Here is a 57,671-nt window from a genome sequence, read left to right as displayed (position 1 = left end):
ATCCTCGGGCGCTTCCCCGGCACCGGGTTGGACCTGTGACAATGCGCGAGAAAGAATGCCGATGGAATGATGGCATTCGACTGCGCTATGGCGGCGGTCACGGGCAGCGAGGCTCGCGACGCCGGGAGAACGAGGATGGGCTCATGAACGACTGGACGACCTTCGGGCGCGTGGATGCCGACGGCACCGTGTACGTGAAGACTGCCGAGGGCGACCGGGTGGTCGGCTCATGGCAGGCGGGCACCCCCGAGGAGGGCCTGGCCCACTTCGCCCGCCGGTTCGCCGACCTGGTCACGGAGGTCGACCTCGTCGAGGCCCGGCTCAAGTCCGGCGCCGCCGACGCGTCGCACTCCCTGACCAGCATCAAGCGGCTGCGGACCACCCTCGACGAGGCGCACGTGGTCGGCGACATCGACGGCCTCGCGACCCGGCTCGACCGCCTCACCGCGATCGCCGAGGAGAAGGCCGGCGAGGCCAAGGCCGCCCGCGAGGTGGCCCGCACCGAGGCGCTCGCCCGCAAGACCGCCCTGGTCGAGGAGGCGGAGACGATCGCCGCCGAGGCCACCGGCTGGAAGACCGCGGGCGACCGGCTCAAGGAGATCCTCGACGAGTGGAAGACCATCCGCGGCGTCGACAAGAAGACCGACGGTGAGCTCTGGAAGCGCTTCGCCGCCGCCCGCGACGGCTTCACCCGCCGCCGCGGCGCCCACTTCGCCACCCTCGACGGCCAGCGCAAGCAGGCGCAGACCGCCAAGGAGGAGCTGGTCAAGGAGGCGGAGACGCTCTCCGAGTCCAGCGAGTGGGGCCCGACCGCGGCGCGGCTCAAGGAGCTGATGACCGAGTGGAAGGCGGCGCCCCGCGCGGCCAAGGAGGCCGAGCAGCGCCTCTGGGAACGCTTCCGCGCCGCCCAGGACGCCTTCTTCACCCGCCGCAGCGAGGTCTTCTCGGCCCGCGACGCGGAATACAAGGGCAACCTCGAGAAGAAGCAGGCCATCCTCGCCGAACTCGAGGCGATCGACGTCGACGCCGACCCCCGCGGCGCCCAGAACAAGCTCCGCGACGCCCAGGCCGCCTGGCACGACGCGGGCCGCGTCCCCCGCGAATCGGCCGCCTCCCTCGACCGCCGCTGGCGCGCCGCGGAGGACCGCATCCGGGTCGCGATGGACTCGGCCTGGCGCAAGACCACCCCGCAGGACAACCCCCTGCTGCGCCAGATGCGCGAGCAGGTCGCGGAGGCGGAGCAGCGGCTCGCCCGGGCGCAGGCTGCGGGCGACAACCGCCGCATCAAGGAGGCGGAGCAGGCCCTCGCCTCGAAGAAGCAGTTCCTGTCGCTGGCGGAGCAGGCCGGCTGACCGGTCGTCCGCCCTTCGAGCGTCCCCCGGGCGGGGGCGCTCGCCTGTCGGCCTTTGCCTCCTGGCCGGCTGCTTCCTCGCGGCCCGCTGCCTCCTGGCCGGCCGCTGCCTTCTAGCCGGCAGCCGCTTCCTTGCCGGCGGCTGCTTCCTGGCCGGCCGCTGCCTCCTCGCCGGCGGCTGCTTGCCGGCGGGGGGTTCTGATCGCGGTGACGGCTCTGTCGTAGAGGTCGGCCATGTCGGCCTTGCCCTCGCTGGCGATCCAGGCGTCCGACGCGGTGTCGACGCAGGACAGGACCGCGCCGACGATGGCTGATGCGGTGAACTGCGCGTCGGGGGCGTCGATGTGCCGGGCGGTCAGTGGCACGAGCGCGTCCGTCCAGTGCCGGCGCTTCTCGAAGAGGCGGGCGCGGAGCGACGGGGTTTCGTGCATCATGCGCGCGATGGCGAGGTCCGCCACGGGGTCGCTGAAGGTCTCGGGGGCCGCGGCGACCAGCGCGGCGCGGAGAGCGTCCCACGGATCCTCGCCGTCCGGGCGCTCGGCGAGAGCGCGGGCGACCGCGTCGCCGCGGGCCGACAGGTCGCCGAGCAGCACGTCCTCCTTGCTGCCGAAGTAGCGGAAGAACGAGCGCCGGGAGATCCCGACCGTCTCGACGATCTGGTCGACGGTCGTCTCCTCGAACCCCTGCTGGACGAAGAGCGCGCACGCCGCGGTGGTGATCTCCGCCCGCAACGCGACGCGCTGACGGTCCCATGCGGTCAGCTTCGCCATGCCCCGACCCTACAGGAGATGCCATCCTGGCACTTGGTGCCAGGATGGCGTACGGTGTCGATATGACCATCGACTTCGCCACCCAGACGGTGCTGCTCACCGGCGCCAGTTCCGGAATCGGCCGCAGCTTCGCCCGCGCCCTCGCCGAGCGCGGCGCCGGCCTCGTCCTCGTCGCCCGGCGCGCCGACCGGCTCGAAAGCCTGGCGGCCGAGCTGCGCGACCGCCACGGCACCACCGTGCACACCATTCCGACCGATCTGTCCGTGCCGTCGGCCGGCGCCGATCTGCTCGCCGCCACGGCTCAGCGCGGCATCCGGGTGACCAGCCTGATCAACAACGCCGGCTTCGGCTCCTTCGGCGCGTTCGCCGAGGCGGACCCGGACCGTCTCGCCCGGGAGATCGCCGTCGACGTCTCCGCGCCGGTCCAGCTCACGGCGGCATTCCTGCCGCAGATCGTGGGGGCGGGCTCCGGCTTCGTCATCAACGTGGCCAGCATGGCCGCCTACGCGCCCTCACCCCGGATGGCCGTGTACGGCGCGGCCAAGGCGTTCGTGCTCCACTTCACCGAGGCGCTCTGGGTCGAGCTGCGCGGCGTCGGGGTCGTCGCGTTCGCCCTGTCCCCCGGCGCCACGAGCACCGAATTCAACCAGGTCGTGGGGACCGAGGACGCCACCGCCGGAGCCAGGAAACGTACGCCGGAAGCGGTCGTCGCCACCGCGCTGGCCCATCTCGCCCGGCGCGACCCGGGACCCAGCGTGATCGACGGGCGCGCCAACCGGATGGGCGCGGTCGCGGGGCGGCTGTTCAGCCGGCGGGCGAGCGTCAGCCTGATGTACCGCATCACCGACCCGAGCCGCCGGGAGCGGGAGAGCGGCCGGGGCCGGGGCCGGAGGCGGGGCAACGGGGAACGGGCTCGGGTGGGCGGGTAGCGGCCGTCGCCAGGTGCGGCGTGGGTCTGAGTCCGCCGATCCAGACCGGGTCGGGTCGGCGGGAGGGCGTGCGGTGGGGCGCGCGCTGCGCCGGGCCGGCGCCGGGCTGGTGCGTTACGTCGGCCTCGGGTCGGGTGGTTACGAGGGCCGGGACGCCCGGTAGTGAGCGATAGGCGCGGCGCGGTGGGGTCAGGGCGGGGTGCCCAGGGCTCGGAGCTCGGCCGCGTCCGCGTTGCCGCCGGTGCAGACGACGGCGACGGTGCGGTTGGCGAAGAGGTTTTGGCGGGTCAGGACCGCTGCCAGGGCTGCCGCGCCCGCGCCCTCCGCGAGGGTGTGGGCGTGCGTGGCCAGCAGGCGCTGGGCTTCGCCGATCTCGTCGTCGGTCACCAGCAGGAAGTCGGCCAGGCCGGCGGCGAGGATGCGCTGGGGCAGGGCGTACCCGCGGCCGGTGGCCAGGCCGTCCACACGGGTGCGGTTGGGGCGCTGGAGGAGCGTGCCGGCGCGCCACGAGTCGTGGGCGGCGGGGGATGCCGCGGACTGGACGCCGATCACGCGGCAGCGCGGGGCGAGTTCGCGGGCTACGACCGTGGCGGCGCTCGCGCCCGTGCCGCTGCCGACCGGGACCACGAGCAGGTCGAGGTCCGGTTGGGCCTCGAGGATCTCCAGGTAGAGGGTGCCGACGCCGGCGAGCAGTTCCGGGGTGTCGCCGGGGCTGACCAGGCGGGCACCCTTGCGCTCGGCGAGCTGCTCGGCGTGGCGCTGGGCCGCCTCCAGATTGTCGCCGGTCAGCACGACCTCCGCGCCGTGGCTGCGGACCGCGGCGGCTTTCGCCGGGTTGGCCGCCGCCGGCATGACGATCGTGCACGGTACGCCGAAGAGCGCGCTCGCGTACGCGAGGGATTGCGCGTGGTTGCCGGTCGAGTAGGTGACCGTTCCGCGGGCGCGGTCGTCCGGGGACATCGCGTCGAGCAACGTCAGGCCGCCACGGATCTTGAAGGCGCCGACCGGCTGGACGTTCTCGTGCTTGACGTGGACCGTCGCGCCGGCCGCCGCGTCGAGCACCGGATAGTTCCACATCGGCGTCGGCGGCAGGTGGCGGCGGACGACCTCGCGGGCCGCGAGCACATCGGCGAACGTGAGATCCATCAGCGCACGCCACCGCCGGCGAGGACCGCGAGCGAGACGCGCACGCCGACCGGGAGCGGAGCGCGCAAGACGCGCATACCGGCGGGGAGCGGGACGCGCGCGCCGGCCTCGGGCCGGGCGGGCGCGCCGGCGGTGGGGCCCATCAGAGGGCGCAGCCGCCGGTGGAGGCCGGGAGGGGGGCCGGGACGCCGATGGTCGGCAGGCCCAGGGAGACGCCCGGCATGCGGGGGGTGCGTCCGGCCTCGTAGGCGTCGCCGGCTCGGGTGCGGCGGTGGGTCAGCGGGTCGCCGTCGGCGTTGAGGTGGTGCGGGGCCGCGTACGTGACCAGGGTTTCGATCACGTCGCCGGGGCGGGGGGCGGTGGCGCCGGTGGCGAAGTGGACCAGGCGGCCGTCGCGGGCGCGGCCGCTCATCCGGCCCGTACGCTCGTCCTTGCGGCCCTCGCCGACCGCGACCAGGACCTCGACCTTCTCCCCCACCAGGCGCTTGTTCTCGGCCCAGGTGATGTCCTCGAGGGTCGCGATGAGCCGCTCGTAGCGCTCCTGCACGACCTGCTTCGGCAGTTGCTCGGCCATCGTCGCGGCCGGGGTGCCGGGGCGCTTCGAATACTGGAACGTGAAGGCGCTGGAGAAGCGGGCCTGCCGGACCACGTCGAGGGTGCGCTGGAAGTCGTCCTCGGTCTCGCCGGGGAAGCCGACGATGATGTCCGTGGTGATCGCCGCGTCGGGCATCGCGGCGCGGACCTTCTCGATGATGCCGAGGTACTTCTCCGAGCGGTAGCTGCGGCGCATCTCCTTGAGCACCCGGTCGGAGCCGGACTGCAGCGGCATGTGCAGGGAGTGGCAGACGTTCGGGGTCTCGGCCATCGCCGCGATCACGTCGTCGGTGAAGTCCTTCGGGTGCGGGCTGGTGAAGCGGACCCGCTCCAGGCCGTCGATCTCGCCGCAGGCGCGCAGCAGCTTGCCGAACGCGAGGCGGTCGCCGAACTCGACGCCGTACGAGTTGACGTTCTGGCCGAGCAGGGTCACCTCGAGCACGCCCTCGCGGGCCAGCGCCTCGACCTCGGCCAGGATCTCGCCCGGGCGGCGGTCCTTCTCCTTGCCGCGCAGCGACGGCACGATGCAGAAGGTGCACGTGTTGTTGCAGCCGACGGAGATCGACACCCAGCCCGCGTACGTCGACTCGCGCTTGGTGGGCAGGGTCGACGGGAACACCTCGAGCGCCTCGAGGATCTCGACCTCGGCCTCCTGGTTGTGCCGGGCGCGTTCGAGCAGCGCCGGCAGGGAGCCGATGTTGTGCGTACCGAAGACGACGTCGACCCAGGGCGCGCGCTTGACGATGTCGCCGCGGTCCTTCTGGGCCAGGCAGCCGCCGACCGCGATCTGCATGCCGGGCTTCTTGAGCTTGGTGGGGCGCAGGTGGCCGAGGTTGCCGTAGAGCCGGTTGTCCGCGTTCTCCCGGACCGCGCACGTGTTGAAGACCACGACGTCGGCCGCGTCCGCCTCGGCGGCGCGGACATAGCCCGCGTCCTCCATCAGGCCGGAGATGCGCTCGCTGTCGTGCACGTTCATCTGGCAGCCGTACGTGCGCACGTCGTAGGTGCGGGGCGCGGCGCTCTGCGAAGTCTCAGTCATGGCAATTGACCAGGGTAGTCCCCCGGCGCGCCGAAACCCTAAGCGGCCGCGGGCCGATCGGGCGCCGGCTTCCACCGGGAGCGGGAGCAGCCGGGGCCGGCGGCGCAGTCCGGATCCGAGCCGGTGCACGGGCGTACGTGGCGTCGCTCCGTACCGTCGTCGGTCTCCGTCTCGTCCACGTGCACGGCCCGCAGCGTGCCGTCGGGCTCGGCCAGGACGTACCGGGTCGGGTTGAGGGTGTCGTCGGGCAGCAGGAGATCGGCGCCGAGCCGGACCGCGACGGCGCTGGCGATCGTCGCCTCGGCGAGGTCCCCGGGGGCGAGGTAGCAGTCGATGAGCGTCGGGAAATCGCCGCCGGCGTGCCAGACGTCACACAGCACCGCGTCGCCGCCCGGCGCATCCAGGGTCGTCACCGGCCGTTGCAGCGCGCCGGCCACGGCCTCGCGCACGACCTGCGGCGCAAGGATGCCCGCGGCGCACCAGTTCCACAGGCCGTCGGTCGGATCGGCGTCAGCCATACCGCTCATCGTGGACATCCCCTTACCCAGGCATCTGCGGTGTTACTGCTCCGTGACCATTCTCTGGGCGATCCGATACACCGGTCCCCCTAGAGTGACCCCATCCGAGTGAACCCAACGACGGGACGGTGGTCAGACGGTGACGACGAGTGAGCCTCTCATCGTCCTCGAGCACGTCAACAAGCACTTCGGCCCGTTGCACGTCCTGCAGGATGTCAGCCTGACCGTGTCGCGCGGCGAGGTGGTCGTCGTGATCGGACCGTCGGGTTCGGGCAAGTCGACGCTGTGCCGGGCGATCAACCGGCTGGAGCCGATCGACGGCGGCACCATCACGTTCGACGGCCGGCCGCTGCCGGCGGAGGGCAAGGCCCTCGCGCGCCTGCGCAGCGAGGTCGGCATGGTGTTCCAGTCGTTCAACCTCTTCGCGCACAAGACCATCCTGCAGAACGTCATGCTGGGTCCGGTCAAGGTCCGCAAGGAGAAGCCGGATTCCGTACGGGAACGCGCGATGAGCCTGCTCGACCGGGTCGGCATCGCCAGCCAGGCGGACAAGTACCCCGCCCAGCTGTCCGGCGGCCAGCAGCAGCGCGTCGCCATCGCCCGTGCGCTGGCGATGCAGCCGAAGGCCCTGCTCTTCGACGAGCCGACGAGCGCGCTGGACCCCGAGATGGTGGGCGAGGTGCTCGACGTCATGACGTCGCTCGCCAAGGACGGCATGACCATGGTGGTGGTCACCCACGAGATGGGCTTCGCCCGGCACGCGGCGGACCGGGTGGTCTTCATGGCCGACGGGCAGCTCGTGGAGGAATCCACGCCGGTCGACTTCTTCGAGAACCCCAAGAGCGAACGCGCCCGGGACTTCCTGTCGAAGATCCTGACGCACTGATCCGTCCAATCCGGACAGGCATTCCAAGTAACACAGCATGAGGAGCGTGACGATGCGCATCACCCGTTTGACGGCCGCCGTCGGGGCCCTGGCCCTGGCCATGGCCGCGGCAGCATGCGGCGGAGACGACAGCGGCTCGGGTAAGGCCAGCGGCATCGTCGGCAAGGCGAGCAGCCAGAAGAAGCTCGTCGTCGGCGTCAAGGCCGACCAGCCGGGCCTCGGCCTGCAGACCGGCGGCACCTACACCGGCTTCGACATCGAGATCGCGAAGATCATCGCCAAGGGCCTCGGCGTGCCGGAGACCGGCATCGAGTACAAGACCACGGTGTCGGCGAACCGCGAGCCGTTCATCCAGCAGAGCCAGGTCGACATCGTCGTGGCGACGTACACGATCAACGACGAGCGCAAGAAGGTCGTCAACTTCGGCGGGCCGTACTACGTCGCGGGCCAGGACCTGCTCGTGCCGGCCGCGTCGACGCTGGCCGGCCCGGAGGGTCTCGCCGGCAAGAAGGTCTGCTCGGTGTCCGGCTCCACGCCGGCCAAGCGGATCCAGACCGACTACAAGGACGCCAAGCTCCAGCAGTTCGACTCGTACTCGAAGTGCGTGCAGGCGCTGTCGGACGGCTCCGTGGACGCGGTCACCACCGACGACATCATCCTCGCCGGCTACGCCGCGCAGGACCAGTACGCGGGCAAGTTCAAGGTGGTCGGCAAGAAGTTCAGCGACGAGCCGTACGGCATCGGCCTGAAGAAGTCCGACACCGAGGGCTGCAACAAGATCAACGAGATCCTGAAGGCGTCCGTGACCGACGGCTCGTACAAGGCCGCCTGGGACAACACGCTGGGCAAGAGCGGCAAGGCGGCGCCGGAACTCGACGTCACCAAGCTGACCAACTGCAGCTGAACCACCGCAGGGCGGGCGGGGCCGGCGTCGAGCCGGCCCCGCCCCTCTGTCACCGGCCGGCCGCGGCCCTCCCGGCTGCCACGGCCACCGTCGGGTTACGGCCACCCTCGGGTTACGGCCACCCTCGGGTTACCGCCGCCCTCGGGTTACCGCCGCCTCCGGGCGGCTGCCGTCACCCGGCCCGGCACCGTCTTCGAGCAGCACCCTTCTTGACCGGCGTCGCCTGACGGCGGCTCACAGCACCTCCAGCGTCGCGAGGAAGCGAGGGCGATGGACGTCTTCTCGGACCCCACCAACTTCGAAACGTACAAGGTCGGGTTCCTCTGGATCCTGAAACTCACCGCGGCCGGGACCGTCGGGTCGGTGGTGCTCGGCGTCGTGCTGGCCGCGATGCGGGTCTCGCCCATCCCCGTGCTGCGCGGCTTCGGCACCGGCTGGGTGAACCTGTTCCGCAACACCCCGCTGACGCTGATCGTCTTCTTCTGCTACTTCGGCCTGTACTCGGCGCTGGGGCTGGAGCTCTCCGACGACATCGACCGCAACAACTACTGGCTCGGCGTGGTCGGCCTCTCGGTCTACACCGCCGCGTTCGTGTGCGAGGCGATCCGTTCGGGCATCAACACCGTCCCGGCCGGGCAGGCCGAGGCGGCCCGCGCCATCGGCATGTCGTTCCTCCAGACCCTGACGGTGGTCATCCTGCCGCAGGCGGCGCGCGCCGTGGTCGCCCCGCTGGGCAGCATCTTCATCGCCCTCGCGAAGAATTCCACCATCGTCGGCACGATCGGCCTGATGGAGTCGTCCAGCGCGATGAAGGAACTCATCAACGCGAACGGCGACGCGGTCGTACCGATCTTCCTGGTCTTCGCGGGCACGTTCGCCCTCGTCCTCATCCCCACCGGCTACCTCTTCGGCTGGCTGGCCAACCGCCTGGCGGTGAAGCGGTGAGCACCAACACCGACGCGGTCCTCTACGACCACCCCGGCCCGCGGGCGAAGACCCGCAACCTCATCCTCACGGTCGTCTTCGGCCTCGCCCTGCTCGCGCTGCTGTGGTGGATCTACCGCAAGTTCGACGAGAAGGGCCAGTGGGCCGGCCCCCTGTGGCGCCCCTTCCTCGAGGGCTCCACCTGGACCGACTACATCCTGCCGGGCCTGTGGTCCACGGTCAGCGCCGCGGCCGTCGCCATGGTGTTCTCGCTGATCTTCGGCCTGGTCTTCTCGGTGGGGCGGCTCTCCGACCACTGGTGGGTCAGCGTGCCGGCCGGTGTGGTGGTCGAGTTCTTCCGGGCCGTACCGCTGCTGCTGATGATGTTCTTCATCTTCTTCGGCATCCCGTTCCTCACCGAGAGCCCGATGCCGCCGTTCTGGGCCGTGGTCATCGGCCTGACGCTCTACAACGGCTCGGTGCTGGCCGAGGCCTTCCGGGCCGGCATCCGCTCGGTGCCCCGCGGCCAGAGCGAGGCCGGGTACGCGATCGGCATGCGCAAGACCGACGTGATGCGGGAGATCCTCGTCCCGCAGGCGGCGCGCGCGATGCTGCCGGTGATCGTGAGCCAGCTCGTCGTGCTGGTGAAGGACACCGCGCTCGGCTACATCATCGGCTACACGGAGCTGCTCCAGGACGGCGTGAACACCCTCGGCGCCAACTTCGGCAACACGGTGGCCGCGGCGATCGTCGCGGTGTTCATCTACGTGGCGCTGAACGCCTCGCTGACCTTCTTCGCCGGATATCTGGAACGGCGCACCCGGCGCACGGGCCGGGCTCCGCGCCGCACCACCCCGCCGGGCGCCCTGACCCCGGTCGGTGGCGCGACGGCCGTCGAGCCGCAGGGCTGACCGCGGTTTTCGGCGGGACCACTCACGCAGAATGAAGGGTGCGGGTGGCTGTCCTGGAGCGTCAGCTCCTCGGCCGCCCGCGCCCGGCCTCGACGGGAGTTGCGGTCCGCACCACCCACCGAGCTACGACCTCCGGATTTTGATCTTGCGGTTCAGCGGGCCAGTTCCGTGACGCGCGACTCGCGCACGACCGTCACCCGGATCTGGCCCGGGTAGGTCAGCTCCTCCTCGATCTGCTTGGCCACGTCGCGGGCCAGCACCGCGGCGCCGATGTCGTCCACGTCCTCGGGACGGACCATGACCCGGATCTCGCGGCCCGCCTGCATGGCGAAGACCTTGTCGACGCCCGGCTTGCCGCCGGCGATCTCCTCGATCCGCTCCAGGCGCTTCACGTACGCCTCCAGGCTCTCCCTCCGGGCGCCCGGCCGCCCGCCGGAGCAGGCATCGGCGGCCTGGGTGAGCACGGCCTCGATGGTCTGCGGCGGCACCTCGTTGTGGTGGGCCTCGATGGCGTGCACGACGTCCTCGGACTCGCCGTACTTGCGGGCCAGGTCCGCGCCGATCAGCGCGTGACTGCCCTCGACCTCGTGGGTGAGCGCCTTGCCGATGTCGTGCAGGAACGCCGCGCGCTTCATCGTCGCCACGTCGAGGCCCAGCTCAGCGGCCATGATGCCGGCGATGTGCGCGGTCTCGACCAGGTGCTTGAGCACGTTCTGGCCGTAGCTGGTGCGGTAGCGCAACCGGCCCAGCAGCGTGGCCAGCTCCGGGTGGAGATCGGTGATGCCGACGTCGACGAGCGCCTCCTCGGCGGCCCGCTCGCAGAGGCGGTCGACCTCGTTCTTGGCGCTCTCGAACACCTCTTCGATGCGGTGCGGGTGGATGCGGCCGTCGAGGACGAGCTTCTCCAGGGTCAGCCGGCCGACCTCGCGGCGCACCGGGTCGAAGCACGACAGCAGCACCGCCTCGGGGGTGTCGTCGATGATCAGGTTGACCCCGGTGGTCGACTCGAACGCCCGGATGTTGCGGCCCTCGCGGCCGATGATCCGGCCCTTCATCTCGTCGCTCGGCAGGTGCAGCACGCTGACGACGCTCTCCGCGGTCTGCTCGCTGGCGATCCGCTGGATGGCGTCGACCACGATGTGCCGCGCCCGGGTGTCGCCGGTGCGCTTGGCCTCGGTCTCGATGTCGCGGACCAGGATCGCGGCCTCCCGCTTGGCCTGCGCCTCGATCCCCTCGATCAGCTCGGCCCGGGCCTGCTCGGCGGTGAGGTTCGCGATCCGCTCCAGCTCCCGGCGGCGCTGCTCCTCGGCCTCGGCGACCTCCGCCTCCCGGCCGCTCAGCGCGGCCTCCCGCGCGGACAGGTCGGCGTCCATCGCGGCCAGCCGGCGCTCCCGCTCGACCAGCCGCTCGACCTCGTCGGCGTGCAGGCGCTCCCGCTCGTCGATCCGCGCGGCGCGGCGCTCGACCTCGGCGGCCTGCTCCTTGACGGTGGTGTTGAGCAGCGCCACCTCCCGCTCGCCGCTGCGCCGGGCCGCCGTGCGGACCTGCTCGGCGTCGGACTCGGCCTGGCGGTGCGCGTGCTCGAGAATCGTGTCGGCCTCCTCGTGCGCCGACTCCAGAACCCGGCGCGCCTCGGCCCGGGCGGCGGTGGCCTCGGCCTTGGCGGCGGCGACCTCCGCGCGTACGGAAGCGGCCTTGGCGTTCGCGTCGTCGACCTTGGCCTTGGCGGCGTGCAACGTCCGCTCACGGTTCTCGTGATCGGCGGACCTGCTCTCCTGAAGGTTACGCACCGTGCGCGCACCGATGACCAGACCGGCCACGACGGCGCCGGCGAGAACGACGACCGCCACCACGAGCACCCAGACCAGGGGCGTCATCTCGCCGCCACACTCCCTTCGCCACGCCGCAGAAATGCGGACCGTTCGATGTCCTGCGCGAAGCGCGGGTAAGGGATGCCCGACCAAAGGCCAATGACCGCGCGTACGGTCGCAAGCCGGGTCGGGGGCCGACGCGGCTGGGAGCCGCGGGGTGCCGTTGCCGGTCGGCGACCGCTGGTGATGCTTACCGCCGTCCGCGCGGTCTGCGGGCGGGGGGTGCGCCTTGCTCGGGGGGCTGTTGGGCTCCGTCGGGCGGCGGCTCGGTGTTTCGGTATCTGCCTTCCGGTCCGTCTGTCTTTCGGTCCTTGCTGCCGTGCCTTGGGGCCGCGCCTTGGGGCCTGACTTGCCTGTCTGCTGCCTGGCTTACCTGCCTGCCTGGCTGGCTTGCAGGCCTGCCTGCCTGGGTTGCCGGTCGGCCGGTGCCGGCGGGGGTTGCCGGAGGCTGGTCGGTCGGTGTGGCCGGGCTTTTCGCAGGTGCAGCCGTTCTGCCGGTGAGCGGCCCTTCGATGAATCCTTTCATCGGGTGGGCTGCCCGGGCCGGCGAGGCTCGGGTCCCCGGCGATCGCTCGCCGGTGGCCGTCGGTCAGGACCGGTGGCCGGTGGCCGTGGTCAGGATCGGTGGCCGGTGGGTCAGGGATGGTCCGCCCGCGGCGAGGGGAGGACCTCGCCCGGCGTTCCGCCGGTCGGTGGAGGGTCCGTGCCGGCGATGGCGTCGCCGGACATTCCGCCCGCCGGAGGTCGTCCGCTGGCGGCGATGGTGTCGCCGGGCGATCGAACCAGGACCGGAAGTGATGCCGAAAAGTAATGCGATCTATGTTGTGCGCTTAGCCTTCGATGGTCGAGCAAACCTTTGTAACGCGAGGCTAGGTCGCGAGAGCCGGTTCGGTCAAGGACTCATGATTCGGCAGCGGATGGGACGTACGGCACAGACTCACTCACGCCCTGCTCAGGTACGTTGAGGGGCAATTCAGGCGTAGCGGGCCCAGACGTCGCGCATCGGCTCCCACTTCTCGCCGGTCCCTTCCTTCCAGTACGCGAGCAGATACGCCGCGACAGGAGTGGCCGTGTCGTCCCACCAGATGCCCGCGACGGTACGGCCGGAGACCTTGTAGGCGTACTCGACATAATTTCCGGAGGTACGCCCGGAAGGAGCGGCCCGCTCGGCGGCGGCCCCCACACCCGGGGTCAGCGTACGAGCGTCGACGTTCTGCCCGAGCGTGGCCACCCGCGCCTTGTCCCGGTCGGCAGTGGTCACGTACTCGACGAAGATCACACTCATGGCGTCCATCTCGCACCGTACGCGAGCCTTCTCGCCCTTGTTGAGCTTCGGCCCGCTCTTCTCGCCGTTCCGCGAACAACCGGAGAGGTACGGCAGCCACCCCTGCGAAACAGGACCGAGCGAACCGGAGAACTTCGGCTGATTGATGGCGATCTGGTTCTGCTCGTAGACGCCCTGGGCTGGGGTGGAGGCGGTGGGGGACGGGGTGGGCTGGGCGACGACGGGCTCCGGGCCGGGGGCGGTGGAGCGGCCGAGGAACCAGCCGGCCGTACCGAAGACGAGGAGCCCCGTGACGAGGCCGGCGAGGGCGGGGATGAGGAAGCGGCCGCGGGGTTGCTTGGGGGTGGGCTCGATGCGGGGGCCGGGGCCGTAGGCGGGGGCGACCTCGAAGCCGAAACGGTCGGCGTCGGGGATCGAGCCGGAGCCGGTCATGCCGGGGCTGGCCATGCCGCCGCTGGACATGACCGGGCTGGACATGCCTGGGCTGGTTGGTGGGGCGAAGCTGGCTTGGGCGCCTACGCCGCTTGTGGGGTCGAAGCCGCCCGGAGCACCCGGGCCGCTCGTCGGGGCGAAACCACCCGGAGCGCCTGCACCACTCGTCGGGGCAAAACCGCCCGGAGCGCCCGCACCACTCGTCGGGGCAAAACCGCCCGGAGCGCCCGCGCCGCTGGTGGGGCCGAAGTGGCTTGGGCCGCCGATATCGAGGCCGTACTCGTCCACGCCGGCGCCGGAGGTCGGCGTCACGGCCTCCGGCGGGGGCCATCCGGAGGCAGGGCCGGCCCCCGAGATCGGACCGGCATCCGAGATCGGTGCAGCACCCGGGATCGGACCACCACCCGACATCGGCGCAGAACCCGGGATCGATGCAGTGCCCGGGGTCGGTGCGGCGCCGGGGATCGGTGCGGCGCCCGAGGCCGGGGTGGCAGCCGGTGGCGCCGCGGGGCTCCACGGCGCCGCGGTGGAGTGGCTGTCGTGCGGAGTGCCGTGGAACGGGCCGTAGGACGGGGTCGTTCCCTGCGTCGGTATCCCGCCGTAGTGGGCGCCGAACTGGGGCGTGGAGGACGCCGCGTGGTAGTAGGCGGGGTCCGTACCGTCGGCCGGGTTGACGTCGATCGGCGGCCCGCCTGCCGGGGGCGCACCGGCCGCGGCCGGTCCATTCGGGACGTGCGCGATGCCGGTCGCTGTCCCTTCCGCGCCCGCTGCGTCGCCGCCGGGCCGCTCGCCCGGAGCCGTACCGTATGCCTGGGCCGTTTCGCTCACCGGACCCATCCCCTCGGCTGCGCTGTTCCGTTGCTCCCCGCCCGGCCCCGCGGAGCCGCCGGCCTGCTGCGTGGCGGCCTTTTCGGCGGGATCGTCCGCTCCCGGGACCGGCCCGGCCGCGGGCGTTGCACCGGCGTCCCCGGGGAGGGGGAGGCCACCGCTCCGGGCGCCGCGGGAGTCGTCTGTCACGACGATGCAGATTACCAGTCGGGGGCGATCGGCGAGCCCCGCGAAGATCCACGAATACGAATGGACCCGCAGCCCAGAAGGCCCGAGGGCCGACCGGGAACCGCGCGCCCGGGCCGCTCAGCGAACTCGGGCGCGCGACGCCACTCAGGCCTCGACGTCCTCGGTGCGACGACGACGCGTCACGAGAATGAGACCGACACCACCCGCGGCAATGGCCGCGCCGACGCCCGCGATGCTGACCACGTTGACGCCGGTGACCGGAAGGCCGCCGCCGTTCGAACCACCGCCGGTGCCGCCGGCGTTGTTCGTACCACCGTTGCCGCTGCCGCCGCCGTTGTCGTCACCGCCGTTGCCGCCACCTTTGTCGTCACCGCCGTCCGAACCATCGTCGGATCCGTCGTTGTCGCCGGTGCCGCCACCCTCACCGGAACCCGGAGGAGTCGTCGGGTCGGTCGGGTTGCCGCCACCACCGGGCGTCTCACCGCCCGGATCTTCGCCACCCGGATCTTCGCCGCCCGGGTCCTCGCCGCCCGGATCTTCGCCTCCGGGGTCCTCGCCACCCGGGTCCTCGCCGCCCGGATCCTCGCCACCGGGGTCCTCGCCGCCACCGCCCGGCTCGTCGCCACCGCCGCCGGGCTCGTCACCGCCGCCACCGCCCGGCTCATCGCCACCGCCGGGCTCATCGCCGCCGCCGGGCTCGTCACCGCCGCCGGGCTCATCGCCGCCGCCGCCACCGCCCGGGTTGTCCGGGTCGTCGGAGCCGGGCTCGTCGCCCTCATCGGCGGCCTTGGTGACCGAGTCGCCGGTCGTGACCGCGGGCTCGTCGAGCACGACGACACCGCGGGTGTAGATCTGCGTGGTGGACGCAGCCGCGGCGGACGCCCCCGCGAGAGCCGCTACGCCGACGGCACCGGCAATGATGCCGAGCCGGGCTACGGCACGCACGCCACGACGGCGCGCGAGCTGATTGGTTCGCATGTTCCTCCCCGTACTTCAGACTGATCAGTCTTCAGTGGACAATCATTTCCATGAGTCCGGACGAGCAGATTACCGGCAAGGAGCGGATCTCCTCCATCCACCATTGACAATATGGTCGAAGTCGGACGTCCGCCGCGGCCAGCGTCAACACACCGTAGGCACCCGATCGCCGCCCGCCCCACCCGCGGCGAATCCCCCGCACAGCCCCGGACCAGCGAATCCACCCGACAGCCCGGCCACCCCGAAAACCCCGGACCAAAATCGCCAATCTTCCGTACGTCGATACGAAAGCGTTATCAAGTCACATCACCCGAAGCGCCACCCACTGTTGATCAACGTATGCAGTGGACAAAGCTTCACCGGGTCACATGCATGAGAACACCCGCCACTGCCGTCTATCGCTCCCACTCTTCGCCACCACCAATTCGCCCATCCACACCCGAATCGCTACTGCGTCGATCACCCCTGGGCCGCTCAGACAAATGACCCGCCCGGAGCCACTCGGGCCTGTGCCGCGCAGGCACCGACAAGCCTTGCCATCCACGCCCGGGCGAGGTGGTCCGCTGCGGGACGGCAGAGGCAAGGGCAATCTCGCCGCCGGGAGCTGTTGCCTGCGACGTCAGGAGAGACTGTCGTTTTCCTGGTCGGCCATCGCGTCGGCGTCGATCTGGTCGGCGAATTCGGCCGCCTCGGCGTCCCGGGCGGCCAGCGCGTCCTTCACCGCGCGGATGGCCACCCCGGCCGGGTAGCCCTTGCGGGCGAGCATGCCCACCAGCCGCCGGAACACCTGGTCGGGCGTGCCGGTGGCCGTACGGAGTTTGCGGTCCACCAACGCCCGGGCGGTCGCCGCCTCCTCGTCCTCGTCGAGGGTCTCCAGCGCTTCGCCAGCCACCTCCGCGTCCACCCCGCGCTGCCGGAGCTCGTTGGCGAGGGCGCGCCGGGCCAGACCACGACCCTGGTGCCGGCTGGACACCCAGGCCCGCGCGAACGCGGCGTCGTCGATGATGCCGACCTCGTCGTAGCGGTCGAGAACCTCGGCTATCACCTCTTCGGAGATCTCCTTACGGACCAGCACCTTGGCCAGCTCCGCACGGGTCCGCGGCCGCACGGCCAGTTGCCGCAGGCAGATCTCCCGAGCCACTTCGGACTCGGATTTCGGCGGCTCCACGGGACGCTCAGCCCCGTCCGCGGTGCGCCTCCCGCCACGCCCCCGAGCCGAGCCCGCGCGTCCGGCCGGTTCGTCTCCGGCCGCCCGGGGAGGCAGCGCGTCCCAGCCCCGCCCAGCCCGCGCCCCTCGTCGTCCGGCCACTGCTCTACGCCTCCTCGAATCCCCGTATCGCACTCAATCACCCGGCCGCCCGCGGCATCACCCACCGCCCGCAGCGCACGCCACCACCGGGTCACAGCCGTGACCCGGTTGCCCGGCCGGGCCTGACGGTGCCGGCCCACGCCGCCCTGTCCAGCCGCTACCCGGTGGCGCGCTGACACACGCGCAGGCGCGGCCGCAACAGGCACCGGGCCCTGGCTCGAGCTGCCTGCCGCTGCGACGACCGGCCTGACGCCCCGCCGAGCCGGCCATGCGGCTTCGGGCGCGCAAGCCGGCGACGAGGAGCCCGCCGGCGACGGTCAAGCCTCGATCGCCGCCTCCCCGGCCGGAGCGGCCGGGGAGAACGCGGCTCACCCACCTCGAAGGACGTGCCGCAGCCAGCCGCACCGCCTCGAAGCGCCCGCGACAGCGCCGCCACCGAGGCTCGACGGACCGGCCGTCGCTCCCCAGCGGTCCGGATCCCGAGGGAACCATCCAGCGTTCCAGAGGCCGGGGAAACGGCCGTAGCCCACCCAGCGGTCTGGAGGCCTGGAGAAACAGCCGTGGCCGCCTCAGCGACGCGCAACCCACCCGCCCCGGCCGGTCACCGGGAGCGGTTCGGTCAGAAGTCGACCGGCGGGAGTTCGGGGCCGCCCGCGGCGTCGCCGGTGGTCTGGCCCACGCCGAGCTTCTCCAGGATCTTCTTCTCGATCTCGGCGGCGACGTCCGGGTTCTCCTTCAGGAACTCGCGCGCCTTCTCCTTGCCCTGGCCGAGCTGGTCACCGTCGTACGTGTACCAGGCGCCGGACTTGCGGATGATGCTCTGCTCGACGCCCACGTCGATCAGCGAGCCCTCGCGGGAGATGCCCTTGCCGTACATGATGTCGAACTCGGCCTGCTTGAACGGCGCGGCGACCTTGTTCTTCACGACCTTGACGCGGGTGCGGTTACCGACCACGTCGGTGCCGTCCTTGAGGCTCTCGATGCGGCGCACGTCCAGGCGCACCGACGAGTAGAACTTCAGGGCGCGGCCACCGGTCGTCGTCTCCGGGGAGCCGAACATGACGCCGATCTTCTCGCGCAGCTGGTTGATGAAGATGGCGGTCGTGCCGGAGTTGTTGAGGACACCGGTGATCTTCCGCAGCGCCTGGCTCATCAGGCGGGCCTGAAGGCCGACGTGGCTGTCACCCATCTCGCCCTCGATCTCGGCACGCGGCACGAGGGCGGCCACCGAGTCGATGACGATGATGTCGAGCGCGCCCGAGCGGATCAGCATGTCCGCGATCTCGAGCGCCTGCTCACCGGTGTCGGGCTGGGACACGAGCAGCGCGTCCGTGTCGACGCCGAGAGCCCGCGCGTATTCCGGGTCGAGCGCGTGCTCCGCGTCGATGAAGGCCGCGATGCCGCCGGCCCGCTGGGCGTTGGCCACCGCGTGCAGGGCCACCGTCGTCTTACCGCTGGACTCGGGTCCGTAGACCTCGATGACCCGGCCGCGCGGCAGACCGCCGACGCCGAGCGCCACGTCCAGGGCGATGGAGCCGGTCGGGATGATGGCGGTCTGCACGACCGGCCGCTCTCCCAGCCGCATCACCGAGCCCTTGCCGAATTGCTTGTCGATCTGTGCCAACGCCAGATCGAGAGCCTTGTCCCGGTCAGGTCCTGCCACCATGTCCGCCACCCCTGTACTCGACTTCGCAGGCGTCTTCGCCGATGAGCTTCTGTTCACGCGGGTCACGCTAGACGCTGGGTCTGACAGAAAACGACTGCCCGGCCGTGAGCTGTGGATGACCACGCCGCTCGCGACAATAGCCGAACACGTGTACGACGATCGAGCGACACGCCAGAACAAACGTACGAAAACCTGGTCAGCGCAGCCGTACGGGCACCCGATCGGGGTACGCGGCCACCACTGCTCGCCAGACCGTAGCCGTGTCGACACCCTGGGCGATGGCTTCGTCGATCGTCCGTCCACCCAGGTCCGAGAAGGCGTGATCGGCGGCGAAGCTGCGCGCATACAGGGGGCCGAAAGCCTGCTCAAGGCGCTGCCAGAAGTCCGTCAATCGCACCCTGGAAGCCTACTCGCGGCGCCTCGGCCACCGGCGTGAGCGAGCGCTGGCGCACCGCCCCGTGAGAGATGAGTCACTACGGCGATCGATGCGGCGTGGAGGCTCGCCTCGGCCGGATCGCGCTGCTCAGCCCGTACTGATCAAGCAAGTGCGGTGGCGGCGACCTTGAGGTCGTCGACCAGGCTCCGGTACGCGGCGTCGCGGTCGTCGGCCCGCAGCACAGCGGAGGGATGGATGGTGGCGAGCGCCTGGAGCTCGGCCACCGGGAAGTCCTCCGGGTGCTGAGCGGAGGCCGGCCACGGCATGAGCTGGCCCCGCGACCGGGTGACGCGGAACGACGGGCCGAGCAGGGCCTTGGCGGCAGTCGCGCCGAGCACCACCAGCAGCTCGGGCCTGAGCTGCGCGAACTCCGCGACGAGCCAGGGACGGCACGCCGTGATGTGCGCCGGCCCGGGGCTCTGGTGAATGCGGCGCTTGCCCCGCAGCTCGAAGCGGAAGTGCTTCACGGCGTTGGTGATGTACACGTTGCCGGGGTCGATGCCGGAGTCGTCCACGGCCTCGCGCAGCAACCGGCCGGCCGGGCCGACGAAGGGCAGGCCCTTCTGATCCTCGATGTCCCCGGGCTGCTCGCCGACGAAGACCACCCGGGCATCGGCGGCTCCGCGCCCGAACACCGTCTGGGTGGCGTTCTGGTGGAGCTCACACCCCTCACAGTGCGCGGCGGCGGCCTTGAGCTCGTCCAACTCGCGCGCGCCGGGCGGAATGAAGTGCTCCGCTCCGATGGGCGCCTCGGTCCTCGGCATGCCACCGTTTTACCCCCTCCCCCGCGGTCCACGCCCGGCGGCATCACCCGAACGAGCGTGAGCAGGCGAATCATCGGCCAGGCACGCCCACGTCGAGCGGGCGGGCCGCCGCGGCCACGGTTTCGGCAAGCGGCTCGATCGCTTCCTCGTCGAGCGGGCTGACCGTTATCCGTACGCCCGGGGGTGCCTCGACGCGGAACAGCGAGCCCGGAGCCACCGCATATCCGGCATCCCGCAAGGCCGTGATCATTCGCGTCTCGTCGGCTGCGCGTACCCATAGATTGATGCCGGTCTGACCATGGGCCTCGACCCCGCGGGATCTCAGGGCCTCGCGCAGCTCACCGCGGCGATGGTCGTAGCTCCTGCCCGCCTCCGTGATCTGCTCCGCCACCGCCGGGTCCTGCCAGAGTCGCAGCAGAAGCTGTTGCAGCACCGTGGACACCCAGCCCGTGCCGATCCGCATGCGGCCCGCCACGCGGGCGATCGTGGCCTCGTCGCCGGCCAGCACGGCGACGCGGAGGTCGGGCCCGAACGGCTTGGACGCGGACCGGACGAAGACCCAGGAACTCGTGGCACCGCTCAGGCAGTGCAGCGGCACACCGGACAGCTCGGCGGCATGGTCATCCTCGATGAGCAGCACCTCGGAGTGGCGCGACAACGCCTCCCGGAGAGCGGCGGCGCGCTCGGCGGTCACTGCCGCACCTGTCGGATTCTGAGCACGGGCGGTGATGACGGCGGCGCGCGCACCGGCTTCGATCGCGCTCGACAGGCTGTCGGGCAGCGGACCCTCGTCGTCCATCAGCACCGGGATCGCCGTCAGACCGAGCGCCGCGAGCAGATCGAGGAGATTGGCCCAGCCGGGATCCTCGACGGCCACCGCATCCCCCGGTCTCAGATGGGTCGTGAGCAGGCGTTCGATGGCGTCCAGGGTGCCGTTGGTAACGGTGATGGACGCGTCTTCGACCGGGACGCCGTCGGCTTCGAGACGGCTGCGCGCCACGTCGATCAGCTGCGGCATCGCGCCGGCGTCCGCGTACCCGAGAGGGGGGCCGACCACTTCGGACATGGCGCCGAGATGCCTGCCCAGAGCGGGCAGCAGCCGGACGTCGGGGTCTCCCGAGGACAGGTCCAGCGCGCCCGGCGGCACGGGCAGCCGCATGGCGGACCGCGGCCCGGCGACCGGAGGGCGGTGCCGGATGCGCGTGCCACGCCGCCCGGAGGTCTCCACGATGCCGCGTTGTCGCAGCTCCTGGTAGGCCTTCGAGACCGTGGCGGGGCTGACGTGCAGCTGATCGGCGAGGACCCGGATCGACGGGAGCGCATCTCCCCAGACCCAGTCGCCGCTGCGGACCCCGGCCTCGATGCTCCCGGAAATCGATGCGGCGGTCGAACCACTGACCTGATATTGTTCTGGCACAGCAGCGATTCTGTACTAGTACAGAAGCTTTGGCAAGGAGGCCCCGTGACCGACCTCTACCAGCTCACCGAGCGGACGACGGCTACCCGCAACCGCGACCGGATGCACTACGACCGCGACTCCGCGCACGCGATCCTGGATGAGGCCTGGGACTGCACGGTCGCCTTCGTGGTCGACGGGGAGCCTCGTGCGTTGCCCACGCTGCATGTTCGCATCGGCGAGACGCTCTATATACACGCGTCCACAGGTGGCCGGCTCGGCCTGACGTCGCGCGATGGCGGTGCGCGGGTCTGCGTCTCGGTGACCCTGCTGGACGGGCTCGTCTACGCGCGCTCGCAGTTCCATCACAGCGCCAACTATCGGTCCCTGGTCGCCCACGGCACGGCACGGCCGGTCACGGACGAGGCGGAGAAGGCTGCCGCGATGACCGCCCTGGTCGAGAAGCTGGGGGCGGGCCGAGCGGCCGACAGCCGCCCGGCCAACAACCGCGAGCTGGCAAGCACCGTCGTTCTCGCACTGCCGTTGACCGAGGTTTCCGTACGAGCGAGAGCAGGCGGAGTCGTCGACGAGCCCGAAGACCTCCCCCTGCCGCACTGGGCCGGAGTGCTGCCCCTCCAACGCGTGGCCGGCCCGCCACAGTCTGATGCCGGAGTGCAATCGGCGGCCCCGGGCTACCTGCCACAGCGACGGTCACCGTGGACAACGGCCGCACCGATGCGGGGCAAGCACGTCGCCCTGGAACCGCTGGCGCCGGCGCACGTCGACGGCCTCCTGACCGCGCTGGCGGACGACGAGGTGTGGGAGTTTCTGCCCAGCCCGAAGCCGCGTACGCACGAGGAGATGGCCGAGCAGGTGGCGCTCGCGGCAGAGCAGCAGTGGGCGGGCGGACGCATCTCCTGGGCGCAATGTGACCCTGCCACCGGCGAGGTCATGGGCATGACCAGCTACCACGACGTGGACGAGGAGAAGGGAGCGCTCGGCATCGGCCACACCATCCTCGGCCGCCGCTGGTGGCGCACCGGCGTCAACACGGAGGCCAAACTGCTGCTGCTCGAGCGCGCGTTCGTGGTGCTCGGCGCAGAGCGGGTGTTCTGGTACACGGACATCCGCAACGAACGCTCGCAGCGGGCCATCGCCCGGCTCGGAGCCAGCAGGGACGGAGTGATCCGGCGACATCGGCTACGCCCCGACGGCACGTGGCGCGACTCGGTGCTGTTCGCGATGACCGTGGACGAGTGGCCGGCCGCCAGGGAACGCTTGCGGACCCGGCTGGCAGCGGGCTGACGCCCGATCGGAGCCGGCAGGTCCAGCGAACAGGGAGTGGGTGGTGGGGGTGCTCAAGGCCACAAGTTCTTGGCTGTCCGGAGGAGTGCCCTTCCCGCGCCGGCGGTCCGAGCATGGGTGGGTGCTGGGGATCACCGACTTCTGGACGTACGTGCTGGGCACCGCCGCCATTGTTCTGCTGCCGGGGCCGAACTCGATCTTCGTGCTGTCCGTTGCCGCTCAACGGGGTGTGCGCGCCGGCTACCGGGCCGCCTTCGGCGTGTTCCTCGGCGACACCGTGCTGATGGTGCTGGCGGCTGCAGGGGTTGCCTCCCTGCTCCAGGCTTATCCGCCGATCTTCATGGTGGTCAAGTACGCGGGCGGCGCCTACCTGGCCTGGGTCGGTCTCGGCATCATCCGGAGCGCCTGGCGGAAATGGCGGGCTCGGGGCACCGCGAACGGCAGCACGGTGGGCGACGCGATCGCCCACAGCGAGCAGGCGCCCGACAACACGATGGTCCGCCCCTGGCCTCTCGAGCAGACCGGCTCGCAGTCGGCCGGCAGCGCGGTGCCCAGCGGCGCGGATGCCGGTGATGAGACGGCCCGGCGACGGGGTGCCGACCGGGCGGGCATGCAGCGGCCGTTCCGGCGGGCGCTGATCGTCAGCCTGCTGAACCCGAAGGCGATCCTGTTCGTCGTCTCGTTCTTCATCCAGTTCGTCGAGCCCGGGTACGCCCACCCCGCCCTGTCGTTCCTCGTGCTCGGCGCCGTCCTGCAGTTCTTCAGCGCGCTCTACCTGAGTGGGCTGATCTTCGGCGGTCAGTTCCTCGCGGGCCAGTTCCGACGGCGGCGCCGGCTGTCCGCGGCGGCTTCCACCGGGATCGGCGTCCTCTTCGTCGGCTTCGGCGTCAAACTCGCCACGGCCACCGCGGGATAGCCACCGCCGGCACCCCACGGATCTCTCCTCCAGGACGAAGACCTCGCGCCCCAGGCCAGCACCCCACGGCGGGCCCTGGCGAGGCGGGCGCGGCGCGACACAAGGCCGGGGCGAGGCGGGCGCGGCGCGGCACGAAGCCGGGGCGAGGCGGGCGCGGCGCGGCGCGGCACGAAGCCCGGGGCGAGACGGGCGCGGCGGGCGCGGCGGGCGCGACACGAAGCCCGGGGCGAGACGGGCGCGGCGGACGCGGCCCGACACGGCACGAAGCCCGGGGCGAGACGGGCGCGGCGGGCACGGCCCGACACGGCGCGAGGCCGGGGCGAGGCGGGGCGGCGCGAGGGGCGAGACAGCGCGAGCCCGGAACGAGACCGCGCAAGAAGGGGAGGAACGTCCAGGCGGGCCGGGACGAGGGACGGATAGGGCGGCCAGCCAAGGCCGAGAAGCAGCGCCAGAACCGCCGGCCAAACGCGCGGAACGCCTCAGAACGCACGCCCGCGCCAAGCCGCCACCACCAGCAGCCCGGCTCGCGGGATCACTGGGCGTGCATCCCTCCCCCCGGCCCCGGGAACTCCCCCGCACCCGCGGGCATTGCCTCCCGGACGGCCCGGAGTACCTCGGCCGCCCAGTCCTTCGACGCCGCTTCCAGGTGGTTTACCCGGAGGCGGGCGTACCGGTCCTCGGCTCGGTGCAGGAGGCCTCCGTGTTTTTCCAGTTCCAGGATTACCTCCACTCCCTCCGGGTCGGCCAGGAAGGTGAGTTCCAGGTCGTCCATCGCTTGTTTCCACTCGGGTGGTGGGTCGAATTCAATTTCCTGGTAGAAGGGGAGGTCTTGGCGTACGCCGAAGATTGCTCCTCGTTCTACGTCGGCGTGGCGGAAGTGGAAGCCGAGGCGGGTCAGGGCGTCGAGCACCACCTCCTGGGCCGGGAGGGGGTGCACCGTCAGCGCGTCGGCGTCGTCGGTGTCTACTCCCTGTTCGACCGTCAGTTCTGTGCGGAGGCCCAGGGACATTCCGGCCAGCTTTTTGCCGTACGCGAAGGTCAGTGGGGTCTCCCAGGGCAGCGTGATGGCGAACGGGATGTCCTGGCGCTCGCCTGCCGCGAGGGTGAAGCCCGCGGCGACCCACGCCCGGTGGAATTCGACGAGGGCGTCGCCGTCCTCGGCCTCGACGCGGGTGACCAGGCCGACCGCCAGGGTTTCGACCTCCACGTCGTAGTCGCCGCCGGTGAGGCGGACCGCGCCGAGGAGTTCGCCGCCCGGGTAGGCCTCCGGGGTTGCCAGGGCCGTGTCGACGACCGGGCCTCCCACGCCGAAAGCGCGCAGCACCTTCTCGAAGACCATCGTCGGACCCCTCTCAGCGCATGCGCCTGCCCACCGGTACGGGATCAGTCTCGTCGTCGAACTCGCCGATGACCTGCTCCAACAGGTCTTCGAGGGCCACGAAGCCCACTCTTTCCCCGCGACGGGTGACCATCGCCAGCTGGGCGCGGGCGGCGCGCATGGCGGTGACGGCGTCGGTGACCGCCACGTTCGACTCGACCACGAACGGCGGGTCCATGAGGTCCTCGGCGGTCGCCGAGGCGCCGGCCGTGGTCGTCCGGACCGCCTCTCGGACGTGCACCACACCCACCACGACATCCGCGGCACCCGAGGAAGCGGACGGAGCCCGGGAAGGAGACGACGGAGAAGCCGCGGAAGCGGGCCGGGAGGAAGGCGCGAGCACCGCCAGCCGGGACCGGCCGCTGCGCATCGAGGCTTCCTCCACCTCCAGCGCCGAGGAGTCCGGGCGGACCGTCACGAGCTGGTCGTCCGGGATCAGGAGGTCGCCGACCTTCATCTGCTGGAGTTGCAGCATGCTCGTCAGCAGTTCCGTCTGTTCCGCGCCGATCAGGCCTTCCGCTCGCGAGCGTTCCAGCAGGATGTTCATCTCCTCCGGGCCGTGCGCCTGGGCGAGCTGGTCCTGCGGGTGCACGCCGAACGGTTTCAGGGCGAGGTTCGCCAGGCCGTTCAGGGCCAGCAGCGCCGGGCGGGCGAGCCGGACGAAGGCGCGGAACGGCAGGGCGAGCAGGGTGGCCGAGCGTTCCGGGTCGGTGATCGCCCAGGACTTGGGCATCATCTCGCCGAGGACGAGGTGCAGGAACGTCACCACGATCAGGGCGATGACGAGGGCGATGACGGTGCTCGGCACGTCGGGGAGGCCCGCGGCGTGCAGCAGCGGGTGCAGCAGGTGCTCGATCGCCGGCTCGGCGAGGGCGCCCAGGCCCAGCGAGCACAGGGTGATGCCGAGCTGGGCGCCGGCGAGCATCACCGACAGTTCGCGGCTGCCGTCGAGGGCCGCGCGGGCCGCCCGGCTGCCCTCGGTGGCGGCGTGTTCGAGGCGGTAGCGCTTGCTGGCCACGAGGGCGAACTCCGCCGCGACGAAGAAGCCGTTGCCGGCCAGCAGCACGAACGAGAAGACAACAGCCCAGGTCGTGCTCATCGAGTCACCCCCGGGTGAATGACAACCACCGGCGCGGACAGGAAAGCGAGCGAGGCGGGGATCATCCGGCCACCTCCGAGCCGACCGGCGCGGAGAGGCGTACGGATCCGGGCACGTGCCGGTCGACCGTCAGCACCGCGAGCGCCGCCCCCGAATCCAGCGAGAACGCGTCGCCGACCTGTGGCACCCGGCCGAGATGCGACATCACCAGGCCGGAGATCGTGTCGTAGCCGGCGCCTTCCGGGAGGGCGACGCCGGTCGCGTCGGTGACCTCGTCGATGCGCCAGCGGGCCGGGACGATCCAGGAGCCGTCCTCCTGCCGGGCCGGGGCCGGTTCCGGGAGGTCGTCCTCGTCGCGGATCGGGCCGACCAGTTCCTCGGCGATGTCCTCGAGGGTGATGATGCCCGCGAAGCCGCCGTACTCGTCGACGACGCAGGCGAGCTGGCGGTGGCCGGCGCGGAGGCGGTCGAGGACCGTGGGCAGGCGCAGCGAGGCGGGGACGAACAGCGGCGGGGTGGCGATCGCCGAGATCGGCACGGTGGCCCGGTCGGGCGGGGGCACGGCGAGGATGTCCGCGATGCCCACCACGCCGACGATCTCGTCCACGCCCGTACCCGATCGGACCGGGAAGCGGGACCGGCCGGTGTCCAGGAGGGTGACGACCTGCGCGGCCGGGTCGGAGGCCTGCACGGTGTGCACGTCGACGCGCGGCACCATGACCTCGGAGGCCGTCCGCCGGCGGAAGTCCAGCCCCCGGTCGAGCAGCGCCGACAGCTCGGGATCGAGGTGCCCCTCGGCGCGCGACTCCGCGATGATCTGCTCGAGATCCTCCTCGGTGGCGCCTTCGGGCAGCTCCTCGATCGGCTCGATGCCGACCCGGCGCAGCAGGCGCTCCGCGGCGCGGTCGAAGAGCTTGATGACCGGGCCGAAGACGGTGAGATACATCAGCGTGGACCGGCCGAGGGCCTTCGCGACCGTCTCGGCGCGGGCGATGGCGAGGTTCTTGGGCGCCAGCTCGCCGAGGACCATCTGGACCACGGTCGCGATCACGAGGGCCAGCACCAGGGAGGCCGGCAGGCTGACCGCCTCGGGGATCCCCGCGACCCCGAGCAGGTCGGCCAGGCCGGCGCCGAGGAACGGCTCCGCGATGTAGCCGACGATCAGGGCGGTGACGGTGATGCCGAGCTGGGCGCCGGAGAGCACGAACGAGAGGCGCTCGGTGACGGTGAGGGCACGCCCGGCGGCCTTGTCGCCGCTCTCCGCCTCCTGGCGCAGGCGGCCGCGGTCCACCGCGACGTAGCCGAATTCCTGGGCGACGAAGTAGCCGGTCACGGCCGTCACCACGACGACGAGCAGGAGGCCCACCAGGATCAACATGGCGGGGCCGGGGATGCGAAAGGCCGGGCCGAGCCCGGCCTGATACTGCCGATCATCCGCAAAACGGTAGCAGCGCCCGCTGGAGATCCGCTGAAAGAACCCCGGGAGGGGTGCGGGTCACACCCCGCCCGGGGCCCGGGCGTCAGGACTGCGTGATCACGACGTCGTCGACGGCCGCCTCGACGAGGCTGGCCGTGCCGGTGTCCGCCGCCTCGACCTGCAGGCGGATGGTTTGCCCGGCGTACGCGGACAGGCTCACGGTCGCCTTCTGCCAGGCGGCCGCCCGGTTGGCCGCCGACCCGGCCTGGCTGAACACCGTGGTGGCGGTGCTGCCGGAGATCACCTGGACCCGGAAGTAGTCGCCGCTCGTGGCGTTGTTGAGGTGCGCGAGGTACCACGAGAACGACAGCGAGGATCCGCCGCTCGGCAGCGTGATGGCCGGCGACCGGACCGTGGTGGTGCCGCCGTCGACGTCGTTCGCGCCGGCACTGGCCCCGGCTGCCGCGCCGGTCACCAGGTCGTTGCTGCCGCTGACCGTGCTGCCCAGCTGGGTGGCCACGCCGGACGAGGTGGCGGCGGGGTCTCCGCGCTCCCAGGCTCCGGCGGTGGCGGTGTCCGTACCGGCGGGGTCGGTGGTCCAGCCGGTGGCCGTCTCGAAGTCGTCGGCGTAGACGGAGGGCCCGGGGTCGGGGGTGCCGGCGGCCAGCGTCCAGACCGCGTACGCGATCGCGTCCGAGTTCCGGTCCAGCGCCGTGTCGTCGATGTTGGTGACCGTGTCGCAGGCCCGGTGGTAGCAGGCGTCGAACGCGGCCTGGGTGCCGCCCCAGAGCTGGACCTGCGCGGCGGTCTTGCGGCCCTCGGCGCCGGTGAAGATGCCGCCCGCGGGGATGCCGGCCGCGATGAACGGGCCGTAGTCGCTGCGGCCGTCGAAGTCGGTGCCCCGGGTCGGTACGCCGATGGACGTGAAGTACGCCTCCAGCGTGTCCTCGATCTCGGCGGAGCCGGCGGGGCCGGGACCCGAGCCGGTGCCGTCGGAGTTGTCGCCGTCGTAGAGGAAGTAGCCGGGGTTCGGCGAGCCGACCATGTCGAAGTTCAGGTAGCCGGTGATCGCCGCCTTCTGCGCCGCGCTGAGCGAGTTCACGTACGCCGTCGAGCCGCGCAGCCCCTGCTCCTCGGCGCCCCACCAGCCGAACCGCAGGTGCCGGTCGGGCTGGAAGCCGCTGCGGGCCACGGCGAGCGCGACCTCGAGGTTCGCCGCCGAGCCGCTGCCGTTGTCGTTGATGCCGGGCCCGGCGGTGACGCTGTCGAGGTGCGCGCCGACCATCAGCGTGTCGCTGGTGTCGCCGCCCGGCCAGTCCGCGATGAGGTTGTAGCCGGTCGCTCCGCCGTACGTGAAGGACTGCTGCTGGGTCTGGAAGCCGGCGGCGTCGAGCAGGCCCTTGACGTAGGTCACCGAGGCCAGGAAGCCGGGGCGGCCGTGCGCGCGGTTGCCGCCGTTGGCCGTGGCGATCGACTGCAGCTGGGAGAGGTGGTTCTTCACGTTGGCGAGCGGGATGTCCGGCGCGGCGACGGCGGCGGCCTGCGCCGGTGCCGCGGCCGCGACGGTGAGCAGCAGGGCCGTCGCGCCGATCAGGGGTAGTGCTCTCAAGGGAGTCCTCCGCGGGCTCGGGGTCGCCGTCGCCGAGGGTGTGGCGGCGGCCACGCCGAGCATTACAGAGAAGCGCGTCTATGGCTCATATCGACTCGGCCATATTTCTACGCGTCGGTCGCGAAGGTGCTGACGATCATGCCCCAGGTGGCGAAGTTGGCCGGCCAGTCCAGGTCGCGGGTCATCAGGCCGAACGCGTACGCCTTGCCGCCGGAGGCGATCCATCTCGTCATCGCGTGCATGCGCTCGCCGGCCGGGCCGTCGAACGCGTACTCCCAGTCGGCCGCGCGGGTGACCGCCGGGACCTTCCTGATCGCGTACTGCTGATAGGCGGGCAGGCCACCCGCCGCCCGGAGCCGGGCCGCCTCGTCCTGGCAGGCCGTGACCGGGTCGCCCACGGCGCGGCGCTCGGGGTCGATGCTGAGCACCCGCAGGTTGCGGGGATCGCGGAAGCAGAGCGTCGTGCCGACCCTTTCGTACGTCCATCCGTCCGGCACCGCGATGTGGAAATCGTCCTGGCTGAAGTAGGACCAGCCGCGGTAGAGCGCCCACCCGTCGCGCAGCCGGGCCGCGCCGGGCTGCGGCGTGCGGGGCAGCACGGCGGACGGCCGGCCGAGGCAGCCGGCCGGGCTGAAGCCACCGCCGCTCCCGCCCGTTCCGGAGGACGGGGCGGCGCTGCCCATGGCGACCGGCGCGGACGCCCGGTCGCCGTCGAGGGCGCTGAGGCCGGCGGCGACCGCGCCCAACCCGAGCAGCGCGGCGGCGACCACACCGGCGACGACCAGCCGGGCGCGGGGCACGGGAGGGAAGTTCTCGGTGGACTTCCGCGGCGCCGGGATGACCGGGTGCCGCTCCGCGACCGCGATCACGACCTGCCGCTGCGCGCCCGCGATCACGGCCCGCAGCCGCTCGGCCGCCTCCGCCGCGGTGAGGCGCTCGGCCGGCTCCCGCCGCAGCAGGCCCAGCAGCACCGGGGCCAGCGGGCCGGCCAGCTCGGGCGGATCCGGCTCGTCGGTGGCCAGCGCCATCAGGGTCGCCATGGCGTTCTCCCGGGCAAACGGCGCGCGGCCCTCGACAGCCGCGTACAGGGTCGCCCCGAACGACCACAGGTCCGACTCGACGGTGGAGGCGCCGTCCCGGGCGCGCTCCGGCGAGACGTACTGCGGGGAGCCGACGACCAGGCCGGGACCGGTCACCGAGCCGTCGTCGACGAACGTGGCCAGGCCGAAGTCGGTGAGCACCACCCGGCCGCCGGCCCCGATCAGCACGTTGTGCGGCTTGATGTCGCGGTGCAGCACCCCGGCGCGGTGCGCGGCGGTGATCGCCTCCAGCACGTCGAGGCCGATCCGGGCGGCCTCCGCCGGCGGGTACGGCCCCTCCTCGGCGATCACCTCGTGCAGCGAGCGCGACGGCACGTACTCCATCACGATCCACGGCAGGTCCCCGGCGTGCACCACGTCGTAGATCTTGACCACGTGCGGGTGGTCGATCCGGGCCGCGCTCCGCGCCTCGCGCAGCGTCCGGGTGCGCAGCCGGGCCTGTTCGTCGTCGGTCATCCAGTCCGGCGGGACGAACTCCTTCACCGCGACGTCCCGGTCGAGCATCTCGTCGCGGGCCAGCCACACCCGTCCCATGCCGCCGGTGCCGACCGGCTCGTGCAGCCGGTACCGACTGGCGATGATCATCCGCCTGACCGCCATCCGCACCGCCTCATCGCCTCGTCGTCACGATAGTCGCCCTGCTCAGGGGCCGCATACCACGATCACCCGGCCACCGCGTAGACCACCAGGTTGTCCCGGTAGGACCGCAGGCTCCGGTCGAACACCCCGCCGCAGGTGATGAGCCGCAGCTGCGGGTCGGGGGTGGGGCCGTACACACGGGCGGTGGGGAACGCCTTCTTCGGGTACCAGGCCGTCGAGGTGACGGTGAAGGTGATCCTCCGGCCGCCGCGGGTCACCTCGATCCGGTCGCCGGCGCCGAGCTCGCGCAGCCGGTAGAACACCGCCGGGCCGCTGCGGGAGTCGACGTGACCGGCGAGGACCGCGGGGCCGACGTCGCCGGGTGCGGTGCCGTCCGCGTACCAGCCGGCCCGGTCGTCGCCCTCCGGCGGCACGAGTTCGCCGCCGGCGCCGAGATGGAGCTTCTCCAGCGCGGTGTCGATGCCCGCGGCCGCGACCCGCAGGCGGGTCGGCGGGCCGTCGAGGGCGGGCCGAGCGGTCCCGAACGGGTCCGTCTTCGCTTCCGCTTCCGGCCGATCCGACGGTACGGCCGCAGCAGGCGCGACCAGCACACCGGACGCGACCGGCGCGACGGTCCCGCCCCGCGGGGCGGCTCCCGCCCGTGACCCGCCCGGCCCGCCCGGTTCCGCCGTGGCCCGCGGCTCGTGGGTCATCAGGTAACCGGCCGCGACCACGAGCCCGGTCACCACGGCCACCGCGACGGGCAGCAGGGCGCGCCGCGCCGTCATCCGGCCTTCCGCGCTGCGCCGCCTCGCCCGGGGCGGCCCGGTGCCGGCGTCCGGCCCCCGCGACCCGCCACTGCGGGGCGCCGCCTGACGAGGGCCACCGCACCGCCGGCCAGCACCGCCGCCCCGGCGCCGAGCAGCACCGCCGCCGCCAGCGGACGCTCCGGAACGCCTCCCCCGCCACTCGCGCCCCTTGTTACGCCGCCGCCCATGACACCGCCGCCACTTGTAACGCCGCCACCCACGACACCGCCGCCACTTGTAACGCCGCTGCTAATGCCACCGCCGCCGCCACTTTTTGCGCCGCCGCCACTTTTTGCGCCGCTGCTCATGCCACCGCCGCCGGTGGCCACGCCGCCCTTCGGCACACCGCCCTGCCGTGCCGCGTCGATGTGCAGCTCCGGCCTGAGGCCGCCGCCCTTGTCGTCCAGCACGAGCAGGGAGTAGACGTTGCCCGCCCCGAGCGTGCAGGGCAGGTCGCTGGTCTCGCCGCCGCCGCTGGGCCGCACCCGCACGGTCCACCTGCCGGGGCTCACCTGCCGGTACGCCGTGGTGGTGGCGAAGGCGACGCCGTCCGCGATGCTCCGGCCGTTGGCGCCGCCGACGTCGAGCACGGGTGCGCGTACGGAAGCCTGAATGATCCTGATCTTGGATTCGTCCGCGGCCGGGAGCCGGAGGTCGTCCTTGAGCACCCGCAGTCCCAGGTCGGCGTAACGGCCCACGCCCGCGACCGTGTACGCCGCGCCGTCGTCGACCGTGACCTGCGTGGTGAGCACCGGCGGCGTGCTCGCGGCGGCGCCCGCCCTGCGCATGGCCACCGAGTACGCGCCGGTGGGCAGCCGCAGGTAACCGGACATGGCACCGTACGCGACACCGTTGAATTTCTGGTCCTTGACCGCGCCGTTCGCGCTCTTGAGGTAGACGTCGACCGCCGGGGTGTCCGGCGAGAGGTGCGCGAGACGGACGTATCCGGCGCCCGCGCCCCGGGCCGGCGTCGCGGGCAGGATCAATGCGGCCAGCACGGCGAGCGCGGCGGCGATGCGGGTCACGGGGCCTCCAGTGGTCGGTCGAACCTCGGTGGCAGGCATCAATGTGCCGTACGTCACCAGATCCGCACCATGGTCCGTCCGGTCCGGCCTCTCCGCATTTTTGTCATACCCGCGGGGCACCATGGTGAGCGTGCAAGACGTGCTGGAGCAGTTCGGCCTGGCCACCAGGGAGTGGTTCAAGGCCGCCTTCGCCGCGCCCACGGCCGCCCAGGCCGGCGCGTGGCGGGCCATCGGGGCCGGGCGCAACGCGCTCGTGGTCGCCCCGACCGGCTCCGGCAAGACGCTCGCGGCGTTCCTCTGGTCCCTCGACCGGCTGGCCCATGAGGCGGCGCCCGCCGACCCCAAGCGCCGCTGCCGGGTCCTCTACATCAGCCCGCTCAAGGCGCTCGCGGTCGACGTCGAGCGCAACCTGCGGGCCCCGCTCACCGGCATCCGCCAGGCCTCGGGCCGGCTCGGAGTGCCGCCGCCGGACATCACCGTCGGCATGCGCACCGGCGACACGCCGGCCGACGAGCGGCGGAGCTTCGCGCGGACCCCGCCGGACATCCTCATCACCACCCCCGAGTCGCTGTTCCTGCTGCTGACCTCCGCCGCCCGGGAATCGCTGCGCGGCGTCGAGACGGTGATCATCGACGAGGTGCACGCGGTCGCCGCCACCAAGCGCGGCGCGCACCTGGCGCTGTCGCTGGAGCGGCTCGACGGCCTGCTGGCCCGGCCCGCGCAGCGCGTCGGCCTGTCGGCGACCGTGCGACCGATCGAGGACACCGCCCGCTTCCTCGGCGGCGGCCACGACGTCGAGATCGTCCAGCCCCGCAGCGCCAAGACCATCGAGGTCTCGGTGCAGGTGCCGGTCGAGGACATGACCCGCCTCGACGAGGTGCCCGACACCGACGCGGACGACCCCGGCGCCGGGCGGCACTCGCCGTCGATCTGGCCGGCCGTCGAGGAGCGCGTGCTCGACCTCATCCAGGAGCACCGCTCGACCATCGTGTTCACCAATTCCCGGCGCGGTGCCGAGCGGCTCTGCGCCCGGATCAACGAGCTCGCCCTGGAACGCGCCGGCGGCGAGCCGGCCACCGCGACCCACCCGCCGGCGCAGGTCATGGCGCAGTCCGGCGAGGCCGGCGGCGCCCCGCCGGTGATCGCCCGCGCGCACCACGGCAGCGTGTCCCGCGAGGAACGTAAGCAGATCGAGGAGGCGCTCAAGTCGGGGCAGCTGCCCGCGGTGGTCGCCACCTCCAGCCTCGAGCTCGGCATCGACATGGGCGCCGTCGACCTGGTGGTGCAGATCGAGGCGCCGCCCTCGGTCTCCGCCGGGCTGCAGCGCATCGGCCGCGCCGGCCACCAGGTCGGCGCGATCTCCCGCGGTGTCGTCTTCCCGAAGCACCGCGGCGACCTGGTCTCCTGCGCGGTCGTCGCCGAGCGCATGGGCGAGGGCGCCATCGAGGAGCTGCGCTACCTGCGCAACCCGCTCGACGTGCTCGCCCAGCAGGTCGTCGCGATGGTGGCGCTCGACGAATGGCACCTCGACGACCTCGCCGCGCTGGTCCGCCGCGCCGCGCCCTATGCCGAGCTGCCCGATTCCGCCCTGCACGCCGTGCTGGACATGCTCTCCGGGCGCTACCCGTCCACCGCGTTCGCCGAGCTGCGCCCCCGGCTGGTGTGGGACCGGACGACCGGCACGCTCACCGGCCGTCCCGGCGCCCAGCGGCTCGCCGTCACCAGCGGCGGCACCATCCCCGACCGCGGCATGTTCGGCGTCTTCCTGGCCGGCTCCGAGCGCGCGTCCCGCGTCGGCGAGCTCGACGAGGAGATGGTCTACGAGTCCCGGGTCGGCGACGTGTTCCTGCTGGGTTCGACGTCGTGGCGCATCGAGGACATCACCCCCGACCGCGTCCTGGTCTCGCCGGCGCCCGGCGCGCCCGCGCGCATGCCGTTCTGGAAGGGCGACGCCCTGGGGCGCCCGGTCGAGCTGGGCCGGGCCATCGGCGCCCGGCTGCGGGGCCTCACCCGGGCCGGCGACGACACCGCCGTCTCCTCGCTGCGCGACTCCGGCCTCGACGAGTGGGCCGCGAACAACCTCGTCGCCTATCTGCGCGAGCAGCGCGAGGCGACCCGCAACCTGCCGGACGACCGGACGGTCGTGGTCGAGCGCTTCCGCGACGAGCTGGGCGACTGGCGGATGACCGTGCACTGCGTCCTCGGGGCCCGGGTCAACGCGCCCTGGGCCCTCGCCATCGCCCGCCGCCTCACCGAGCGCTACGGCGTCGACGGCCAGGTCATGCCGTCCGACGACGGCATCGTGGTGCGCCTGCCCGACACCGCCGAGGAGCCGCCGGGTGCCGAGCTGGTCGCCTTCGACCCCGAGGAGATCACCCAGCTCGTCGAGGAGTCGGTCGGCACCTCCGCGCTGTTCGCCTCCCGCTTCCGCGAGTGCGCCGCCCGGTCGCTCCTGCTGCCCCGCCGCGACCCGCGCCGCCGGCAGCCGCTCTGGCAGCAGCGCCAGCGCTCGGCCCAGCTCCTCGACGTGGCGCGCGAGTTCGCCGACTTCCCGGTGACGCTGGAGGCGGCCCGCGAGTGCCTCCAGGACGTCTTCGACGTGCCCGGCCTCGTCGGCCTGATGCGCGAGATCGCGGGCCGCAAGGTGCGCCTGGTGGAGGCCGAGACGCCGCGCCCGTCGCCGTTCGCCCGCTCGCTGCTCTTCGGGTACGTCGGCGCGTTCCTCTACGAGGGCGACGCGCCCCTGGCCGAGCGCCGGGCCGCCGCGCTGGCCCTCGACTCCACCCTGCTCGGCGAGCTGCTCGGCCGCGTCGACCTGCGCGAGCTGCTGGATCCGGTGGTGGTCACCGAGAGCGAGAGCCAGCTGCAGTGGCTGACCACGCAGCGCACCCCGCGCGACGCCGAGGACGCGGCCGAGATGCTGCGCCTGCTCGGCGACCTGTCCCCGGCCGAGCTGACCGCCCGCTCGGTCGACCTCGCCTGGCTCGACCAGCTCGCCGCGTTCCGGCGCGCCATCCGGGTGCGCATCGCGGGCGAGGAGCGCTGGATCGGCGTCGAGGACGCGGGCCGCTACCGCGACGCGCTCGGCGTGGCGCTGCCGGTCGGCGTCGCGGAGGCGTACCTCGAACCCGTCGCCGACCCGCTCGGCGACCTCGTCGCCCGTTATGCCCGCACCCACGGCCCGTTCGCGGCGGCCACCTGCGCGGCCCGCTTCGGCCTCGGCGTCTTCGTCGTCGAGCAGGCCCTCAAGCGGCTCAGCGCCACCGGCCGGGTGGTCGCCGGCGAGTTCTCCCCGGGCGGCGCCGGCTCCGAGTGGTGCGACGCCGAGGTGCTGCGGCTGCTCCGCCGCCGGTCCCTGGCCGCGCTCCGCCGCGAGATCGAGCCGGTGGCCCCGCGCGTGCTGGCCGCGTTCCTGCCCCGCTGGCACCAGATCGGCGGCAACTCCCGGGGCGTCGACGCGCTGGCCGCCTCCCTCGAGCAGCTCCAGGGCATCGCGGCGCCCGCCTCCGCGTGGGAGCGCCTGATCCTGCCCGCCCGCGTCGCCGACTACGCGCCCCCGCAGCTCGACGAGCTCTGCGCCGGCGGCGACGTGCTCTGGGCCGGCTCCGGCAGCATCCCCGGCGGCGACGGCTGGGTCACCCTGGCCTACGCGGACAGCGCCCCGCTGCTGCTTCCGCCGCCGGACGACGACCTGGCGACGACCCCGCTGCACCGGGCGATCCTCGACGCCCTCGGCGACGGGCAGGCGCTGTTCTTCCGCTCCCTCTCCGACCGGGTGGGCTCCACCGACGACACCGCCCTGGCCGCGGCGGTGTGGGACCTCGTCTGGGCCGGCCGGCTCACCAACGACACCCTGGCGCCGCTGCGGGCCCTCCTCGGCGGCAGCGGCGCCCACCGCGCCAAGGCCGCACCGGCCCGCACCCGCTACCGCCGCCCGGGACGCCCCACCATGCCCTCCCGCAGCGGCCCCCCGGTGATGGCGGGCCGCTGGTCCCGCCTCCCCGACCGCGACCTCGACCCCACCCGCCGCGCCGCCGCCCTCGCCGACCTCCTCCTCGAACGCCACGGCGTGGTCACCCGCGGCGCCGTCATGGCCGAGGGCGTCACGGGCGGCTTCGCGGCCGTCTACCCCGTCCTCGGCGCCCTGGAGGAACGCGGCGCCGCCCGCCGCGGCTACTTCGTCGAGGGCCTCGGGGCGGCCCAGTTCGCGGTCCCCGGCGCGGTCGACCGCCTCCGGGCCCTCTCCGAGCCGGCCGAGCTCGCCAAGCGCACCGGCACCACGGCCGTGGTCCTGGCCGCCACCGACCCGGCCAACCCGTACGGCGCCGCCCTCCCCTGGCCCGACCGCGTCGTCGACAGCGGCAACGGCGAAACCACCCCGGCCGCCGGCCACCGAGCGGGCCGCAAGGCGGGAGCCCTGGTGGTCCTCGTCGCCGGCGACCTCATCCTCTACGTGGAACGCGGCGGCCGCACCCTCCTCTCCTTCACCGACGACCCCGAATCCCTCCTGGCAGCAGGCCAGGCCCTGGCGGCCTCGGTCCGCTCCGGAGCCCTCGGCGCCATGTCGGTGGAACGAGCAGACGGCGAATCGGTGCACTCCTCCCCCCTCCGCGACGCCCTGACGACGGCGGGCTTCCGCGCCACACCCCGCGGTCTGCGCCTGCGCGGCTGACGACCGCCCCTCGGGGTGGCGGCCCTCGGCTCGCCAGCCTCGGCGTGGCGGCGCCTCCCTCGCGCGCCTCAGCGGGGCGGCCGCTCACGCGGTCGTTTCCGCTGGCCGCCCGCTGCCGCACCGCCCCCGCCCTTAGCCGTGCCGCCGCACCGCTCGCAGCCGCACCGCCCGCAGCCCCCGCCCTTAGCCGTGCCGCCGCCGTGCCACTCGCCACCGCCCGCAGCCGCACCGCCGCAGCCGCACCGCCGCAGCCGCACCGCCGCAGCCGCACCGCCGCAGCCGCACCGCCGCAGCCCGCAGCCGCCCACCGCACCACACCGCCACCGCCCGGAGCCGTGCCGCCCGCAGCCGCCCGCAGCCGTGCCGCCCGCCGCCGCACCGCCCGGCATGCCGCCCGCCGCGCCGCCGCACCGCCATGCCGCCGTTGCCGCCCGCACCGCCGCCGTTGCCGCCCGCACCGCCGCCGTTGCCGCCCGCCGCGCCGGCGGCGACTCGCCGCTCGCCGCCTGCCTGGCCGCGGTTCTCCGTGCCTCTACGCCGCCTGCCTCACGCCTGCCCCCGGCCATCCCAGCGCAGCGTGTACATCCAGTCGAGCCCGTCCTCACCCGGCTCGTCGAGCTCCTCCGACCGGCTCAGCCCCGCGCGCGACGCGACCCTCTGCGACGCGACGTTTCCCGGGCGTACCCGGGCCAGGATCGGCCATTCCGGCAGGCGCTCGCCTGCCCAGCTCACCACCGCCGTAGCCGCCTCGGTGCCCAGGCCGCTGCCCCAGACCGCGGGGTCCAGGCGGTAGAACAGGTTGAGGACTTCGCGATCGCGGAACCGCACGAACTTGAGGCCGCAGAAGCCGGCCGTCGCCGCGGCGTCGTCGCGTCCCGCCACCACCCAGTAACCGAAGCCGTGCCGGCGCCAGTGGTCGTCCCAGCGGGTGTAGACGGTCTTGGCGTCCGTACGGGTGGCGAGCAGGTCCGATGGGTTGTGGTGGCAGGCGTCCGGGTTGTGGTGGAGCTCGTAGATCGCGTCGATGTCGCTCGGGACCGGTCGGCGCAAAGTCAGCCGTGCGGTGACAATCTCCACGGTTGGTGACTTTACGATCTACCCCGTCATCTCCACCAACCCCGACATACCGGCCCCGGCCAGGTTGAGTATCCGGACGGGACCGGTATGAGCAGGAACTGCTGGTCAGCTGAGTTGCGGTGCGACCGCCTCGGCCACCAGCTCGACGTGGGCGAGGTCACTGAGATCGAGCGTCTGCAGGTACAGGCGGGTGGCGCCGGCTTCGGCGTACCGGCCGAGGATGTCGACGGCCTGGTCCGGGGTGCCGACGACCCCGCCGTTGCCGCGCATCTCGTCGACGTCGCGGCCGATCGCCGCGGCACGCCGGGCCACCTCGGCGTCGTCGCGGCCCACGCAGAGGACCGCCGCCGCGGAGAGGGCCGGGGGCGTCTCGCGGCCGGCCTCCCGGGCCGCGTCCCGGACCCGGTCGTACATGGCCGGCAGGTCCTCGAGCTTGGCGAACGGGGCGTTGAACTCGTCCGCGTACCGGGCCGCCAGCGCCGGGGTGCGCTTCTTGCCGCCGCCGCCGACGATGATCGGCGGCCGGGGCGACTGCTGCGGCTTCGGCAGCGCCGGCGAGTCGACGATCTGGTAGTGCTTGCCGTCGAAGCTGTACTTGTCGCCCTGCGGGGTGGTCCACAGCCCGGTGACGATCTCCAGTTGCTCCTCGAGCCGGTCGAAGCGCTCGCCGAGCGGCGGGAACGGGATGCCGTAGCCGGTGTGCTCGGCCTCGAACCAGCCTCCGCCGAGGCCCAGCTCGATCCGGCCGCCGCTCATCGCGTCGACCTGGGCCACGCTGATCGCCAGCGGTCCGGGGAGCCGGAACGTGGCCGAGGTGACCAGGGTGCCGAGCCGGAGGCGGGAGGTCTGCACGGCGAGGCCGGCCAGGGTGACCCAAGCGTCGGTGGGGCCGGGCAGCCCGTCGCCGCCCATCGCGTGGTAGTGGTCGGAGCGGAAGAAGCCGTCGTACCCGGCCTCCTCGGCGAGCCGGGCCACCCGGAGCAGGTCCGCGTAGGAGGCACCCTGCTGGGGTTCGGTGAAGATGACGAGGCGCATGGATCAACCCTGCCAGACCCGGCGACGCGCCCGTGGGACGTGCCGCACACAGAGCGTGCCGGGGCAGTAACCTAACTCCCCATGGGCACCTATGGATGGATCAGCCTCACCACCGACTACGGCACGTTCGACGGTTTTGTCGCCGCCTGCCACGGGGTGATCGCGCGCGTTGCTCCCGCCGTACGTGTCATCGACGTCACCCACCACGTGCCGCCGGCCGACGTCGCCCGCGGTGCCGCCGTCCTGGCGCAGACGGCGCCGCATCTGCCGTCGTCGGTGCACGTCGCCGTGGTCGACCCGGGTGTCGGCACCGAGCGGCGCGGCATCGCCGTCGGGACGCCCAACGGCGTGCTCGTCGGGCCGGACAACGGCCTGCTCGTGTGGGCGGCCGAGGCGCTCGGCGGCCTCGACACCGTGGTCGAACTCACCAACCAGGACTGGTTCCTGGGCGACGTGTCGCGCACGTTCCACGGCCGGGACGTCTTCTCGCCGGTGGCGGCCCGCATCGCGCTCGGCGCGCCCCTGTCCGACGCCGGCCCGGCCATCGACCCGAAGTCGGTGGTACGCCTCCCCGACCCCGTCGTGGCGGTCGGCGACGGCTGGATCGAGGCCGAGGTGGTCACGGTCGACCGGTTCGGCAACGTGCAGCTCGCGGCCGGCGGCGCCATGCTCAGCGGCCTCGGCCCGGAACTCGTCGTGGGCGGCGTCAAGGCCCGCCGCGCCCAGACGTTCGGCGACGCGGGCCCGGGAGAGCTGATCGTGTACGAGGACTCCGCCGGCCGCGTGGCGATCGCCGTCAACGGTGGCCGCGCGGTCGTGGTCCTGTCCGTACGCCCCGGCGACCTCCTGCGGGTGTCGGAGCGGTAGAGGTCCCGCGGTTGGCCTGGTCCGCTGGGGGCAGGATGGAGGCATGCCCGAGGGTGACACCGTCTGGAACACCGCCCGCGTCCTCGAACGCGCCCTCGCCGGCGACGTCCTCACCGGCTCCGACTTCCGGGTGCCCCGGTTCGCCACCACCGACCTGGCCGGCTGGACGGTCGCCGAGTCGGCCAGCCGCGGCAAGCACCTGCTGCTCCGGCTGACCCGCGACGACCGCGCCATGACCCTGCACTCGCATCTGCGCATGGACGGCGCCTGGCGCGCGTACACCCCGGGCGAACGCTGGGCGGGCCGCCCGGCCCACCTCATCCGGGTGGTCCTGCGCACGAAGCGATCGGTGGCCGTCGGCTACCACCTCCACGAGGTGACGCTCGTCCCCACCGCCGACGAGAGCTCCCTCGTCGGCCACCTCGGCCCGGACCTGCTGGGCGACGACTGGGACCCGGCGGAGGCCGTCCGCCGCATCGCGGCCACACCCACGGCCAGCATCGCCGAGGCCCTCCTCGACCAGCGCAACCTCGCCGGCGTCGGCAACCTCTACAAGGCGGAAACCCTGTTCCTGCGCGGCCTGTGGCCGTGGATCCCGGTCGCGGACGTGCCGGACCTGGCCGGAACCGTCACCCTCGCCCAGAAACTCGTGGCGTCCAACCGCGGCCGCTGGACGCAGACGACAACGGGCTCACTGCGCAGAGGCCAGACCAGCTACGTGTACGGCCGCAGAGCACAACCCTGCCGCCGCTGCGGAGCCGCCATCCAGAAGGCGGACCAGGACGACCGGGTCACCTACTGGTGTCCCCGCTGCCAGCCCAAACCCTGACCCGCTCCGGCGCGGGCTGGCCGGCGCTCGCCGCAGCGCTTCCTGCCGGCGCCGGTCAGGCCGTCAGGGCTCAATGGTCCCGGCTCAGGCGGCCGGGGTCGACGGGCGTTTCAGCTCGGACAACCCCTCGGCCATCCCGCGCAGCCGGTCCGTCGCGTCGATGAGGCTGGTCAGGGCCGGGTGCTGGCCGCTGACCGGGTGCCCGTCCTCGGCCACATAGCTCGCCGCCGCCGCGACCAGGCGCTCGTACGCCGACACGCCTTCGGTGAACTGCTTGGCGAGGCTGTCGTGCGACTGCTCCAGCGTGGCGCGCCGGTCGGGCTGGGTCAGGGGGATGGCCCGCTCGACGCTGGCGACGCGCTGGCCGAGGTCGCGGAGCCACTGCTCGGCCACCGCCGCCTCCAGCACGGCGCCCTCGCCGGGGCCGGTCAGCCGCCCCGTGAGCCCGGTGAGGGTGGTCGAGGCGCGGTCGAGCCGGTCCCAGGCCTGGGCGACGGCGGAGCCGCGGACGGCGTACCGGTTGCGCTGGCGGCGTACCTCCTCGATCACCTGGCGGCCGGCCGGGAAGCGTTCGACCGCGGCGACCAGGCGCTGGCCCGGGAGGGCGGGCGGTGGTGCCGGCGGGGCGGGGATGGCGGCCAGCTCGCGGTGGTCGCTCCACCGCCACCACGCGAGGGCGACGGACGCTCCGGCCGAGGCGGCCCAGACAGCATCGGCAACCCCGATACCCGCGTACGGCGTCAGCACAGCGGTCGCCGCGGTGAGCCCACCCCCGATGACACTCCACCGCCGCGCCGAGCCGCGCAGGCGCTTGAGCCGCCGGAAGTACCTGGTCCTCTCGTCCACCGTCCGCTCCCCTCGTCCGATCACGCGAACCGGCTCCGGCCGCAACCCGGCCCGAACCACCGTCCGCCGCGTCGCCGTCCGGGCCGTGACCGAACCGTCCGCCGCATCACCCGGCCCGGCCGTGACCGAACCGTCCGCCGCATCACCCGGCCCGGCCGTGACCGAACCGTCCGCCGCATCACCCGGCCCGGCGGTGGGACCGGGCCGGAGCGCCGCTGGTCGCGGTTCAGCCTGCCGCTGTGGTGTCTCCGCGCTTGCTGTTCATGCTGGCCCGGATCTCGTCGAGCCGGGCGACCGAGGCCGGGTCGGCCGCGGGGGCCTGCTCGACCGCCGGCTGGGCGGGGGCGCTGCCGAGCTTCTCGCCGGCCATGCTGGCCCGGATCTGCTCGAGGCGCGACGAGCCCGCCAGATCGAGGCTCGACTTCTGAACCTCGAGCATGCGGCCCTCGACCGAGTTGGAGGCGAGCTCCGCGCGGCCCATGGCGTTCGCGTACCGCTGCTCGATCTTGTCGCGGACCTCGTCCAGCGACGGCGTGTTGCCCGGCGCGGCGAGTGACGACATCGACTCGAGCGACTTGGCGACGGTCTCCTGCATCTTGGCCTGCTCGAGCTGGCTGAGCAGCCGCGAACGCTCGGCGATGCGCTGCTGGAGCACCATCGCGTTGTTCTCGACGGCCTTGCGGGCCTGTCCCGCGGCTCCGAGCGCCTGGTCGTGGAGGGTCTTCAGGTCCTCCATCGACTGCTCGCCCGAGACGAGCTGGGTGGCGAGCGTCTGCGCGGTCGACTCGTACTTCTGGGCCTCGGCCTCGTCGCCGCCGGCCCGGGCGCGGTCGGCCAGGACGAGCGCCTGCCGGGCCATGCCCTGGAGCTTCTCGACCTCGGACATCTGCCGCGACAGCTTCATCTCGAGCTGCCGCTGGTTGCCGATCACGGCCGCGGCCTGCTGCACAAGGGCCTGGTGCTGCCGCTGGGCGTCCTCGATGGCCTGCTGGATCTGCACCTTCGGGTCCGCGTACTCGTCGATTTTGGCGCCGAAGAGCGCCATCATGTAACGCCAGCCCTTGACGAACGGGTTCGCCATATCCGCGGTATCCCCTCAATGTCGCTGCATCGGACGCGCCACCGACGCGGGCCCGAGGGGTCTTCACGATGGCGCGGGGTCCATCGTGTCAGCTCTTCGCCACCGGCGTCACGTGACCTCGGGGGGATCTCAGGGTGAACTGGGGGATCCCCCACGTCGAGGCTACGCGCCGATCGGCTTTCCGGCGACGCCACAGCGCTCACGCCCGCCGACCGTCCCGGCAGGCCGGCGGACCGGGAGCAGCCGAGCACGCCGGGGAAGGCCGCGCCAGGACCAGGCGAAGGCCGCCAAGACCAAGCGAAAGCCGCCAGGACCAGACGAACGCCCAGAACAAGTGAAAGCCGCTAGGACGGACGAAGACGCCCACGAGGGCCGAATGCCCCCGATGGGAACGCCCGCAGCGAATCGACGTCGCGCCAGGCCCACGTCGCGCCAGGCCCACGTCGCGCCAGGCCCACCAGGACGCGAGAGCCCGCGCCGAACCCGCCAGGACGCGAAAACCCGCAGCCGGCCACGGGCAGCCCACATCGAGGAGCTGCCCCGGCCCGCTACGGGTACGGAGCCGGCCCACCCCCGCCCCCGGAGGAAAGCCGGCCGACGATCAGGCGGCGTACACCACGTCGCGGTCGCGCTTGCGGCGGGTGCGGAGGGTGGCCTTGAGCGGTGTGTCCTGGCGGACCGAGACCGACACGGTGCCGTCGGTCGTCACCTGCTGGGCCATCTTCGCGCCGGCCGGCGCAGGCTGGCCTATCTTGCCCGTGGTGGCGGGCTGAGCGATCGCGCCCGCGGTGGCGGGCTGCGCGATCACGGTCGAAGGCTGAGCGATCTTCCCGGCGCCGGACGCACGCTGGGCGATCTTCCCGGCGGCGGACGCCATCTTCGCGGCCGCGGCGGCCTTGACGGGCGTCTCCGCGGCATTCGAGCCGGTCGACTGGGTGGGCGCGGTCTCCACGGGGACCAGCACGCCGTCCATGCCCTCCGCGAGCGCGAGCGTGTCGCTCACCTCGCCGAGCACCTCGGACAGGCGGGCGCCCAGGGCCTCGCAGATCGCGGCGAGCAGCTCGCTCGACGCTTCCTTCTGGCCACGTTCGATCTCGGAGAGATACCCCAGGCTGACGTTGGCGGCGGTCGACACCTCACGCAGCGTGCGGTGCTGTCCCTGCCGACGCGCCCGAAGTGCGTCACCGATAACCCGGCGTAGCAGGACCATGGCACCTCCTCCTGCGGCGGGGCCGCCGGCAGCCGCCGGAGGCTTCCCGCAACCGTACCCGCTGCGGGCCACACCGACATCCCGCCCCGCCGAATTCCGGGACGCCCGGGAACCACCGCTGCCCGCGGGCCTGTCACGGCGATCGCCGCGTATCCGGAACGCCGTTCCCCCACCGGATGTTCCCCCGCCACGGTTCGCCCAGCTCACGCACCGGCGAAGCGGCTCACGCATCCGGAACGCCACCCTCAGCCGACCCCGGAACCACGCAGCTCATCGACGAGGAGGGCAAGTGCGGCCACCATCGTCTCGTGTCGGATATCCTCCCGCGACCCGGCGAGTTTGAGCTCCTGCACGATGGTCCGCGCGGGCCCCGCCACCGCCACGAACACCATCCCGACCGGCTTGCCGTCCTGCGGCTCGGGCCCGGCGACCCCCGTGGTGGCAAGCCCCCAGTCGGCCCCGCACCGACTCCGGACACCCTCCGCGAGCGACTTGGCCACATCGGGATCGACCGGCCCCCGCTCCGAAAGCAGATCCTCCGGTACGCCGGCAAGCGAGTGCTTCAGATCGGTCGCATACACGACCATCCCGCCCCGGAACACCGAACTGACCCCCGGAATCTCCACGACCGTAGCCGCCAGCAACCCCCCGGTCAGCGACTCCGCCACCGCCAACGTCTCCCGCCGTTCCACCAGCGCATGCACAGCGGCCGCCGCGGCAACCCCGGTATCCATATCCCCCACTCCCCCCATCCGTCCGAACGCCCACCCCGCGAGCGGCGCCCGGAGACCCCGCCCATATGCCCGCAAAATCCGCCCCTACTCGACCCAGCTCCCCACCGAGACCAGCCGCGGCACGAGTTCCCCGAAAGCGCCGCCACCGAGAGCACGCGCCGGAAACAGCGCGGCAGGCCTGAAAGGGCACGACGCGACGGTGCGACGAAGGCGCGGCGCGGTGCGGCACGGCGCGGCACGGTGCGACGCGGCGCGGCGCGGCGCGGCACGGCGCGGCACGGCACGGCGCGGCACGGTGCGACGCGGCACGGTGCGGCACGGTGCGACGCGGCACGGTGCGGCACGGTGCGACGCGGCGCGGCACGGCGGTGCGACGCGGCACGGCACGGCGGTGCGACGCGGCACGGCACGGCGGTGCGACGCGGCACGGCACGGCGGTGCGACGCGGCACGGCGGAGGCGCGGCGGTGCGACGCGGCACGGTGCGGCGGTCCGCGAAAGCGCGTTGCGACGGTGCGGCTGATCCCGAGGACGCGGCGCGGCGGTGCGGCGGCCCTGCGAAGGCGCGGTGGGCGATTCGCGGACGGCGTGGCGGTTCGCGCTGAGGTTCTCGGTGGTGGGCTGGTTCGCCTTTTCGCTCGCCGACCCGCACACCGCCGCCACCGGATGCCCGGCCGTCAGGCGTCTGTGTCGCTGGGGGCTCGCAGGCCGGCGCCCGCGCTGCGCCGGATTCGTGTCGCCTGGAGTACGTAGTCCACGCCGGTGACCAGGGTCACGATGAGCGCCGCCACCATCAGGCCGACGCCGACCAGGTCGAACGGCTCGGGGACGGGCCACAGGAACCACGCGATCGCCGCGATCTGCAGGGCGGTCTTGAGTTTGCCGCCCCGGCTCGCCGGAATGATCCCGTAGCGGATCACCCAGAACCGCAGCGCCGTCACGCCCCACTCGCGCAGCAGGATCAAACCCGTTACCCACCAGGACAATTTTTCGTACGCCGACAGCAGAATCAGCGCGCTGCCCGTCAGAGCCTTGTCGGCGATGGGGTCCGCCACCTTGCCGAACGACGTGACAAGCTCGTAGCGCCGGGCGATCCACCCGTCGGCGAAGTCGGTGGCCGAGGCCACGCAGAAGGTCAGGCAGGCCGCGATCCGCCAGGCCGACTCGGTCATCTCGGACGCGGCGACGAGCACCACGAAGACGGGCACGAGCACGATCCGCACGGCCGTCAGCAGGTTGGCCGGATTGTTGATCGGCACACGCCGCGGGACAGCGACCGGCACCGGCTCGTCGGTCATGACCCCGGCCCAACCCCACCGCCGAGGCCCCCGCCGTACGAAATCACACCAGCCGTGCCCCGACCGCCACCGGCAACCCGCGGATCCCGGAGGGCGGTGGCGCGATAGCCACCGCCGGCACCCAGGGCGCGGGTGGCAACGGCCCGGCCGTCGGCGAGGCCGGAGAGGCGCGGGGTGGTCACGGCGCCGCCGCCGACACCCAGGACGCGGGTGGCAACGGCCCGGCCGTCGGCGAGGCCGGAGAGGCGCGGGGTGGTCACGGCGCCGCCGCCGACACCCAGGGCGCGCGTGGCGACGGCCCGGCCGTCGGCGGTGCCGGAGGGGCGCGGGGTGGTCATGGCGCTGCCGTCGGCGCCGGGGAGGGCGTGCGGGCCGTGGGGGCTGCGGAGATCATGGCGATCGGGACGGCGATCAGGTCGACGCCTTCGGTGGCGGTGACGCGGGCTCGCACGAGGTCGCCCGGGTGGAGGGCCGCGAGGTCCACGGCCTCGGCGCCGGCGCCGGCGACCAGGGTGGTGGAGCCGTCGACCTCGGGGGCCTGGTGCTCGGCGCGGCCCTCGATCTCGCCCGCGTCGACGGTGTCGATCATGACTTCGACCAGCGAGCCCAGGCGGTCCTCGGCGCGCTGGGCGCAGAGTTCGTCGGCCAGGTCGCTGATGCGGGCGTACCGGCGCTTGATGGTGTCCTCGCGGACCTTGCCGGGCAGGCCCACGGCCTCGGTGCCGTCCTCGTCGCTGTAGTCGAAGACGCCGATGGCGTCGAGGCGGGCCTCGGTGAGGAAGCGGACGAGCTCCTCGACGTCCTGCCTGGTCTCGCCGGGGAAGCCGACGATGAAGTTGCTGCGCGCGCCGGCCTCGGGGGCCAGGGTCCGCGCCGAGGCGAGCAGCTCCAGGAACTTCTCGGTCGAGCCGAAACGGCGCATGCGGCGCAGCACCGGCTCGCTGGAGTGCTGGAAGGACAGGTCGTAGTACGCCGCGACGCCCGGCGTGGTGGCGATGACCTCGACCAGGCCCGGGCGCGTCTCGGCCGGCTGGAGGTAGCTCGCGCGCACCCGCACGATCCCGTCCACGGCGGCGAGCTGCGGCAACAGCTTCTCGAGGGCGCGCGGGTCGCCGAGGTCCTTGCCGTACGACGTGCTGTTCTCGCTCACCAGCACCAGCTCGCGGACGCCGGTCTTGGCCAGCCACTCCGCCTCGGCGAGCAGCTCCTGCGGGTCGCGGGAGACGAAGGCGCCGCGGAAGGCCGGGATGGCGCAGAAGGAGCAGCGGCGGTCGCACCCGCTGGCGAGCTTGAGGCTGGCCACGGGCCCGGTGTCGAGCCGCCGGCGCAGCACGGGGCGCAGGTGGGCGGGGGTGTGCTCGTCGACGGTGGCGTGGCCGGGGACGACGACCTTGGCGGCCTGCCGGTGGACGGGGGTCAGCGGCAGCAGCTCCCGGCGGTCGCGGGGGGTGTGCGCGTCGAACTTCTCCCCCGCCAGCACGCCGTCGAGCCGCGCGGCGATGTCGGTGTAGTCGTCGAAGCCCAGCACGGCCTGTGCCTCGGGGAGGCTCTCGGCGAGCTCCCGCCCGTACCGTTCGGCCATGCAGCCGGCGGCGACCACCTTGGCGCCGGTGTCGGCGGCGGCGAGCAGCGTTTCGATGGAGTCCTGCTTGGCCTTCTCGACGAAGCCGCAGGTGTTGACCACCACCACGTCGGCGCCCGCGGCGTCCGTGCTGACCTGCCACCCCCCGGCGTCGAGGCGCGCGGCGAGCTCCTCGGAGTCGACCTCGTTACGGGCACAGCCGAGGGTGAGGAGAGCGACGCGGCGGGGGGAAGGAGTCACGGACACTCCGCCAAGGTTACCGGGCCCCGCTGACGCCAGCGTCCCCCGCTCGGCTCCCTGTGGACAACGGCCTAATCGTCGAGGCGGAGAGTCGCGAGGGTCGCTTCCAGCTCGTCCGGCTTCACCAGCACCTCGCGCGCCTTCGACCCCTCCGACGGCCCCACGATGCCCCGCGTCTCCATGAGGTCCATCAGGCGGCCGGCCTTGGCGAAGCCGACCCGCAGCTTGCGCTGGAGCATCGAGGTGGAGCCGAACTGCGAGGTGACCACGAGCTCGATCGCCTGGAGCAGCACGTCCAGGTCGTCGCCGATCTCCTCGTCGATCTCCTTCTTCTTGTTCGCGACCGGGGTGGTCACGTCCTCGCGGAACTCCGGCTCGCGCTGGTCCTTGCAGAACTTGACGACCTCGGCGATCTCCTTCTCGTCCACCCAGGCGCCCTGGATGCGGATCGGCTTGGAGGCGCCCATCGGCAGGAAGAGGCCGTCGCCGCGGCCGAGGAGCTTCTCCGCGCCGGGCTGGTCCAGGATGACCCGCGAGTCGGCCAGCGAGCTGGTGGCGAACGCCAGCCGGGACGGCACGTTGGCCTTGATCAGGCCGGTCACCACGTCGACCGAGGGACGCTGGGTCGCGAGCACCAGGTGGATGCCGGCCGCACGGGCGAGCTGGGTGATGCGCACCACGGAGTCCTCGACGTCGCGCGGCGCGACCATCATCAGGTCGGCCAGCTCGTCGACGATCACCAGCAGGTACGGGTACGGCTTCATGACCCGCTCGCTGCCCGGCGGCGCCGTGATCTCCCCGCTGCGCACCTTGCGGTTGAAGTCGTCCACGTGCCGTACGCCGTTGGCCGCGAGGTCGTCGTAGCGCATGTCCATCTCGCGGACGACCCACTCGAGCGCGTCCGCCGCCTTCTTCGGGTTCGTGACGATCGGCGTGACCAGGTGCGGGATGCCCTCGTACGCGGTCATCTCCACCCGCTTGGGGTCGACCAGCAGCAACCGCACCTCGTCCGGGGTGGCCCGGGTGAGCAGCGACACCAGCAGCGAGTTGAGGCACGACGACTTGCCCGCACCGGTGGCGCCCGCGATGAGGATGTGCGGCATCTTGGCGAGGTTGGCGACGACGAACCCGCCCTCGATGTCCTTGCCGAGCGCGACCAGCATCGGATGGTGGTCGGCCGTGGCCGCCCGCGACCGCAGCACGTCGCCGAGGGAGACGTTCTCCGGGTCGGTGTTCGGGATCTCCACGCCGACCGCGCTCTTGCCCGGGATCGGCGACAGGATGCGCACGTCCGGCGACTTCACCGCGTACGCGATGTTGCGCGAGAGCTGGGTGATCCGCTCGACCTTGACGCCCGACCCGACCTCGACCTCGTAGCGGGTGACCGTCGGGCCGCGGGTGAAGCCGGTGACCTGTGCGTCGACGTTGAACTGGTCGAAGACGCCGGTGAGCGCCGCCATGATCTCGTCGTTGGCGCGGCTGCGGGACTTGGGCGGCGTGCCCTTGCCGAGCAGGTTCGGCGGAGGCAGGCGGTAGTCGCCCGGCACCGACGAGATCTCCAGCTGCTCGGCGCGGGTCGGCAGCGGCGAGTGGTCCGGCGGCTCGGGCGGCTTGCGTACGGTGGGGAGCTTGGCGCCCCGGGGCACCGCGACCGTGTCGTGCAGGATCTCGTCCTCGGCCGGCGGATCCTCGTCGGGCGCCAGGCCGATGTCGGCCAGCGAGCCCTGCCGGCGGCGGGCGGGCCGGCGGCGCTTCGGCTCCTCCTCCCCGGCCTCGTCGTCGTCCTCGGGCAGGGCCGGCTCGGGCAGCGGCGCGCGTGCCGTCGACCGGCCGAGCAGCACGTCGACCAGGAGCAGGAGCCGTTCCGGGATCCGGTTGATCGGCGTCGCGGTGATGACGAGCAGACCGAAGACGAACAGCAAAATCAGCAACGGTACGGCGACCCAGCCGGTGACCGCCCGCTCGAGCAGCGCGCCCACGCCGTACCCGACGAGCCCGCCGGCGCTGGTCAGCTCGACGTCGGTGGCCGGGTCGCGGCCGATGTGCAGCAGGCTCGCCGTGGCGATGAGCAGGGCGCTCCACCCCACCACGGTCCGGCCCCGGTGCTCGGGGTCGGCCGGCTTGCGCATGAAGCGGATGGCGCCGTACAGAAGAAGCAGCGGGAGCAGGACGCCCAGGCCGCCGAAGAAGAGCCGGACGGCGTCGGCGAGCCAGGTGCCGACGGGACCGGCGGAACCCGCCCAGACCGCGACCCCGACAAGGATGGCGAAGCCGAGCATGAGCAGGCCGGCACCGTCGCGGCGGTGCTCGGGATCGATCTCCTTGGCGGTGGCCGCCTGCCGGCCGACGCCGCGGGCGGCCCAGCCGACGCTGTGCGCCACGCCCATCCAGAGGGCGCTGACGCCCCGGCCGAGGCCACCGGCGACGGCCGCGCCGACGCTGGGCCGGGCGCGGGTGGCGCTGCGGGCGCGGCTGCGTGCCGCGGTGGTCTTGCGAGCGGGGGCGGCGGCGGCCTTGCGGACCGGCTGGCGTCCCGGCTGACGGGCGCGCGCCGACGCGGAGCCGCCCTTGGACGCGGCACGGCCCCGGCTCGCCGGAGGAGTTCGGCCCGCCATGCCCCTTACCGTAACGGCGGGACGCCCGCGAGCCCGCGCGCCGCACCGTGACCGGGTTTCGCTTTTTCCCCGATTAGGATGATCACCATGGCCGCGCCCCTGGAACAGCTGAGCCACGACATGATCGTCTCGGCCCTCACCGCCCGCGAGTTCGCCCACTTCGTCGACGACGACGGTGACATCGGCGGCAACTGGCAGGGCTGCCTCATCTACTTCTTCCGGCTCGGCAAGAACCAGGAGATCTTCCAGGTCCGGGCGCTGACGCACCCGGAGTTCAGCACCGACGACGTGCCCCAGCTGTACGCGTTCTGCAACGCCTGGAACCACGACCGGCTCTGGCCGAAGGCGTACGTGCACACCGACGACGACGGGGTGGTACGGATCGTCGGCGAGGTCGGCGCGGACTTCGAGCACGGCGTCACGCCCGAGCAGCTAGACCAGGTGATGATCTGCGGCATCGCCACGGGCGTCGAGCTTGCGGAGGCGGTCGCGGCGCTGAAGTAGCGCGAAGCCCGTCCACGAGATCAGGATCAGCACGGCGACCACGAGCTGGGCGGCCCACTCGTAGCCGTGCGGATAGAACACGCCGGCCACGTGGTTGTCGAGGAAGCCGCCCTCGAGCGGAGCCCTGCCGAGCCCTTCCCGGCCGCGGTCCTCGAGCCAGGTGAGCGGGCAGTACAACCCGGCCACGACGATGATCAGCAGCCACAGCGCGGCGACCACCTGCAGCCGGATCAGCCACGGCCACCGCCACGCCAGGAAGCCGCCGAAGATGCCGAACGCCAGGAACGCGAAGTGCGCCCCGACGGCGGCGGCGATCAGCAGTGAGTAGCCCACGGCTACCAAGCTAGCGACAGAGCGCTGCCCGCGTAGGACGGAGGATGACCTACGCGGGCAGCACGTTCGGAGTGGGGGCGTCAGCCGTGGCTGCGGTGCCCCCGGCGGAAGTGGCCGCCACCCTGCCGGCCGTTGTCGTCCGCGGGCGGGTCGTCCGCCTCGACGGGCGGTGCGGTGGTCGCCCCGGCCGACGGGACCGCCCCGCCGCCGCCGCCCCCGGTGCCGGTGGTGAGCAGCGTCAGGTTGTTGCGGTCGAGGATCTCGTTGATCGGCTGGAAGAACGTCTCGCCGCCGACCGTGCAGTCGCCGGAACCGCCCGACGTGACGCCCTGCGCCTGGTCACCCGACAGCCACGGGCCGCCCGAGTCGCCGCCCTCGGCGCAGACGTTCGTCCGGGTGAGGCCGGTGACCTCGCCCTCCGGGTAGTTGACCGTCTGGTTCTTCGCCAGGATCGTCCCGCAGAAGGTGCCGGTGGTGGAGCCGGACCGGCACACCGCCGCGCCGACGGGCGACTCGATGGAGCCGCCGACCGGCAGCGCGTTGCCGCGGAAGTCGTCGACGAACGGCTGGAGCTCGACGTTCGCGCCGGTCTGCACGAAGCCCAAGTCGGCGTTGCCCGGGAAGACCGAGTCGGCGACCTCGCCCTGCGCGTCACCCTCCAGGTCGATGGTCGGCGTGCCCTCCGCGCCGCAGTGGCCGGCGGTGACGAAGCCGCCCTCGACCGCGAAGCCGATCGAGCAGCGGGCCTGACCACCACCGATGTTGACGAAGTACGGCTGGGCGCCGATCACGTCCGCCAGGGGCCGCGGGGCCGCCTTCACGGTGACGACCTTGACCGCGGAGTCCGGGATGCCCGCGTCGTCGGCGAGTTCCCTGGCGTGGTCGGCGTCGCCCCGCAGCGCCTGCACCACGACCTGGTTCGCCGCCACGTCCACGTACCAGCCGGGCAGGTCACGGTCGGCCCTGGTGGCGGTCGCGTCCAGCGCCTGCTTGGCCCGGTCGAGCTGGGCCACGCTGCGCTGCACCAGGCGGGGCTGGGCACCCGCGGCGCGGACGTCGTCGGCGAGGCTCGCGTCGGTGATCGCGATGTTCAGCGTCATGCCGTCCTTGCCGAGCCAGGCGCCGCCGTACGAGTCGCCGGAGGCGCTACGCAGCCGGGTGGACACGCCGCTGGCCCACTTCGCCCGCTGCAGCCGGGCCGTGGCCTCGTCGGCGCTGAGGCCGAGGTCGCGCTTCATCGCGGCGAGCAGCTGGGGGGCCACCCCGTCCGCGGACTGCACGGCGGTACGCCGGGACGGGGTCGTGCCCGCCATCGACGGCAGGGTGAAGGCCACCGCTGCTCCCGCCGCCGTCACCGTCGCCGCGATCGCGACGACCGTTCTGCGCTGCATTCGGTACTCCCCTCGCATCTCGGTGCCGTGGGGGCGGCACCGTGCTCATCGATACGAGGGCGAGCCCGGAACAGTTCAAAAAATGGTCAAACCTCAACCACGGTGGGCACGATCATCGGGCGGCGGCGGTACGCGTCGTTGACCCAGCGGCCCACCGTACGGCGGACGACCTGCTGCAACTGGTGCGTGTCGGTGATCCCCTCCTCCGCCGAGCGGTGCAGGGCGGCGGTGAGCAACGGGATCACCGGACTGAACGCCTCCGGGTCCTCGGAGAAGCCCTTCGCGGAGACGCTCGGCTCGCCGACCACCTTGCCGGTCACCGAGTCGATCACCACGGTGGCGGAGATGAAGCCGCCGTCGCCGAGGATGCGCCGCTCGGTCAGCAGCGACTCGCTCACGTCGCCGACGGCGAGGCCGTCCACGTACACGTAACGGTTCTTGACCCGGCCGACGTGCCGGGCGTGACCCTCGACCAGGTCCACGACGTCGCCGTCCTCGCAGAGGACGACCCGGTCGGGCGCGACGCCCGATTCGATGCCGAGCTGGGCGTGGGCGCGCAGGTGCCGCCACTCGCCGTGCACGGGCATCAAATTGCTCGGGCGTACGACGTTGAGCAGGTAGAGCAGCTCCCCCGCCGGCGCGTGGCCGGAGACGTGCACCTTGGCGGTGTCCTTGTGCACGACCGTGGCGCCGGCCCGGGCGAGCTGGTTGATGACCCGGTAAACGGAGGTCTCGTTGCCGGGCACCAGCGAACTGGCCAGCACGACGGTGTCGCCGGACTCGATGGTGATGTGCCGGTGGTCGCCGGTGGACATCCGGCCCAGCGCGCTCATCGGCTCGCCCTGCGAACCGGTGGACATGAACACGATCTCGTCGTGCGGCATCTTCGCCGCCTCGTCCAGGCCGACCAGCAGGCCGTCGGGGATCCGCAGCAGCCCGAGGTCGCGGGCGATGCCCATGTTGCGCACCATCGAGCGGCCGATCAGCGCGACCTTGCGCTCGTACTCGTACGCGGCGTCCATGACCTGCTGCACCCGGTGCACGTGCGAGGCGAAGCTGGCCACGATGATCCGGCCGCGCGCCTTGCCGAAGATCGAGTTGAGCACCGGGCCGATGTCCCGCTCCGGCGTCACGAAGCCGGGGATCTCGGCGTTCGTCGAGTCCGACAGCAGCAGGTCGACGCCCTCGGCGCCGAGCCGCGCGAACCCGGCGAGGTCGGTGATCCGGCCGTCGAGCGGCACCTGGTCCATCTTGAAGTCGCCGGTGTGCAGGACCAGGCCGGCCGGCGTACGCACGGCGACCGCCAGCGCGTCCGGGATGGAGTGGTTCACCGCGAAGAACTCGCACTCGAACGGTCCGAGCCGCTCGACGCCGCCCTCCCGCACGGTCAGCGTGTACGGGTCCAGCCGCCGCTCCGCCAGCTTCGCCTCGACGAGCGCCAGCGTGAACTCCGACCCGACCAGCGGGATGTCCGGCTTGAGGGCGAGCAGGTACGGCACCGCGCCGATGTGGTCCTCGTGCCCGTGGGTCAGGACGATCGCCTGGATGTCCTCCAGCCGCTCCCGGATCGGGTCGAAGTCGGGCAGGATGAGGTCGACGCCCGGCTGCTCCACGTCGGGGAACAGGACGCCGCAGTCGACGATCAGCAGCTTGCCGTCGTACTCGTAGACCGTCATGTTGCGGCCGATCGCGCCGAGCCCACCGAGCGGTATGACGCGCAGGGCGCCCTCCGGAAGCGGCGGGGGCGGATCCAGCTCGACGTGCGCTTGGCTCATGTGTTTCTTTCCGTTGTCAGAGGTTTACGCCGGCCGCTCGGGCGTCCTGGCGCAGCTGGTTCACTTCCGCTTCGGTGGCATCCACCAGCGGCGATCGCACCGGACCCGAGGGCAGGCCCAGGGCGCGCAGGCCGGCCTTCACGAGAATCGTGCCCTGGGTGCGGAAGATCCCGGTGTACAACGGCAGCAACCGCCGGTGCAGGGCGAGAGCGCCGGCGACGTCGCCGCGCTCGTACGCCTCGATCATGTCCTTGGTCGGCGCCCCGATGAAGTGCGTGGAGGTGCCGACGACCCCGACCGCCCCGACCGACAGCAGCGGGAGAATCGCCGCGTCCTCGCCGGAGTAGTACGCCAGGTCCGTGCGGCTCAGCACGTCGGAGCTGGCCGCGATGTCACCCTTCGCATCCTTGACGCCGACGATGTTCGGGTGCTCGGCGAGCCGCACCAGGGTCTCGGTGGCGATCGGCACGCCGGACCGGTGCGGAATGTCGTAGAGCAGCACCGGCAGCCCGGTCGCGTCGGCGACGGTGGTGAAATGCTGGAGCAGCCCGGCCTGCGGAGGCTTGTTGTAATACGGCGTGACGACGAGCAGCCCGTGCGCGCCGGCCTTCTCGGCGGCCCGCGCCAGCTCGACGGTGTGCGCGGTGTTGTTCGTGCCGACCCCCGCGATGATCCGCGCCCGGTTCCCCACCGCCTCGGTGACGACCCGCAGCAGCGTCTCCTTCTCGGCATCGGTGGTCGTCGGTGACTCACCGCCGGTCCCGCTGATGACGAGCGCGTCATGCCGCTGCTCGTCGACCAGGTAGGTGGCGAGCGCGGCGGCCCCGTCGGCATCGAGCGAGCCGTCCGCGGCGAACGGGGTCACCATGGCCGTGATCAACCGGCCGAAGGGCCGCGCGGGGTCGTGCGTCATACCGAACAACTTATCGGACGCCGCATCGCCGCGCCGTGGGGCTCGGTCGCCGATGCGGTCGGAGGGGGCGCCCGGCCGGGTGGGAAGGCGGCCAGGCAGGACGAGGGGGCAGCCCGGCAGGCCCGGAAAGGGGCCGGTCCGGAGCAGACATAGAGCAAGGCGGGCCGGGGCGGCCCGGAGCGACGCGGCCCGGGGCGGTGGGCACAGGACCGAGCGACCCGGCGCGGGCCGGCCCGGAGCGGTCAGCCCCGGAGCTGGTCGGCCCGGTGGGCCGATAGACGGTGGGTCAGACGTAGAAGGAGGTGAACGGGGCCCACGGGAGATTGCGGAGGACGCTGAACACCCCCCACGCCGCGATGAAGGCTCCGATCACCCCCGGCGACAGCGTGAGCTGCGGCAGCTTCCAGTTGAAGAGGCGCTTCCCCGCCCAGGCGACGTACATGTAGAGCAGGAACGGCACCGCGAACACGAACAGCGCGTGGTGGCGGGCCGCCGCCGGGAGGTCGCCGTGCAGGAGGAACCAGGCCGCGCGGGTGCCGCCGCAGCCGGGGCAGATGAAGCCGGTCGTGTACTTCAGCAGGCAGCTCGGGGCGGCGCCGGCGTTCGCCTCGGTGGGGTGGGTGGCCAGCGTGTAGCCGACCGCGCCCGCCATGCAGACGAGCATCGCGGCCGGCGCGACCCAGATCGGCGAATTGCGCCATTTGCGCTGCACGAAGCGGGTGACCCGGTCCTGCTGCGGCTCCTGGTAAGCCGGATACCCCGCCCACGCGACCCCGGCCGGCAAACCGGAAGCGGGAAACCCGGCCGCGGAAACGGGAGACTCGGCCACGGAAGCCATGGCAGCCGGAGACCCGGCCGCGGAAGCCGCAAAAGCCGGAGACCCGGCCGCGGAAGCCACGTCCGGCTGTGCGGAAGCCACCGGCTCGGTCGCGCTGCTCATGGCCGCCACGGTACACCGGCCACGACACCCGCCCGGTCCCTCACGACGCCCCCTTGAGCGCCGCCGTCAACGCCCCCGCGAAGTCTCCCCGCTCCGGCGTCGCGATCGACGACAGCCCCAGCCACGACGCCAGCCTGCGCAGCTCCACCACCAGGGCCTCCGCCGTCTCGTCCGGGTCGGCGGACGGCTCGAGCCACGCCGCCGGGATCTGCAGGACCCCCGCCTTGCGGTCTGCCTTGAGGTCGAGGCGGGCGGCGAACCGGTCGCCGAGCAGGAACGGCAGGACGTAGTAGCCGTACAGCCGCTGGGCCGCGGGCACGTAGATCTCGATGCGGTAGTTCATGTCGAACAGTCGCTCGGTGCGGGCCCGTTCCCAGATCAGCGGGTCGAACGGGCTCACCAGCGTCGCCGCGCGCACCCAGCGCGGCAGCCGGGCCTCGTGGTGCAGGTAGGTGAGGTTCTTCCAGCCCTTGACCGTGACCGGGAGCAGGACCTTGTCCTCCACCAGCTCGGCCAGCGCGCGCCGGAAGCCGGCGACCGGGAGCCGGAAGTAGTCGCGCAGCTCGGCCTCCGCGGCCACGCCCATCGCCCGCGCCGACATCTCCACCAGCGCCCGGAACGCGTCCTCCGGGGCCGGGGTCGGCGCTTCCAGGACCTGGCGGGGCAGCACCCGCTCCGGCAGGTCGTAACGCCGCGCGAACGACGTCGTGCGCTCGGCGGCGGTCACCTGCCCGGTGTAGAACAGCCACTCGAGGGCCTGCTTGACCGCCGACCAGTTCCACCCCCAGTGGTCCTTGGTGCGGGGCACGTCGTGCTCGATCTGGGCGGCCGTGAGGGGCCCCCGGTCGCGGACGTCGGCGAGCACGCGTTCGACCAGCTCGGGCTGCTGGGTAGCGACGCGCACCATGCCACCCCACGCGTGGTCCCTCGCCCGCTCCATCCGCCATCGGAACAGCGGTTGCAGGTCGACGGTGATCAGCGACGCCTCGTGCCCCCAGAACTCGAAGAGCTCGCGGGGCGCGCGGTAGGCGGCCCGCTCCAGCAGGCCCGGAGCATACGGTCCCAGCCGGCTGTAGAGCGGCATGTAGTGCGCCCGCTGGAGCACGTTGACCGAGTCCATCTGGATCAGGTGCAGGCGGCGCAGCACCCGGCGCAGGTGCCGCAGATCGGTGGCACCACCGGGTACGGGGTCGGTGAAACCCTGCGCGGCCAGCGCGATGCGGCGGGCCTGCGCGACGGAGAGCGATTCGGGAACGGCCATCGACCGAGACGCTAGACGAGTAGTTCCGATATCCCGGTCAGTGGTCGTAGGCGATCAGTGACCGGGTGACGGGTGCGCCGGTCTTGTTGTTGTGCCAGATCGCTGC

At 72.7% G+C, this 57,671-nt stretch carries 47 protein-coding genes; 13 read left to right on the top strand and 34 right to left on the bottom strand.

What is annotated here, in order from left to right:
* Positions 1-143 precede the first annotated feature (143 nt).
* Positions 144-1,352, top strand: a complete 1,209-nt coding sequence (locus tag CLV70_RS25355; protein WP_106129110.1) for a DUF349 domain-containing protein — start codon at positions 144-146, stop codon at positions 1,350-1,352.
* 112 nt (positions 1,353-1,464) lie between these two features.
* On the opposite strand, the gene CLV70_RS25350 is transcribed toward CLV70_RS25355, so the two are convergent.
* Positions 1,465-2,121: a TetR/AcrR family transcriptional regulator gene (locus tag CLV70_RS25350; RefSeq protein WP_106129109.1), complete on the bottom strand. Its 657-nt coding sequence runs from the start codon at positions 2,119-2,121 to the stop codon at positions 1,465-1,467.
* Positions 2,122-2,183: 62 nt separating this feature from the next.
* On the opposite strand from CLV70_RS25350, the gene CLV70_RS25345 reads away from it, so the two are divergent.
* The gene (locus CLV70_RS25345; protein ID WP_106129108.1) at positions 2,184-3,050 is read left to right on the top strand and encodes an SDR family NAD(P)-dependent oxidoreductase; all 867 of its coding nucleotides are present in this window, start codon (positions 2,184-2,186) and stop codon (positions 3,048-3,050) included.
* Positions 3,051-3,239: 189 nt separating this feature from the next.
* Here CLV70_RS25345 and CLV70_RS25340 read toward each other — a convergent pair whose 3' ends face one another.
* From CLV70_RS25340 to CLV70_RS25330, 3 genes are all read right to left on the bottom strand, one after another.
* The gene (locus CLV70_RS25340) at positions 3,240-4,196 is read right to left on the bottom strand and encodes a threonine ammonia-lyase (RefSeq protein WP_106129107.1); all 957 of its coding nucleotides are present in this window, start codon (positions 4,194-4,196) and stop codon (positions 3,240-3,242) included.
* 142 nt (positions 4,197-4,338) lie between these two features.
* Positions 4,339-5,829 (bottom strand): tRNA (N6-isopentenyl adenosine(37)-C2)-methylthiotransferase MiaB, encoded by a 1,491-nt coding sequence (gene miaB, locus CLV70_RS25335; RefSeq protein WP_106129106.1) that lies wholly within the window; start codon positions 5,827-5,829, stop codon positions 4,339-4,341.
* A gap of 38 nt (positions 5,830-5,867) precedes the next feature.
* Positions 5,868-6,347, bottom strand: a complete 480-nt coding sequence (locus CLV70_RS25330) for a hypothetical protein (protein WP_245908451.1) — start codon at positions 6,345-6,347, stop codon at positions 5,868-5,870.
* Between the two features lie 139 nt (positions 6,348-6,486).
* On the opposite strand from CLV70_RS25330, the gene CLV70_RS25325 reads away from it, so the two are divergent.
* From CLV70_RS25325 to CLV70_RS25310, 4 genes are all read left to right on the top strand, one after another.
* On the top strand, positions 6,487-7,233 hold the full coding sequence (locus CLV70_RS25325) for an amino acid ABC transporter ATP-binding protein (protein WP_106129105.1): 747 nt from the start codon (positions 6,487-6,489) through the stop codon (positions 7,231-7,233).
* A 52-nt stretch (positions 7,234-7,285) separates the two neighbouring features.
* Positions 7,286-8,137, top strand: a complete 852-nt coding sequence (locus tag CLV70_RS25320) for a glutamate ABC transporter substrate-binding protein (RefSeq protein ID WP_106129104.1) — start codon at positions 7,286-7,288, stop codon at positions 8,135-8,137.
* A 270-nt stretch (positions 8,138-8,407) separates the two neighbouring features.
* Positions 8,408-9,082 carry an amino acid ABC transporter permease gene (locus CLV70_RS25315; RefSeq protein ID WP_106129103.1) on the top strand — a complete coding sequence of 225 codons (675 nt, stop codon included), beginning with the start codon at positions 8,408-8,410 and terminating at the stop codon, positions 9,080-9,082.
* A complete protein-coding gene (locus CLV70_RS25310; RefSeq protein WP_106129102.1) occupies positions 9,079-9,972 on the top strand; it encodes an amino acid ABC transporter permease in 894 nt (297 codons plus the stop codon). Before CLV70_RS25315 ends, CLV70_RS25310 begins: the two co-directional genes overlap by 4 nt.
* Before the next feature lie 152 nt (positions 9,973-10,124).
* Here the strand turns inward: CLV70_RS25310 and rny are convergent, their stop codons facing one another.
* Positions 10,125-11,849, bottom strand: a complete 1,725-nt coding sequence (gene rny / locus CLV70_RS25305) for a ribonuclease Y (RefSeq protein ID WP_106129101.1) — start codon at positions 11,847-11,849, stop codon at positions 10,125-10,127.
* Positions 11,850-12,816: 967 nt separating this feature from the next.
* Positions 12,817-13,605: a hypothetical protein gene (locus CLV70_RS25300; RefSeq protein ID WP_146164154.1), complete on the bottom strand. Its 789-nt coding sequence runs from the start codon at positions 13,603-13,605 to the stop codon at positions 12,817-12,819.
* Positions 13,606-14,637: 1,032 nt separating this feature from the next.
* Here CLV70_RS25300 and CLV70_RS39210 point away from each other — a divergent pair.
* Positions 14,638-15,579, top strand: coding sequence for a hypothetical protein (locus tag CLV70_RS39210; RefSeq protein WP_146164153.1), 942 nt, complete (start codon positions 14,638-14,640; stop codon positions 15,577-15,579).
* Positions 15,580-16,174: 595 nt separating this feature from the next.
* On the opposite strand, the gene CLV70_RS25290 is transcribed toward CLV70_RS39210, so the two are convergent.
* The 5 genes from CLV70_RS25290 to CLV70_RS25270 all read right to left on the bottom strand — a co-directional run bounded on the left by CLV70_RS25290 (position 16,175) and on the right by CLV70_RS25270 (position 21,147).
* The gene (locus CLV70_RS25290) at positions 16,175-16,864 is read right to left on the bottom strand and encodes a regulatory protein RecX (RefSeq protein ID WP_106129099.1); all 690 of its coding nucleotides are present in this window, start codon (positions 16,862-16,864) and stop codon (positions 16,175-16,177) included.
* Between the two features lie 619 nt (positions 16,865-17,483).
* Positions 17,484-18,530, bottom strand: a complete 1,047-nt coding sequence (recA, locus tag CLV70_RS25285; protein WP_106129263.1) for a recombinase RecA — start codon at positions 18,528-18,530, stop codon at positions 17,484-17,486.
* A 196-nt stretch (positions 18,531-18,726) separates the two neighbouring features.
* Positions 18,727-18,927, bottom strand: a complete 201-nt coding sequence (locus tag CLV70_RS25280) for a DUF3046 domain-containing protein (RefSeq protein WP_106129098.1) — start codon at positions 18,925-18,927, stop codon at positions 18,727-18,729.
* Between the two features lie 140 nt (positions 18,928-19,067).
* Positions 19,068-19,730 (bottom strand): UdgX family uracil-DNA binding protein, encoded by a 663-nt coding sequence (locus tag CLV70_RS25275; protein WP_106129097.1) that lies wholly within the window; start codon positions 19,728-19,730, stop codon positions 19,068-19,070.
* Between the two features lie 70 nt (positions 19,731-19,800).
* A complete protein-coding gene (locus tag CLV70_RS25270; RefSeq protein WP_106129096.1) occupies positions 19,801-21,147 on the bottom strand; it encodes an aminotransferase class I/II-fold pyridoxal phosphate-dependent enzyme in 1,347 nt (448 codons plus the stop codon).
* Positions 21,148-21,192: 45 nt separating this feature from the next.
* Between CLV70_RS25270 and CLV70_RS25265 the strand changes: the two genes are divergently transcribed.
* Positions 21,193-22,431, top strand: coding sequence for a bifunctional pyridoxamine 5'-phosphate oxidase family protein/GNAT family N-acetyltransferase (locus CLV70_RS25265; RefSeq protein WP_245908450.1), 1,239 nt, complete (start codon positions 21,193-21,195; stop codon positions 22,429-22,431).
* A gap of 121 nt (positions 22,432-22,552) precedes the next feature.
* A complete protein-coding gene (locus CLV70_RS25260) occupies positions 22,553-23,347 on the top strand; it encodes a leucine efflux protein (protein WP_158277825.1) in 795 nt (264 codons plus the stop codon).
* Between the two features lie 532 nt (positions 23,348-23,879).
* On the opposite strand, the gene CLV70_RS25255 is transcribed toward CLV70_RS25260, so the two are convergent.
* From CLV70_RS25255 to CLV70_RS25225, 7 genes are all read right to left on the bottom strand, one after another.
* Positions 23,880-24,686 carry a sporulation protein gene (locus CLV70_RS25255; RefSeq protein ID WP_106129094.1) on the bottom strand — a complete coding sequence of 269 codons (807 nt, stop codon included), beginning with the start codon at positions 24,684-24,686 and terminating at the stop codon, positions 23,880-23,882.
* A gap of 13 nt (positions 24,687-24,699) precedes the next feature.
* A complete protein-coding gene (locus CLV70_RS25250; protein ID WP_106129093.1) occupies positions 24,700-25,824 on the bottom strand; it encodes a CNNM domain-containing protein in 1,125 nt (374 codons plus the stop codon).
* Positions 25,825-25,885: 61 nt separating this feature from the next.
* The gene (locus tag CLV70_RS25245; RefSeq protein WP_106129092.1) at positions 25,886-27,202 is read right to left on the bottom strand and encodes a hemolysin family protein; all 1,317 of its coding nucleotides are present in this window, start codon (positions 27,200-27,202) and stop codon (positions 25,886-25,888) included.
* Between the two features lie 142 nt (positions 27,203-27,344).
* On the bottom strand, positions 27,345-28,913 hold the full coding sequence (locus CLV70_RS25240; protein ID WP_106129091.1) for a M28 family peptidase: 1,569 nt from the start codon (positions 28,911-28,913) through the stop codon (positions 27,345-27,347).
* A 44-nt stretch (positions 28,914-28,957) separates the two neighbouring features.
* Complete coding sequence (locus CLV70_RS25235) at positions 28,958-30,535, bottom strand: serine/threonine-protein kinase (protein WP_245908448.1); 1,578 nt, start codon at positions 30,533-30,535, stop codon at positions 28,958-28,960.
* Between the two features lie 77 nt (positions 30,536-30,612).
* Positions 30,613-31,317, bottom strand: coding sequence for a class F sortase (locus CLV70_RS25230; protein ID WP_245908447.1), 705 nt, complete (start codon positions 31,315-31,317; stop codon positions 30,613-30,615).
* Positions 31,314-32,363, bottom strand: a complete 1,050-nt coding sequence (locus CLV70_RS25225; RefSeq protein WP_245908446.1) for a DUF4397 domain-containing protein — start codon at positions 32,361-32,363, stop codon at positions 31,314-31,316. Before CLV70_RS25225 ends, CLV70_RS25230 begins: the two co-directional genes overlap by 4 nt.
* 121 nt (positions 32,364-32,484) lie before the next feature.
* Between CLV70_RS25225 and CLV70_RS25220 the strand changes: the two genes are divergently transcribed.
* Complete coding sequence (locus tag CLV70_RS25220; RefSeq protein WP_106129088.1) at positions 32,485-37,035, top strand: ATP-dependent helicase; 4,551 nt, start codon at positions 32,485-32,487, stop codon at positions 37,033-37,035.
* Positions 37,036-37,581: 546 nt separating this feature from the next.
* Here the strand turns inward: CLV70_RS25220 and CLV70_RS25215 are convergent.
* Both CLV70_RS25215 and CLV70_RS25210 read right to left on the bottom strand, forming a co-directional pair.
* A complete protein-coding gene (locus CLV70_RS25215; RefSeq protein WP_106129087.1) occupies positions 37,582-38,112 on the bottom strand; it encodes a GNAT family N-acetyltransferase in 531 nt (176 codons plus the stop codon).
* A gap of 105 nt (positions 38,113-38,217) precedes the next feature.
* Positions 38,218-39,147 carry an LLM class F420-dependent oxidoreductase gene (locus CLV70_RS25210; protein WP_106129086.1) on the bottom strand — a complete coding sequence of 310 codons (930 nt, stop codon included), beginning with the start codon at positions 39,145-39,147 and terminating at the stop codon, positions 38,218-38,220.
* Between the two features lie 81 nt (positions 39,148-39,228).
* Here CLV70_RS25210 and CLV70_RS25205 point away from each other — a divergent pair, with 81 nt between their 5' ends.
* Both CLV70_RS25205 and CLV70_RS25200 read left to right on the top strand, forming a co-directional pair.
* Positions 39,229-40,014, top strand: a complete 786-nt coding sequence (locus CLV70_RS25205; RefSeq protein WP_106129085.1) for an SAM hydrolase/SAM-dependent halogenase family protein — start codon at positions 39,229-39,231, stop codon at positions 40,012-40,014.
* Positions 40,015-40,057: 43 nt separating this feature from the next.
* Positions 40,058-40,843 (top strand): DNA-formamidopyrimidine glycosylase family protein, encoded by a 786-nt coding sequence (locus tag CLV70_RS25200; RefSeq protein ID WP_106129084.1) that lies wholly within the window; start codon positions 40,058-40,060, stop codon positions 40,841-40,843.
* An 84-nt stretch (positions 40,844-40,927) separates the two neighbouring features.
* Here CLV70_RS25200 and pspM read toward each other — a convergent pair whose 3' ends face one another.
* The 8 genes from pspM to CLV70_RS25155 all read right to left on the bottom strand — a co-directional run bounded on the left by pspM (position 40,928) and on the right by CLV70_RS25155 (position 50,448).
* Positions 40,928-41,689 carry a phage shock envelope stress response protein PspM gene (gene pspM, locus CLV70_RS25195; protein ID WP_106129083.1) on the bottom strand — a complete coding sequence of 254 codons (762 nt, stop codon included), beginning with the start codon at positions 41,687-41,689 and terminating at the stop codon, positions 40,928-40,930.
* 226 nt (positions 41,690-41,915) lie between these two features.
* Complete coding sequence (locus tag CLV70_RS25190; protein WP_106129082.1) at positions 41,916-42,770, bottom strand: PspA/IM30 family protein; 855 nt, start codon at positions 42,768-42,770, stop codon at positions 41,916-41,918.
* A gap of 601 nt (positions 42,771-43,371) precedes the next feature.
* The gene (locus CLV70_RS25185; RefSeq protein WP_106129081.1) at positions 43,372-43,980 is read right to left on the bottom strand and encodes a helix-turn-helix domain-containing protein; all 609 of its coding nucleotides are present in this window, start codon (positions 43,978-43,980) and stop codon (positions 43,372-43,374) included.
* Positions 43,981-44,225: 245 nt separating this feature from the next.
* A complete protein-coding gene (locus CLV70_RS25180) occupies positions 44,226-44,714 on the bottom strand; it encodes a CinA family protein (RefSeq protein WP_106129260.1) in 489 nt (162 codons plus the stop codon).
* Between the two features lie 676 nt (positions 44,715-45,390).
* Positions 45,391-46,011: a CDP-diacylglycerol--glycerol-3-phosphate 3-phosphatidyltransferase gene (pgsA, locus tag CLV70_RS25170; protein ID WP_106129079.1), complete on the bottom strand. Its 621-nt coding sequence runs from the start codon at positions 46,009-46,011 to the stop codon at positions 45,391-45,393.
* Positions 46,008-46,349: a hypothetical protein gene (locus CLV70_RS25165; protein ID WP_106129078.1), complete on the bottom strand. Its 342-nt coding sequence runs from the start codon at positions 46,347-46,349 to the stop codon at positions 46,008-46,010. Before CLV70_RS25165 ends, pgsA begins: the two co-directional genes overlap by 4 nt.
* Complete coding sequence (rimO, locus tag CLV70_RS25160; protein ID WP_106129077.1) at positions 46,346-47,839, bottom strand: 30S ribosomal protein S12 methylthiotransferase RimO; 1,494 nt, start codon at positions 47,837-47,839, stop codon at positions 46,346-46,348. Before rimO ends, CLV70_RS25165 begins: the two co-directional genes overlap by 4 nt.
* A 65-nt stretch (positions 47,840-47,904) precedes the next feature.
* A complete protein-coding gene (locus CLV70_RS25155; RefSeq protein ID WP_106129076.1) occupies positions 47,905-50,448 on the bottom strand; it encodes an FtsK/SpoIIIE family DNA translocase in 2,544 nt (847 codons plus the stop codon).
* A gap of 87 nt (positions 50,449-50,535) precedes the next feature.
* On the opposite strand from CLV70_RS25155, the gene CLV70_RS25150 reads away from it, so the two are divergent.
* Entirely contained in the window at positions 50,536-50,952 is a 417-nt protein-coding gene (locus CLV70_RS25150) for a type III secretion system chaperone family protein (RefSeq protein ID WP_106129259.1), read from the top strand.
* Here the strand turns inward: CLV70_RS25150 and CLV70_RS25145 are convergent.
* The 6 genes from CLV70_RS25145 to CLV70_RS25120 all read right to left on the bottom strand — a co-directional run bounded on the left by CLV70_RS25145 (position 50,881) and on the right by CLV70_RS25120 (position 57,565).
* Positions 50,881-51,285: a DUF2784 domain-containing protein gene (locus CLV70_RS25145; protein WP_106129075.1), complete on the bottom strand. Its 405-nt coding sequence runs from the start codon at positions 51,283-51,285 to the stop codon at positions 50,881-50,883. The genes CLV70_RS25150 and CLV70_RS25145 overlap by 72 nt on opposite strands.
* An 80-nt stretch (positions 51,286-51,365) precedes the next feature.
* Positions 51,366-52,676, bottom strand: a complete 1,311-nt coding sequence (locus CLV70_RS25140) for a S1 family peptidase (protein WP_106129074.1) — start codon at positions 52,674-52,676, stop codon at positions 51,366-51,368.
* An 86-nt stretch (positions 52,677-52,762) separates the two neighbouring features.
* The gene (locus CLV70_RS25135; protein ID WP_106129073.1) at positions 52,763-54,451 is read right to left on the bottom strand and encodes a ribonuclease J; all 1,689 of its coding nucleotides are present in this window, start codon (positions 54,449-54,451) and stop codon (positions 52,763-52,765) included.
* Between the two features lie 16 nt (positions 54,452-54,467).
* Positions 54,468-55,364 carry a 4-hydroxy-tetrahydrodipicolinate synthase gene (dapA, locus tag CLV70_RS25130; RefSeq protein ID WP_106129072.1) on the bottom strand — a complete coding sequence of 299 codons (897 nt, stop codon included), beginning with the start codon at positions 55,362-55,364 and terminating at the stop codon, positions 54,468-54,470.
* A 286-nt stretch (positions 55,365-55,650) separates the two neighbouring features.
* Positions 55,651-56,304 carry a DUF2752 domain-containing protein gene (locus CLV70_RS25125; protein ID WP_425440217.1) on the bottom strand — a complete coding sequence of 218 codons (654 nt, stop codon included), beginning with the start codon at positions 56,302-56,304 and terminating at the stop codon, positions 55,651-55,653.
* 40 nt (positions 56,305-56,344) lie between these two features.
* On the bottom strand, positions 56,345-57,565 hold the full coding sequence (locus CLV70_RS25120) for a winged helix-turn-helix domain-containing protein (protein WP_106129070.1): 1,221 nt from the start codon (positions 57,563-57,565) through the stop codon (positions 56,345-56,347).
* Between the last annotated feature and the right edge of the window lie 106 nt (positions 57,566-57,671).

The organism is Pseudosporangium ferrugineum (genome assembly GCF_003002065.1).
GTDB lineage: Bacteria > Actinomycetota > Actinomycetes > Mycobacteriales > Micromonosporaceae > Actinoplanes > Actinoplanes ferrugineus_A.
This window is presented reverse-complemented; position numbering and strand designations above follow the sequence as displayed.

Coding starts and splice junctions, on each gene's coding strand:
- CLV70_RS25120 (WP_106129070.1), bottom strand. CDS start 57,565: ATGGCCGTTCCCGAATCGCTCTCCGTCGCGCAGGCCCGCCGCATCGCG.
- CLV70_RS25235 (WP_245908448.1), bottom strand. CDS start 30,535: ATGATCATCGCCAGTCGGTACCGGCTGCACGAGCCGGTCGGCACCGGC.
- recA (WP_106129263.1), bottom strand. CDS start 18,530: ATGGTGGCAGGACCTGACCGGGACAAGGCTCTCGATCTGGCGTTGGCA.
- CLV70_RS25135 (WP_106129073.1), bottom strand. CDS start 54,451: ATGAGCCAAGCGCACGTCGAGCTGGATCCGCCCCCGCCGCTTCCGGAG.
- CLV70_RS25190 (WP_106129082.1), bottom strand. CDS start 42,770: ATGGCGAACCCGTTCGTCAAGGGCTGGCGTTACATGATGGCGCTCTTC.
- CLV70_RS25300 (WP_146164154.1), bottom strand. CDS start 13,605: ATGTCCAGCCCGGTCATGTCCAGCGGCGGCATGGCCAGCCCCGGCATG.
- CLV70_RS25320 (WP_106129104.1), top strand. CDS start 7,286: ATGCGCATCACCCGTTTGACGGCCGCCGTCGGGGCCCTGGCCCTGGCC.
- dapA (WP_106129072.1), bottom strand. CDS start 55,364: ATGACGCACGACCCCGCGCGGCCCTTCGGCCGGTTGATCACGGCCATG.
- pgsA (WP_106129079.1), bottom strand. CDS start 46,011: ATGACCGACGAGCCGGTGCCGGTCGCTGTCCCGCGGCGTGTGCCGATC.
- CLV70_RS25210 (WP_106129086.1), bottom strand. CDS start 39,147: ATGCGCCTCGTCATCTTCACCGAACCCCAGCAGGGTGCCTCCTACGCG.
- CLV70_RS25240 (WP_106129091.1), bottom strand. CDS start 28,913: ATGCTCGGCGTGGCCGCCGCCACACCCTCGGCGACGGCGACCCCGAGC.
- CLV70_RS25220 (WP_106129088.1), top strand. CDS start 32,485: ATGGTGAGCGTGCAAGACGTGCTGGAGCAGTTCGGCCTGGCCACCAGG.
- CLV70_RS25155 (WP_106129076.1), bottom strand. CDS start 50,448: ATGGCGGGCCGAACTCCTCCGGCGAGCCGGGGCCGTGCCGCGTCCAAG.
- CLV70_RS25350 (WP_106129109.1), bottom strand. CDS start 2,121: ATGGCGAAGCTGACCGCATGGGACCGTCAGCGCGTCGCGTTGCGGGCG.
- CLV70_RS25165 (WP_106129078.1), bottom strand. CDS start 46,349: ATGACCACCCCGCGCCCCTCCGGCACCGCCGACGGCCGGGCCGTCGCC.
- CLV70_RS25140 (WP_106129074.1), bottom strand. CDS start 52,676: ATGCAGCGCAGAACGGTCGTCGCGATCGCGGCGACGGTGACGGCGGCG.
- CLV70_RS25340 (WP_106129107.1), bottom strand. CDS start 4,196: ATGGATCTCACGTTCGCCGATGTGCTCGCGGCCCGCGAGGTCGTCCGC.
- miaB (WP_106129106.1), bottom strand. CDS start 5,829: ATGACTGAGACTTCGCAGAGCGCCGCGCCCCGCACCTACGACGTGCGC.
- CLV70_RS25150 (WP_106129259.1), top strand. CDS start 50,536: ATGGCCGCGCCCCTGGAACAGCTGAGCCACGACATGATCGTCTCGGCC.
- rny (WP_106129101.1), bottom strand. CDS start 11,849: ATGACGCCCCTGGTCTGGGTGCTCGTGGTGGCGGTCGTCGTTCTCGCC.
- CLV70_RS25355 (WP_106129110.1), top strand. CDS start 144: ATGAACGACTGGACGACCTTCGGGCGCGTGGATGCCGACGGCACCGTG.
- CLV70_RS25125 (WP_425440217.1), bottom strand. CDS start 56,304: ATGAGCAGCGCGACCGAGCCGGTGGCTTCCGCACAGCCGGACGTGGCT.
- CLV70_RS25275 (WP_106129097.1), bottom strand. CDS start 19,730: ATGCCGAGGACCGAGGCGCCCATCGGAGCGGAGCACTTCATTCCGCCC.
- CLV70_RS25330 (WP_245908451.1), bottom strand. CDS start 6,347: ATGGCTGACGCCGATCCGACCGACGGCCTGTGGAACTGGTGCGCCGCG.
- CLV70_RS25230 (WP_245908447.1), bottom strand. CDS start 31,317: ATGACGGCGCGGCGCGCCCTGCTGCCCGTCGCGGTGGCCGTGGTGACC.
- CLV70_RS25255 (WP_106129094.1), bottom strand. CDS start 24,686: ATGGTCTTCGAGAAGGTGCTGCGCGCTTTCGGCGTGGGAGGCCCGGTC.
- CLV70_RS39210 (WP_146164153.1), top strand. CDS start 14,638: ATGGACCCGCAGCCCAGAAGGCCCGAGGGCCGACCGGGAACCGCGCGC.
- CLV70_RS25345 (WP_106129108.1), top strand. CDS start 2,184: ATGACCATCGACTTCGCCACCCAGACGGTGCTGCTCACCGGCGCCAGT.
- CLV70_RS25245 (WP_106129092.1), bottom strand. CDS start 27,202: ATGTTGATCCTGGTGGGCCTCCTGCTCGTCGTCGTGGTGACGGCCGTG.
- CLV70_RS25180 (WP_106129260.1), bottom strand. CDS start 44,714: ATGGATACCGGGGTTGCCGCGGCGGCCGCTGTGCATGCGCTGGTGGAA.
- CLV70_RS25185 (WP_106129081.1), bottom strand. CDS start 43,980: ATGGTCCTGCTACGCCGGGTTATCGGTGACGCACTTCGGGCGCGTCGG.
- CLV70_RS25200 (WP_106129084.1), top strand. CDS start 40,058: ATGCCCGAGGGTGACACCGTCTGGAACACCGCCCGCGTCCTCGAACGC.
- CLV70_RS25250 (WP_106129093.1), bottom strand. CDS start 25,824: ATGAGCACGACCTGGGCTGTTGTCTTCTCGTTCGTGCTGCTGGCCGGC.
- CLV70_RS25205 (WP_106129085.1), top strand. CDS start 39,229: ATGGGCACCTATGGATGGATCAGCCTCACCACCGACTACGGCACGTTC.
- CLV70_RS25315 (WP_106129103.1), top strand. CDS start 8,408: ATGGACGTCTTCTCGGACCCCACCAACTTCGAAACGTACAAGGTCGGG.